General features: G+C 67.3%; 52 protein-coding genes and 2 pseudogenes (2 of these 54 running past the window's edge). 12 read left to right on the top strand and 42 right to left on the bottom strand.

The genetic code is table 11. The annotated features are described in order from the left end of the window. Positions 1-399, bottom strand: the 5' portion of a protein-coding gene (locus AC1DSC_RS10470; RefSeq protein WP_015865498.1) for an SDR family NAD(P)-dependent oxidoreductase. Its footprint begins 351 nt before the window's first position; the window shows 399 of its 750 coding nt (coding positions 1-399); it begins with the start codon at positions 397-399; its stop codon lies beyond the left edge, outside the window. 104 nt (positions 400-503) lie between these two features. On the opposite strand from AC1DSC_RS10470, the gene AC1DSC_RS10465 reads away from it, so the two are divergent. Continuing rightward, on the top strand, positions 504-1391 hold the full coding sequence (locus AC1DSC_RS10465; protein ID WP_018904431.1) for a LysR family transcriptional regulator: 888 nt from the start codon (positions 504-506) through the stop codon (positions 1389-1391). 12 nt (positions 1392-1403) lie between these two features. Here the strand turns inward: AC1DSC_RS10465 and AC1DSC_RS10460 are convergent, their stop codons facing one another. From AC1DSC_RS10460 to AC1DSC_RS10440, 5 genes are all read right to left on the bottom strand, one after another. Further along, positions 1404-2861: a catalase gene (locus AC1DSC_RS10460; RefSeq protein WP_062364787.1), complete on the bottom strand. Its 1458-nt coding sequence runs from the start codon at positions 2859-2861 to the stop codon at positions 1404-1406. Between the two features lie 64 nt (positions 2862-2925). Next, the gene (locus AC1DSC_RS10455; RefSeq protein WP_062364786.1) at positions 2926-3471 is read right to left on the bottom strand and encodes an Ohr family peroxiredoxin; all 546 of its coding nucleotides are present in this window, start codon (positions 3469-3471) and stop codon (positions 2926-2928) included. A gap of 38 nt (positions 3472-3509) precedes the next feature. Continuing rightward, a complete protein-coding gene (locus AC1DSC_RS10450; RefSeq protein WP_015865494.1) occupies positions 3510-4091 on the bottom strand; it encodes a YceI family protein in 582 nt (193 codons plus the stop codon). A gap of 81 nt (positions 4092-4172) precedes the next feature. Further along, entirely contained in the window at positions 4173-4928 is a 756-nt protein-coding gene (locus tag AC1DSC_RS10445; protein WP_018904426.1) for an SDR family oxidoreductase, read from the bottom strand. 63 nt (positions 4929-4991) lie between these two features. Beyond that, positions 4992-5471, bottom strand: a complete 480-nt coding sequence (locus AC1DSC_RS10440) for a carboxymuconolactone decarboxylase family protein (protein ID WP_062364785.1) — start codon at positions 5469-5471, stop codon at positions 4992-4994. Between the two features lie 286 nt (positions 5472-5757). Between AC1DSC_RS10440 and AC1DSC_RS10435 the strand changes: the two genes are divergently transcribed. Continuing rightward, positions 5758-6054, top strand: coding sequence for a hypothetical protein (locus tag AC1DSC_RS10435; protein WP_062364784.1), 297 nt, complete (start codon positions 5758-5760; stop codon positions 6052-6054). Between the two features lie 74 nt (positions 6055-6128). Here AC1DSC_RS10435 and AC1DSC_RS10430 read toward each other — a convergent pair whose 3' ends face one another. From AC1DSC_RS10430 to AC1DSC_RS10395, 8 genes are all read right to left on the bottom strand, one after another. Beyond that, positions 6129-6755: a peroxiredoxin-like family protein gene (locus AC1DSC_RS10430; RefSeq protein WP_015865490.1), complete on the bottom strand. Its 627-nt coding sequence runs from the start codon at positions 6753-6755 to the stop codon at positions 6129-6131. Further along, a complete protein-coding gene (locus tag AC1DSC_RS10425) occupies positions 6733-6990 on the bottom strand; it encodes a UBP-type zinc finger domain-containing protein (RefSeq protein WP_015865489.1) in 258 nt (85 codons plus the stop codon). Before AC1DSC_RS10425 ends, AC1DSC_RS10430 begins: the two co-directional genes overlap by 23 nt. A 67-nt stretch (positions 6991-7057) precedes the next feature. Continuing rightward, on the bottom strand, positions 7058-7957 hold the full coding sequence (locus tag AC1DSC_RS10420; RefSeq protein WP_062364783.1) for a glutathione S-transferase family protein: 900 nt from the start codon (positions 7955-7957) through the stop codon (positions 7058-7060). A gap of 223 nt (positions 7958-8180) precedes the next feature. Further along, entirely contained in the window at positions 8181-8600 is a 420-nt protein-coding gene (locus AC1DSC_RS10415; RefSeq protein WP_062364782.1) for a cupin domain-containing protein, read from the bottom strand. Positions 8601-8725: 125 nt separating this feature from the next. Next, entirely contained in the window at positions 8726-9919 is a 1194-nt protein-coding gene (locus tag AC1DSC_RS10410; protein WP_062364781.1) for a bifunctional alpha/beta hydrolase/OsmC family protein, read from the bottom strand. 18 nt (positions 9920-9937) lie between these two features. After that, complete coding sequence (locus tag AC1DSC_RS10405) at positions 9938-10297, bottom strand: hypothetical protein (RefSeq protein ID WP_062364780.1); 360 nt, start codon at positions 10295-10297, stop codon at positions 9938-9940. Positions 10298-10310: 13 nt separating this feature from the next. Beyond that, entirely contained in the window at positions 10311-10928 is a 618-nt protein-coding gene (locus AC1DSC_RS10400; protein WP_062364779.1) for a glutathione S-transferase family protein, read from the bottom strand. A 273-nt stretch (positions 10929-11201) separates the two neighbouring features. Beyond that, the gene (locus tag AC1DSC_RS10395) at positions 11202-12392 is read right to left on the bottom strand and encodes an MFS transporter (RefSeq protein ID WP_062364778.1); all 1191 of its coding nucleotides are present in this window, start codon (positions 12390-12392) and stop codon (positions 11202-11204) included. A gap of 80 nt (positions 12393-12472) precedes the next feature. Between AC1DSC_RS10395 and AC1DSC_RS10390 the strand changes: the two genes are divergently transcribed. Further along, positions 12473-13285, top strand: a complete 813-nt coding sequence (locus AC1DSC_RS10390) for an AraC family transcriptional regulator (protein ID WP_062364777.1) — start codon at positions 12473-12475, stop codon at positions 13283-13285. Here the strand turns inward: AC1DSC_RS10390 and AC1DSC_RS10385 are convergent. The 17 genes from AC1DSC_RS10385 to AC1DSC_RS10305 form a co-directional block, all read right to left on the bottom strand. Next, positions 13282-13887: an acyloxyacyl hydrolase gene (locus AC1DSC_RS10385; protein WP_062364776.1), complete on the bottom strand. Its 606-nt coding sequence runs from the start codon at positions 13885-13887 to the stop codon at positions 13282-13284. The two genes, AC1DSC_RS10390 and AC1DSC_RS10385, sit on opposite strands and share 4 nt — an antisense overlap. A 68-nt stretch (positions 13888-13955) precedes the next feature. Beyond that, positions 13956-14756 carry an Ig-like domain-containing protein gene (locus AC1DSC_RS10380; RefSeq protein ID WP_062364775.1) on the bottom strand — a complete coding sequence of 267 codons (801 nt, stop codon included), beginning with the start codon at positions 14754-14756 and terminating at the stop codon, positions 13956-13958. 3 nt (positions 14757-14759) lie between these two features. Then, complete coding sequence (locus tag AC1DSC_RS10375) at positions 14760-15995, bottom strand: hypothetical protein (protein ID WP_062364774.1); 1236 nt, start codon at positions 15993-15995, stop codon at positions 14760-14762. Positions 15996-16140: 145 nt separating this feature from the next. Next, positions 16141-17259 carry an iron-containing alcohol dehydrogenase gene (locus tag AC1DSC_RS10370; protein WP_062364773.1) on the bottom strand — a complete coding sequence of 373 codons (1119 nt, stop codon included), beginning with the start codon at positions 17257-17259 and terminating at the stop codon, positions 16141-16143. A gap of 123 nt (positions 17260-17382) precedes the next feature. Continuing rightward, complete coding sequence (locus tag AC1DSC_RS10365) at positions 17383-18306, bottom strand: LysR substrate-binding domain-containing protein (protein ID WP_015865477.1); 924 nt, start codon at positions 18304-18306, stop codon at positions 17383-17385. 98 nt (positions 18307-18404) lie between these two features. After that, positions 18405-19034, bottom strand: a complete 630-nt coding sequence (wrbA, locus tag AC1DSC_RS10360) for an NAD(P)H:quinone oxidoreductase (RefSeq protein ID WP_015865476.1) — start codon at positions 19032-19034, stop codon at positions 18405-18407. 49 nt (positions 19035-19083) lie between these two features. Next, positions 19084-20034, bottom strand: a complete 951-nt coding sequence (locus tag AC1DSC_RS10355) for a ring-cleaving dioxygenase (protein ID WP_062364772.1) — start codon at positions 20032-20034, stop codon at positions 19084-19086. 31 nt (positions 20035-20065) lie between these two features. Beyond that, a complete protein-coding gene (locus AC1DSC_RS10350) occupies positions 20066-20746 on the bottom strand; it encodes a nitroreductase (protein WP_062365376.1) in 681 nt (226 codons plus the stop codon). A gap of 168 nt (positions 20747-20914) precedes the next feature. Further along, the gene (locus AC1DSC_RS10345) at positions 20915-21802 is read right to left on the bottom strand and encodes a tryptophan 2,3-dioxygenase (protein WP_015865473.1); all 888 of its coding nucleotides are present in this window, start codon (positions 21800-21802) and stop codon (positions 20915-20917) included. Next, positions 21799-23202 (bottom strand): amidase, encoded by a 1404-nt coding sequence (locus AC1DSC_RS10340; protein ID WP_062364771.1) that lies wholly within the window; start codon positions 23200-23202, stop codon positions 21799-21801. The genes AC1DSC_RS10345 and AC1DSC_RS10340 overlap by 4 nt, the downstream gene beginning before the upstream one ends. Before the next feature lie 112 nt (positions 23203-23314). Continuing rightward, complete coding sequence (locus AC1DSC_RS10335) at positions 23315-24337, bottom strand: glutathione S-transferase family protein (protein ID WP_478131811.1); 1023 nt, start codon at positions 24335-24337, stop codon at positions 23315-23317. 201 nt (positions 24338-24538) lie between these two features. Next, the gene (locus tag AC1DSC_RS10330; protein WP_015865470.1) at positions 24539-25162 is read right to left on the bottom strand and encodes a glutathione S-transferase family protein; all 624 of its coding nucleotides are present in this window, start codon (positions 25160-25162) and stop codon (positions 24539-24541) included. An 88-nt stretch (positions 25163-25250) separates the two neighbouring features. After that, a complete protein-coding gene (locus AC1DSC_RS10325) occupies positions 25251-25952 on the bottom strand; it encodes a dienelactone hydrolase family protein (RefSeq protein ID WP_062364770.1) in 702 nt (233 codons plus the stop codon). Positions 25953-25973: 21 nt separating this feature from the next. Then, positions 25974-26837 (bottom strand): hypothetical protein, encoded by an 864-nt coding sequence (locus tag AC1DSC_RS10320; protein ID WP_015865468.1) that lies wholly within the window; start codon positions 26835-26837, stop codon positions 25974-25976. Positions 26838-26873: 36 nt separating this feature from the next. Continuing rightward, the gene (locus tag AC1DSC_RS10315; protein ID WP_015865467.1) at positions 26874-27842 is read right to left on the bottom strand and encodes an alpha/beta fold hydrolase; all 969 of its coding nucleotides are present in this window, start codon (positions 27840-27842) and stop codon (positions 26874-26876) included. 119 nt (positions 27843-27961) lie between these two features. Continuing rightward, complete coding sequence (locus tag AC1DSC_RS10310) at positions 27962-29005, bottom strand: LysR family transcriptional regulator (protein ID WP_062364769.1); 1044 nt, start codon at positions 29003-29005, stop codon at positions 27962-27964. A 166-nt stretch (positions 29006-29171) separates the two neighbouring features. Continuing rightward, positions 29172-32033, bottom strand: a complete 2862-nt coding sequence (locus AC1DSC_RS10305; protein ID WP_062364768.1) for an ATP-binding protein — start codon at positions 32031-32033, stop codon at positions 29172-29174. A gap of 519 nt (positions 32034-32552) precedes the next feature. Between AC1DSC_RS10305 and AC1DSC_RS10300 the strand changes: the two genes are divergently transcribed. The 6 genes from AC1DSC_RS10300 (at position 32553) to AC1DSC_RS10275 (ending at position 38714) form a co-directional block, all read left to right on the top strand. Continuing rightward, a complete protein-coding gene (locus AC1DSC_RS10300; RefSeq protein ID WP_080642507.1) occupies positions 32553-33326 on the top strand; it encodes a sensor histidine kinase in 774 nt (257 codons plus the stop codon). A 162-nt stretch (positions 33327-33488) separates the two neighbouring features. Then, on the top strand, positions 33489-33803 hold the full coding sequence (locus AC1DSC_RS10295) for a hypothetical protein (protein WP_015865464.1): 315 nt from the start codon (positions 33489-33491) through the stop codon (positions 33801-33803). Further along, positions 33800-34624 carry an alpha/beta fold hydrolase gene (locus AC1DSC_RS10290; RefSeq protein WP_015865463.1) on the top strand — a complete coding sequence of 275 codons (825 nt, stop codon included), beginning with the start codon at positions 33800-33802 and terminating at the stop codon, positions 34622-34624. The genes AC1DSC_RS10295 and AC1DSC_RS10290 overlap by 4 nt, the downstream gene beginning before the upstream one ends. A gap of 148 nt (positions 34625-34772) precedes the next feature. Further along, a complete protein-coding gene (locus AC1DSC_RS10285; protein WP_015865462.1) occupies positions 34773-35399 on the top strand; it encodes a response regulator transcription factor in 627 nt (208 codons plus the stop codon). Beyond that, positions 35396-36016, top strand: coding sequence for a LuxR C-terminal-related transcriptional regulator (locus AC1DSC_RS10280; RefSeq protein WP_015865461.1), 621 nt, complete (start codon positions 35396-35398; stop codon positions 36014-36016). The genes AC1DSC_RS10285 and AC1DSC_RS10280 overlap by 4 nt, the downstream gene beginning before the upstream one ends. Then, positions 36009-38714, top strand: a complete 2706-nt coding sequence (locus AC1DSC_RS10275; RefSeq protein ID WP_018904406.1) for an ATP-binding protein — start codon at positions 36009-36011, stop codon at positions 38712-38714. The genes AC1DSC_RS10280 and AC1DSC_RS10275 overlap by 8 nt, the downstream gene beginning before the upstream one ends. On the opposite strand, the gene AC1DSC_RS10270 is transcribed toward AC1DSC_RS10275, so the two are convergent. From AC1DSC_RS10270 to AC1DSC_RS10220, 11 genes and pseudogenes are all read right to left on the bottom strand, one after another. Further along, a complete protein-coding gene (locus tag AC1DSC_RS10270; RefSeq protein WP_062364766.1) occupies positions 38705-41434 on the bottom strand; it encodes an ATP-binding protein in 2730 nt (909 codons plus the stop codon). The two genes, AC1DSC_RS10275 and AC1DSC_RS10270, sit on opposite strands and share 10 nt — an antisense overlap. A gap of 220 nt (positions 41435-41654) precedes the next feature. Then, positions 41655-42011, bottom strand: coding sequence for a c-type cytochrome (locus tag AC1DSC_RS10265; RefSeq protein WP_026283980.1), 357 nt, complete (start codon positions 42009-42011; stop codon positions 41655-41657). 11 nt (positions 42012-42022) lie between these two features. After that, positions 42023-43339 (bottom strand): GMC family oxidoreductase, encoded by a 1317-nt coding sequence (locus tag AC1DSC_RS10260; RefSeq protein ID WP_370880697.1) that lies wholly within the window; start codon positions 43337-43339, stop codon positions 42023-42025. A gap of 457 nt (positions 43340-43796) precedes the next feature. Beyond that, positions 43797-44549 carry a gluconate 2-dehydrogenase subunit 3 family protein gene (locus AC1DSC_RS10255; RefSeq protein ID WP_015865457.1) on the bottom strand — a complete coding sequence of 251 codons (753 nt, stop codon included), beginning with the start codon at positions 44547-44549 and terminating at the stop codon, positions 43797-43799. A gap of 43 nt (positions 44550-44592) precedes the next feature. Then, positions 44593-44826 (bottom strand): hypothetical protein, encoded by a 234-nt coding sequence (locus AC1DSC_RS10250; protein ID WP_015865456.1) that lies wholly within the window; start codon positions 44824-44826, stop codon positions 44593-44595. A gap of 422 nt (positions 44827-45248) precedes the next feature. Then, entirely contained in the window at positions 45249-45728 is a 480-nt protein-coding gene (locus AC1DSC_RS10245) for a carboxymuconolactone decarboxylase family protein (protein ID WP_015865455.1), read from the bottom strand. A 102-nt stretch (positions 45729-45830) separates the two neighbouring features. Further along, a complete protein-coding gene (locus AC1DSC_RS10240; RefSeq protein ID WP_062364765.1) occupies positions 45831-46748 on the bottom strand; it encodes an MBL fold metallo-hydrolase in 918 nt (305 codons plus the stop codon). 258 nt (positions 46749-47006) lie between these two features. After that, positions 47007-48032, bottom strand: a complete 1026-nt coding sequence (locus AC1DSC_RS10235) for an acyltransferase family protein (protein ID WP_478131810.1) — start codon at positions 48030-48032, stop codon at positions 47007-47009. 15 nt (positions 48033-48047) lie between these two features. After that, positions 48048-49748 (bottom strand): CocE/NonD family hydrolase, encoded by a 1701-nt coding sequence (locus AC1DSC_RS10230; RefSeq protein ID WP_259347620.1) that lies wholly within the window; start codon positions 49746-49748, stop codon positions 48048-48050. Between the two features lie 270 nt (positions 49749-50018). Then, a complete protein-coding gene (locus AC1DSC_RS10225) occupies positions 50019-51437 on the bottom strand; it encodes a DUF1329 domain-containing protein (protein WP_436288755.1) in 1419 nt (472 codons plus the stop codon). Then, positions 51403-52970 (bottom strand): annotated as a pseudogene (locus tag AC1DSC_RS10220) (DUF1302 domain-containing protein). The gene AC1DSC_RS10225 and the pseudogene AC1DSC_RS10220 overlap by 35 nt, the downstream one beginning before the upstream one ends. A 402-nt stretch (positions 52971-53372) precedes the next feature. Between AC1DSC_RS10220 and AC1DSC_RS10215 the strand changes: the two are divergent. From AC1DSC_RS10215 to AC1DSC_RS10205, 3 genes and pseudogenes are all read left to right on the top strand, one after another. Beyond that, positions 53373-53534, top strand: a pseudogene (locus AC1DSC_RS10215) (tripartite tricarboxylate transporter substrate binding protein BugD); the annotation flags it as partial. Between the two features lie 32 nt (positions 53535-53566). Next, a complete protein-coding gene (locus tag AC1DSC_RS10210) occupies positions 53567-54490 on the top strand; it encodes a LysR substrate-binding domain-containing protein (RefSeq protein WP_478131809.1) in 924 nt (307 codons plus the stop codon). Between the two features lie 80 nt (positions 54491-54570). Then, positions 54571-56031, top strand: partial view of an aconitase family protein gene (locus AC1DSC_RS10205; RefSeq protein ID WP_027730609.1) — the 5' portion only. The gene runs 534 nt beyond the window's last position; only the first 1461 of its 1995 coding nucleotides appear in the window; the start codon lies at positions 54571-54573; its stop codon lies off the right edge, out of view.

Raw genomic sequence — 56031 nt, 5'->3', positions numbered from 1 at the left:
GATGATCGAGCCGCCGTCGCGCATGAACGGCAGTGCCTTGGTCACGCCGAAGAACACCGCGCGTGTATTGGTGGCGAACTGCGCGTCGTAGTTGTCCACGGTCACGGCAGAGGACGGCTCGAGAATCGCCGTTCCCGCATTCGCCACATAGATGTCGATGGCGCCGAACCGTGCCTTCACCGCGGCGAGCAGGCGGTCGTGCATTGCAAGGTCGGCCACGTCGCCGACGAAGCCCATCGCGTCCGGACCGATGCGCGCCAATGCCGTGTCCACGGCGTCCTGGCGGCGTCCTACGACGACGACGCGGGCGCCTTCCGCCGCGAAAGCCTGGGCGCACGCCAGGCCGATGCCGCTGTTGCCTCCGGTGATCACCGCCACTTTGCCAGAGAGCTTTTGCATGATGCTTTTCCTTGTTCAACGAAGAGAGTAGCCTTCAATCTAGGTTGTTCACCTGCACTTCAGTAGTGGGCAAGAATGAAAACACTTGTGCCCCGGAGTCTTCAATGAATGTTCTCGACCAGGCGCCCGGATTGGTGGCCTTTGCCAGCGCCGTGGAGGCCGGCTCGTTCAGTGCGGCCGCGCGGACGCTGGGGACGTCGCCCTCGGCGGTCTCCAAGAGTGTGGCGCGGCTGGAGCAGCGCTTCGGCGTGCGGCTCTTCCAGCGCTCCACGCGGATGCTGTCGCTCACGCAGGAGGGCGCTGCGTACTACGAGCGCATCGCGCCGCTGCTGCGCGCGCTCGACCAGGCCGGCGACGCGATGCGGCCCGCCGGCATTGCGCAGGGCGTGCTGCGCATCACGGCGCCCGGAGACCTCGGGCGCATCCTGCTGGAGCCGGTGATCGGCAGGTTCCTGCCCAGGCACCCGGAGCTGAAGCTCGAGATGAGCCTTGCCGACCGCCATGTCGACCTGATCCGCGAGGGCTACGACATCGCCATTCGCGCGGGGCAGGTGGCCGACTCCGACCTCACGGCGCGGCGCCTTGCCGACCTGCCGCTCGTGCTGGTGGCGTCGCCCGTGTATCTGGCGCGCCGCGGCACGCCCGATTCGATCGAGGCCCTGCACAGCCACGCGCACGTGCGCTACATGCTGGGCGGCAAGGCGTTTCCGATCCGCTTTGCCGATGGCAGCGTGTTGAACCCGGCCGGCGTATTCGACACGGACAACAGCGTCGCGCTGCGCATCGCGGCACTTGGCGACCTGGGCATCGTGCAGATCCTGCGCCTGTTCGTGCAGGACGACATCGACGCCGGCCGGCTGGTGCCCGTGCTGCCGTCGCAGCCGTTGCCGCTCGTGACCGTCTCGGCCCTGCATGCCTTCGGGCGCCAGGCGCCGGCGCGTGCGCGGCTTTTCATCGAGTTCCTTGCGGCGGAACTCGAAGGGTTGTCCTGAGGCAGGGGCGCCTTAGAGACCCAGCGCCCTTGCCACGCCCGCCCCATAGGCCGCATCGGCCTTGGCGCAGTTGCCGATGTGGCGGCGCTTGATGAACCCGGGCGCATCGCCCATGGCGCGCGCCGTGTTGTCGAACAGCACCTGCTGCTGCGCCGGCGTCATCAGGCGGAACAGGTCGCCGGGCTGCTTGTAGTAGTCGGCATCGTCCTCGCGGAAATTCCAGAAGTCCGCATCGCCGCGCAGCTTGAGCGGCGGCTCGCGGTAGCCGGGCTGCTCCTGCCACTGGCCGAAGCTGTTGGGCTCGTAGTGCGGCGCGGCGCCGTAGTTGCCGTCCACCCGGATCGCGCCGTCGCGGTGGTTGCTGTGCACCGGGCAGCGCGCGGCGTTCACCGGGATCTGGTGGTGGTTCACGCCCAGGCGGTAGCGCTGCGCATCCGAATAGGCGAAGAGGCGCGCCTGCAGCATCTTGTCGGGCGACACGCCGATGCCGGGCACCAGGTTGCTGGGCGCGAACGCGCTCTGCTCCACGTCGGCGAAGAAGTTCGCGGGATTGCGGTTCAGCTCCATCACGCCCACCTCGATCAGCGGGTAGTCCTTCTTGGGCCAGACCTTGGTCAGGTCGAAGGGGTGGTAGGGCACCTTCTCTGCATCGGCTTCGGGCATCACCTGCACGGAGAGCGTCCACCTGGGGAAGTCGCCGCCCTCGATGGCTTCGAACAGGTCGCGCTGGTGGCTCTCGCGGTCGCCGCCGACCAGGGCCGCGGCCTCGGCATCGGTGAGGTTCTTGATGCCCTGCTGCGTCCGGAAGTGGAACTTGACCCAGAAGCGCTCGTCCTGCGCATTGACGAAGCTGTAGGTGTGCGAGCCGAAGCCGTGCATGTGGCGGTAGCTGGCCGGGATGCCGCGGTCGCTCATCACGATGGTGACCTGGTGCAGCGCCTCGGGCAGCAGCGTCCAGAAGTCCCAGTTGTTGGTGGCGCTGCGCAGGTTGGTGCGGGGGTCGCGCTTGACGGCCTTGTTCAGGTCCGGAAACTTGCGCGGGTCGCGCAGGAAGAACACGGGCGTGTTGTTGCCCACCAGGTCCCAGTTGCCTTCTTCCGTATAGAACTTGAGCGCGAAGCCGCGGATGTCGCGTTCGGCATCGGCCGCGCCGCGCTCGCCGGCCACCGTGGTGAAGCGCGCGAACATCTCGGTCTTCTTGCCCACGGCGCTGAAGAGCTTGGCGCGGGTGTACTGCGTGATGTCGTGCGTGACGGTGAAGCTGCCGAAGGCGCCGGAGCCCTTGGCGTGCATGCGGCGCTCCGGGATGACCTCGCGGTTGAAGTTGGCGAGCTTTTCGAGCAGCCACACGTCCTGCATCAGCAGCGGGCCGCGCGCGCCGGCCGTGAGGCTGTTCTGGTTGTCGGGCACGGGGGCGCCGAAGGCGGTGGTCAGGGAGGTTTTGCGCGGGGTGTCGGATGAATCGCTCATGGAGGGGCTTTCTCAACGCAGGGAAGGGGAGCGCCGATGGAGCGCGGCGCCGGTCTGTGAGTTCCTAGGCGGCGACTGCAACGATGCTCGTGATGCCGTTGCGGGCCATCTTCGCATAGGGACAAAATCTTTCCGTGCTGCGCACCAGTTCTTCGGCCACGCATTTCTCGACGTCGGGCAAATGGATCCGCACATCGGCGGTGAGCACGAAGAGTCCGTCGACGGGGTCGCGCCCGAAAACGACGGACGCCTCCACGGTGGCGTCATGAACCGGAATCTTCTTCTTCGCGGCCAGCAGGTTCAACGCCCCATGGAAGCATGCGGCATAGGCCGCCGCGAACAGCTGCTCCGGGTTGGTGCCGCCACCGCCGCCTCCCAGCGCGGCCGGAAGCCGAAGCTCCAGGTTCAGGTTGCCGTCGTCGGAGCGCGCCACGCCCGAGGCCCGTCCGTGCTCCGCTTCGCCGCCGCTCACCGTGACGACGGTCGAATAGATCGGCTCGAATTCCTGCCCCTTGTACCTGTCGAGCAGCGTGACGGGAGGCGGTTGCAGCGGGCTGGATTGCGCGGCTTGTGCTGCAGAAACTGGGGTTGTATCTCTCGGCGTGGGCATTCCGGGCTTCTGTTCAATGGTGTTGCGCAAGAGCACGCTCAGGCGGCAGGGGCTTCGAGTTCGAAAGCCGCACTGATGATGAGACCCAGCTCGTCGCCGATCATCGGGAGCGCGGCGGTCACGCCGTAGTCGCTGCGGCGGATGCGGCCCCGGATGTCGAAGCCGACCGTGTAGACCTGCTTTGCCGGATTCATGCCGGCGCCGACGAAGCTCACGTCGAATGTGGCGTTGCGCGTCACGCCGTGCAGGGCGAGGGCGCCGGCCACCTGGAATGAATTCGCAGCCAGGGAAAGCGGCGCGGCAAAGTCGAAGGAGACCAACGGAAACCGCTCGGCGTCCAGCCAGTCTCGGCTTTTGAGTTCGCCATCCAGGATGGGGCTCGTGGTCCTCACGTTGGCGACGGGCACGGACACCGCGAGCCGCGTGTCGCTGCCGTGTGCCGACAGCGGAATGTCGAGCGTGCCGCAAGGGCCCGTGAATTCGCCGAAATAGGTCGAGATGCCGAAGTGCGACACCCTGAACAGCACCTGCGAATGTGCGGGATCGACGACGTAGCGTCCGCGGCTGATGTCGGCCAGGTTCGTCGAGGCGAGTGTGGAGAGTACGGAGCTGTCGGGCATGGCGTCATCAGGATGGGAGAGGAGGGCCGTGGGGCAGGAACCCCCGGCCGCATCCCGATGTGGCCGAAGGTGGTCTTTGTGTCAGCGTGCCGGCTTGGGCAGCGCGAACCAGGCTTCGAAGCCGAGCGCGCCGATGCGCGGGTTGGGGCCCGGCACCAGCGTTTCGTCCTTCAGCTCCGCACCGAAGTAGCGCGCGTGCACGTCCTGGACGACCTTGCGCGGATCGCTGGTCTTGGCGAGAAAGCGCTGCACCAGGTCGGACAGGCGAACGCGCTCGGGGCCGGCAATCTCGACCACGCCATTCACCGGCTTGCCCAGGGTGTAGTCGGCCACGGCAGTTGCGACGTCGTCCGATGCGATCGGCTGCACGAAGGCCGGCGAGAGGCGCACGGTGTCGCCGTCGGTGCCCGACTGCGCAATGCCACCGAGGAATTCGAAGAACTGCGTCGAATGGACGATGGTGTAGGGAATCTTCGATTCGCGGATCAGCTTTTCCTGCGCGATCTTGCCGCGGAAGTAGCCGCTTTCGGAGAGGCGGTCGGTGCCGACCACCGACAGCGCGACGTGGTGCTTCACGCCGGCCACGGCTTCCGCGGCCAGGAGGTTGCGCCCCGAGGTCTCGAAGAATTCGAGCACGGCCTTGTCCTCGAACGAAGGCGAGTTGGCCACGTCCAGCACCACCTGCGCGCCCTTGAGGGCCTCGGCCAGGCCTTCGCCGGTGATGGTGTTGACGCCCGATGCGGGCGATGCGGCAACGACCTCATGGCCGGCTTCGCGCAGCTTGCTGACGACCTTGGAGCCGATGAGGCCCGAGCCGCCGATGACGACGATCTTCATGGTGATTTCCTTTGGCCCGCAAGGGGCTGGTTGGTTGGCGAAGGTGGTTCCCGGCGGCGCGGATCAGGCGAGCTTTGCCTTGTCCAGGCCGAAGACCTTGTCCGAGGCGCCGGGCACGCTCTTGAAGCCGATGTTCAGGCGGCTCCATGCGTTGGTGGACATGATGAGGAAAGTGAGGTCGGAGATTTCCTTCTCCGACAGCTGCGTGCGCACGCGCTCGTAGATGTCGTCGGGCACGCCTTGCTCGGGCAGCCTGGTCAGCACCTCGGTCCAGGCCAGCGCCGCACGTTCGCGCGGAATGAACAGCGTCGATTCGCGCCATGCGGCCAGGTGGTACAGGCGCAGCTCGCGCTCGCCCTGGATCCTGGCCTGCTTGACGTGCATGTCCAGGCAGAACGCGCAGCCGTTGAGTTGCGAGGTGCGGATCGACACCAGGTTGCGGATCGGCTCTTCGATGGCGCCTTCCTTGATCGCGTTGAGGAACTCGACGAACTTCTTGAAGAGTTCGGGCGATTGCTCGACATAGTTGACACGTTGGGTCACGACTAACTCCTGGAATGGGTGGCGGATGCCTGGACTCGGAACGGCTGAGTCATCCGTCTTGCGAAGACCGCGCAGACAGGAGGTAGCGTAGGTTGGAGAAGGTGCCGCCGGTAGCCATGTGCGGGGCTTCACGGTGTTGCCCAACGCGCAACAATCCGGCCAGGGACTCGGCATGTTTCCGAAATGGCACCAGCCGAAGGCGAAATCCGGCGCGGCTGCGTCCTAGAATTTTTTGGACGCTTGCGGCAATGCGGCGTCCTCCATTCACTTTCGGAAAGTCCATCAAATGATCAAGCACATCACCGTCATGACGGCCGCCTTCCTGGCCGCGGCGAGCGTCTTCGCGCAATCGGCGGAGAACCAGGCCGTCACCGACAGCAAGCCCCAGGTGCGGGCCCAGGCCAGGGTGGCGGCCAAGGCGCCAGGCAGGGCCGCCGTGGCCTCGGGCGACACGGTCAAGACCGCCGAAGGCGGCGCAATCGGAACCGACACGGCCGCCATTGCCGGCGAGAAGCGCCACCAGACGCGCGATACGCGCAAGCCGAATCGCCGCAAGCCCGTTCCCGGCGGCACGCCCGAGTGAAGCTGCGAATCGCCTGAGGCCCATCGCAGGAAGCCCGCCAGTCACTCACTGGCGGGCTTCGTCGCATGGGACCTTCAGGGGGCACTGGCTGCCGCAAGGGCGCGGCCGCGGACCATGTCTTCGATTGCGCGCAGCACATCGGCCGGCTCTGCGCGCTTCCGGATGTCCTCCTCGATGTGGGCGAAACGGATGCGGCCATCCTCATCGATCACATAGGTCGCCGGAACCGGCAACACCCACAGGCCGTTGCCGTTCAGGACGGGAATGTCGGTGCCCACCGAGCCGTAGAAGCTGACGAGCTCGGGCGGGAGCGTGAAGGCCAGCTCGAAGCCGCTGGCGGCTTCGAGGTTGGAATCGCTGAGCACGGTGAACGTGAACTGGTTGTCCTCGGCCGTACGCATCGAATGGTCGGGCGTCTGCGGCGAGATCGCAAGGAGCGTGGCGCCGAGCCGCGCCAGGTCGTCCGCCCGCTGGTGCCAGGCCCGCAGCTGGAGGCTGCAGTAGCCGCACCAGCCGCCGCGGTAGAACACCAGCACGAGCGGGCCCTTGCGCCATTCGTCCGACAGTCGGACCAGGCGGCCGGCACCGTCCGGCAGGGTCGCGTCGGGCGCAAGGTCGCCGGCGCGCTTGGCACGGGCGGCGATGCCCGTGGCGTCGAACACCGCATCGGCGGCGCTGTCAGACGAGCTTGTGGTCGACATAGCACCATCTCCAGGATTCGCCGGGCTCCGCGGACTGAATGACCGCATGGCCGGTTTCGTGGAAGTGGCCGGTCGCGTGCTTTCCCTGCGAGGAGTCGCAACATCCGACGTGGCCGCAACTGAGGCACATGCGCAGGTGGACCCAGCGGCCGCCGGAACGCAGGCATTCCTCGCAACCTGTGGTGGTTGGCGTGACCGGGCGGACCTGCTCCAGGTGGGGGCAGCCGGCGGTCATGCGCACACCTTTGCATGCAAGGGGGTGAGGGGGGCGGAATTTTTCATGGCGTTTGCAGGTTGTGTATCTACAGATCGAGCCGGATCGCGCCATTGCTGACATAGCGCGAGAAATTCTGGAAGGGAATGGCCGCCTGGCCGCGGTAGTTTTCGTCCTGCCAGCTGAAGACCGTGTCCATCCGCGAGACCTCGATCTCCACGAGGCCCCGGCGCACTTCGAGCTCGGCGCCGTCGCCTTCGCTGTACTCCACCAGCCCGACCACTTCGGCGTTCAGCGTGGTGGCCAGGTTGTCGCGGATCCGTTCGTTCAGGCGCATCAATTGATCGGGCGCGCTGTGCGCGCGCTCGGTGCGTGGCGCCAGGCCTTCCTCCATCACGAGGGCCGCATGCACGCCCTCGTCGGCATGCATCCGGCGAACGAAGGCCGTCAGGTTTTCGAAGCCGTGCAGCCCGACCTTCGTGCCGATGGCCCAGCGCAGCATCACGAAGTGGTACGCGTCGGCAATGGAGCGCCGGCCCGTGAGCCATTCGCGGCCTTCGAGCTGCGCGTCGAGCCGCCCAAGGTACTCGCGCACGTGGCCGCGCGCCGTGGCGGCCAGCTGCGCCGCCAGGCCGTCGTCCGGCAGATAGCGCTCGGGAAAGAAGATCGGCCTGAACGCCTTGTGCACATCGGAGTTCAGGAAGCCGAGCCAGCGCATGACCTCCGCCCGCGCGCGCGGCGAACCGTCGCCCGCCAGCTGCAGCTGCGGATGCAGGTCCGCGAGGTAGCCGAGGATGGCGACGTTCTCGCTCAGCGTGAAGTCGCCGTGCACGAGCAGCGGCACCACGCCGGCCGGGTTGAGCGCCAGGTACTCCGGCATCTTGATGCTGCGGCGGTCCATGCGCACCGCCTCGTAGGGCTGGCCGGACCACTCGAGCACGATGTGGTCGGCCAGTGCGCTGGCTCCGGGCATGTAGAAGAGTTTCATGGCAGAGGTCCTGTGTACTTGTGCCGGCCCCCTGTTGCAGGAAGCAAGGGATGCCTTCCACCCGCCGCGTCGCTGTGTTGCTGGTCGGATTTACGCGGGGACACCGCGCCGACGTGAGTCTGTCCCGTGCACGAACGGGTGGAAAGTGCACGCCTCATTACAGCCGCCTCGGCGATCTGACACCCGTCATCTTCGTTGCGGCGGGTGGAATGCAACCGGTGGGTTATTTCACTGGAATGAAGAACTCGGCACCCTTGTTCTTCACGAGCATGACGACGAACTTCGCAGGCTTGGTCTTGCTCGCGTTGCGGCCGACGGTGTGGATGTCGTCGGGGCCTTCGTAGAAGGTGTCGCCGGCCTTCAGCGTCACTTCCGTGCCGCCCTTCACGCCCATCACGATCGAGCCTTCGAGCACGTAGACGTAGCTGTGGGCGTCGTGGCGATGCACCGGATCGACGGCGCCCGGCGGATAGTCCACCGTGATCATCAGCACTTCCTTGCCGGGGATGTCCTTCATCTCCTGGGTCATCAGCGGCGTCACCTTGGCGTCCTTGGGCGTGCCGTGCGAAGCGGCGTTCTGGGCCGTTGCTGCGCCCGCGGCGAACAGCAGTGTCAGTCCGATGCTTCTTGCAATCTTGATCATGGTCTTGCCTTCTTTGATGCGATGGATGAATCGTAGGATCGGGTGGCACGGCGCGGTAGGCCTGTGCGATGGATCACGGTGTTGTCCGCAAGGCACCAATCGCGCCTTGGCTGTGCAGCCCGCGTTCAGGCCGGTGGCTCGCCTTCCACGGGCTCGAAGCGCGCTCCGCCTTCGAGGGTGCGGTGAACGGGGCATCGCTGCGCCATGTCGAGCAGCTGTGTGCGTTGCGCCTCGGTGATGGCGCCGTCGATCGACACCCGCCGGCTGAAGACGTCGGGCGGGGAGATTGCCTTGTCCTTGCAGTGGTTGACCGCGGTGCGGATGCGCGTGACCGGCCAGCCCTTGCTGTCGGCGTAGTGGCGCAGCGTCATGGTCGTGCAGGCGGCGAGCGCGGACGACAGCAGGTTGTAGGGCGTCGGGCCCGAACCGAGCCCGCCCACCGTCTCGGGTTCGTCCGCGAGCCAGCGCGAGCCGCCCGAGCGCAGCGCGAGCTGGAATTTTCCGAGGCCCGTTTCTTCTGCCTCAGCGTCCGCCGCAACCGGGCGGCCGGCGGGCGGTTCGGGCAGGTAGCGGTCCGCCCAGGTTGCGATGAGGCGCGCGACCTGCTCGGCGTCCTCGCGCTTCGACAGCAGGTGGTCCGCATCGTCGAGCGAGACGAAGCTCTTGGGATGCCTCGCTGCCAGAAAGATGCGCGTGGCGTTCTCGATGTCGACCGTGTGGTCCTGCGGCGCATGGAGCAGCAGCAGCGGCCGGTGCAGGGCCGCGATGCGCGCCCCCGGGTCATGCGTGCGCAGGTCGTCCACGAAGGCCTTGCCGACCGCCATCGGCCGTCCGATCACCTGGACCAGCGCCTGTCCCTCGGTCTGGAGGCGCGCAAGACCCGCGGGGTCCAGCAGGTGCAGCACCTGCGCCACATCGAACGGCGCGGCAATGGTCGCGATGGCGTGCGCGCCCGCAATGCGGTCCGCCGCAGCGAGCATGGCGGAGCCGCCGAGGCTGTGGCCGATGAGCAGGCGGGGCGGCATGCCGGCGGCCTCCATGGCGCTGGCGGCCGACACCAGGTCCTGCACGTTCAGCGAGAAGCTCGCGTCGGCGAAATTCCCCTCGCTGCCGCCCAGCCCGGTGAAGTCGAAGCGCAGCACCCCGATCCCCACGCTGGCCAGCGTCCGCGCGATGCGCACGGCCGCGAGGTTGTTCTTGCCGCAGGTGAAGCAGTGCGCGAACAGCGCCCAACCCCGCGGGATGCCCTCCGGCATTTCGAGGCTGCCCGACAGGCGGTGTCCGTTCCGGTTGAGGAATTCGAAGGGGCGGGTAGGCACGGAGCGTGTTCCTGGCGCTCAGGCTTCGAGCGCGGTCGAGTCGCGCCAGCACAGCGCCGAGAGCACGGCGCCTTCGCCGTCGATCTCGAACTCTTCGGGCAGCGGCCCGTCGATGCGTTCCAGTTGCACGGCGTCCGCCAGCCGCTCGCGCAGGTCGCGCGCCCACCGGCTGCCATGGGCCATCCAGGCGGGGCTGATCTCGTCGCCGTCTGGCGAGGGTTCCAGCAGCACGATGACGCGCAGCATGGGCTCGTCCGCCGCGCGGATCGCCCACAGGCGCCGCACGGCGGGCTGTTCTGCGTACCAGCGGGCAAGTGCGCTCGACGTGGCGCAGCCCGGTGGGGTGGCTTCGAGGGAAGAGGCCAGCGAGAGTCTCATGGCGTACCCCGGCTTACTGCGGCATGCTGCGCTCGGCGTCCAGCGCGGCTTGCACGCCGGCGTCGGCGTCCATCATCCGGGCGAAGCGCGCGAGGTTGTCCAGGCCCTGCATGTCGACCTTCTTGGCCGCCGACCAGCGCGAGAGCACGAACAGGTACGGGTCCGCGATGGACCGTTCGCCAGTCAGCCAGTCGCGCCCCTCGAGCTGGCCGTCCAGCCGCGCGAGGTATTCGCGCACATGGCCGCGCGCGTTGTCCGCAAGGAGGGGCGCCATCGCCGCGTCTTTGAGGAAGCGCTGCGGCGTGAAGATCGGCTTGAACGCCTTGTGCACGTCCGAGTTGAGAAAGCCCAGCCAGCGCATGACCTCGGCGCGCGCTCGCGGCGAGCCGTCGCCCAGCAGGCGCGCCTCGGGGTACAGGTCGGCCAGGTAGCCGAGGATGGCGACGTTCTCGGTGAGCGAGAGATCGCCGTGCGCCAGCAGCGGCACCGTGCCGCCCGGATTGATGGCAAGGTAGTCGGGCGACTTGATGCTGTCCAGGCTCATGCGAACCGGCTCGTGGTCGGCGCCGATCCACTGGAGAACGATCAGGTCGGCGAGGGAGCAGGCGCCGGGCATGTGATAGAGCTTCATGAGAGATTCCGTTAGATCGATGCGACGATGCTAGGCAGGCGTGCGCAGCAGCGGTAGGCATGCGCCGGGGCGCACCGTGTTGCCGCGGGCGCACCAATCGCGGGGCGGCGCGCCGATGCATTGGTGCGCGCAGGGCAACACCGCGGTCACGCCCCGGCACCTGGCGCCGCCGGCAGGGCGCTCCTACGATCCCCGGTGAACCCGACACCTGGAGCACGCATGCCATCGACCGAACACGGCGAGTCCGACGGCGACGCCGGCCTCCTGCGCCATTCACTGGCCGATGTGCACGGCCCGGCCCACCGACAGCCCCAGCACGCACATCGCCAGGCACAGCACCAGGCAGGCCGCGAGCGGCATCGTCCAGTTGCCCGCGGCTTCGTGCAGGAAGCCGACCAAGGTCGGGCCGACAGCCGCCAGCAGGTAGCCGATGCATTGCGACATGCCCGAGAGCGACGCGGCGAGCTGCTGGCTGCCCGCGCGCAGTCCGACGAAGGCCAGGCTCAGGATCAATGCCGATCCCATGCCCATGCCGAAGGCGAAGATCCACAGCGGCGTCAAGGCGGGCAGGGCCAGCAGGCCCGCCAGGCCGCAGGCACTGAGTGCGGGCGACGCGAAGGCGATCCAGCGCTGGTCGGGCATCCGGTGCAGCAGCGGCATCAGCAGCAGCGCAGGCACGGCCCCCGCCAGCTGCATCCACCCATGCAGCGTGCCGGCGCGGGCGCTCGAGAAGCCGACCTCCTGGAGGATCGAAGGCAGCCAGGCAATCGCCGCGAAGTAGATGAAGCAGGTGAGGCCCAGGTACCCCGCCACCTGCCAGGCCAGCGAGGCCTTCCACACCGACGGCCCCCGCGCACCCGTGGCAAGGCCGGGCGCCGACACCGTGCGAAAGCGCAGTTGCGGCAACCACAGCAACGCAGCGACGAGCGGCAGCACGGCCACGGTGCCCAGCGAGGCGGGCCACCCGGCACCCAGCGCATGGTCCAGCGGCACGGCCACGGCCGATGCGATGCCGGCGGCGGCGATCATTGCCAGTGCATAGCAGGCCGTGAGCTTCGCCACATGGCGAGGAAAGTCCCTTTTGAGCAAGCTGGGCAGCAGCACGTTGGCGACGGCAATCGCCCCCCCGATCACGCAGGTGCCCGCGAAAAGTGCCGACACCGTGCCGGCCGAGCGCACGCCGATGCCGGCGACCAGCAGGGCCAGCGACGCGAAGAGCACGCGCTCCAGGCCGAACCGGTGCGCCAGTGGCGCCGCCAGCGGCGACACCAGGGCGAACGCGAGCAGCGGCAGGGTGGTCAGCAGGCCGGCTTGCGAGGCGTTGAGCGCAAAGCTTTCGCGCACGGGTTCGAGCAGGGGCCCGAGCGTGGTGATCGGTGCCCTGAGGCTGGCTGCGATGAGCAGGATGCCGGCGATGAGGAGCGCGGCGCGGGGTGAGGAATCTGCCGTTTGTGAGGAATGCATGGAGGTCCGAAGTAATGCGCAATGCCACCGATGAATCTAGTGTCGATGCGCGGATTCGAATGCCTGCAGGCCGACTGAATATGCGCAAATCCGGTCAAGATGAACGCCTGAGCACGCATCGCCAAGGCGCCTGGACCTTCGAATTCGACAAGATGGAGGCGCGCGTTGCCGCCGTGCGGATTCGCACCGAGGCGCTCGCGGAGGGATTGCCGGCGCACCAGCATCCGCAGGGGCAGCTGGCGATGGTGTTGCGCGGCACCGTGGCCTGCGAAGTGCCGGGTGCGCTGTGGATGGCACCGCTGCACGGTGGCTTGTGGATCCCCGGGGGCGTGCCCCACAGCCTGCGCGTTTCGGCGGAGGGGAATGTCTGCTTTCTGTTCGTGGAAGATGCCGCCGCGGCCATGCCGAAGACCTGCTGCTCGTTGAGCGTCAGCCCCTTGCTGCGCGAGCTCATTCTTTACCTGGCCGCCTTGCCCGAGGGCGCGCAGCGCGAGCCGCAGGCGCTGCGGCTGCATGCCGTGCTGCTGGACCAGCTGGCGCGCATGCCGACCGAAGCCATGCACCTGCCGGTGTCGGAGGAGCCGCGCCTGCGCCGCCTGATCGATGCGCTCATGCGCGACCCGGCGGACCGCACCACCGCAGCGCAGTGGGCCTCGCGCCTGGCCATGAGCGAGCGGACCCTGACCCGCCTCGTGCAGCTTGAAACGGGCATGTCCTTCGGCCGCTGGAGCCAGCGCCTGCGGCTGATCGTGGCGCTGCAGTGGCTCACGTCGGGCCTTTCGGTGCAGCAGGTGGCCCATGGCCTGGGCTACGACTCGGTGAGCGCCTTCATCGCCATGTTCAGGAAGGCCATGGGCCAGCCGCCCGCGCGCTATCTTGCGCGGCGCCGCTAGAACCTGCGCGCGTACCGCAGCTGAATGAAGTTCTCGCCGGGGTTCGGGTGCTTGATGCCGGCGTTCGAGAAATGCTCGAGGCGCAACGCGATCTCGTGCTGCCGTTGCGCGCCGAAGCTGCGGCCGACCGCCAGGTGGGTGCTGAAGTTGAAGCTCGTCGAAAAGCTCTTCTGCCGGGTCCTGTAGACCGACGAGGTGGCGGTCACCCCCACCCCGGTTTCGAAGAACCACGGCGAAGCGCCATCCGCGGGGCGATAGCGCAGCACGGGAATCAACGCGAACTGCGACAGGTGCGAAAGCCCTGCCCGGTCCGTCGACTGGATCTGCCAGTACGCGTAGGAGGCTTCAAGATAGCTGCGGAGCTCGCCCGGGCCCAGCTGCCATCGGTAGGGGAGGTCCCAGGTCAGCCCCGCGGTCAGCGTGCGGGTCCCGTGCGCCGAGCCGAACTGGGTGAAGAGAGAGGAGGGTGGGTGCAACGGCGTGTCGGCGCGCGCCACCTGCGAAATGCAGGCGCCGATGCCGAGAAGGACCAGGGCCGCGCCATGTCGCTTGCGGCGCAGTTGCGGCAGCCGGAGGTTGAGGCGGAAAGTTCGATCGGACATTTGATTTGCGGATGCATCGAGCGGCAAGGGCCTCGCGGCGGCGTCGAATGCATGAAAGGCTCAGAGGTTCAGGGGCGATGCATGCCGGCCGATGGCGAGGCCCGGCCCACGGTGAATGCAAGCGCGGCATCGACAGGCGCAGCCGCCGGCGCATCTGCGGGCGTTTCGAAGCGCCCGCCAAGGCGATTGCCCGCCGGGTCTTCGAGGGTGCCGCGCGCGATGAGCCGGTATTCGCCTGCGCGCCATGGGGCATGCGGCGTGAACGTCCAGGTGCGCTCGCCGTCTTTCAGCCGGGCTTGGCCACTCACGCGCCGGCCCTGCGGGTCCGCGATTGCGATGTAGTCGGCGTCCCGGCCATCGATGGCGCCATCCAGCGTCACGACGAGCGCCTGCCTCGATGCGGCGCGCACGGACGACAGGCGCCATGCCGACACCGCCGGACCGCTCGTGTCCGCGGGCCCGACGCGCCAGTGCTGGATGGGACGGCCGTCCAGCGTCAAGCTCACATCGTCCCCGTCGACCAGGATCGGCCCCAGGACCTCACGCGCGTTCAGGCCCGTCTTGACGCGGCCTGGATGCATCAGCACGGTCAGGATCCGGCCGTCGGGCGACCAGAGTTCCTGCTCGAGAAACGGTTGCACGAGCGGCTTTCCGTCGGGGCGCAGCAGCGCGAGCCTTGGCAGCACCGGGCCTTCGATCCGCGCCGCGAACTCGATGGACAGGCGCAGCAGGTTCGCCGGCACCTGGCCGGCGGACGGCTGGACGCGCACCCTTTGCGCAGCCGCGGTGGATGGCGTGGGTGGCGCGGCGTGCGAGGCGCCCAGCGCCACGGCGAGCGCCGCGGCGCCGCACAGTCGGCAAAGACGCACGGCTTACTCCGACGCCTTGATCAGGTCCGGGAAGCCTTCGTCCTTCAGCAGCATGTCCTGCCGCGGCTTGATGTTCTGCAGCTGGAAGTTGTCGCCCTTGAAGCTGTACTCCGCGAAGGCGTATTCCGAGACATGGTCGGTCAGCCGGAAGCTCAGTTCCTTGCCGATGGACACGAGCTGCAGCGCGTCCTTCTCGAGCCGGCGGCGCACGACCACGAACGATTTGTCGTCCAGGTTGTCCAGCCGCAGCGTGCCGGCCAGCGGCGCCTGCATCACCTCGACGCCCGCGAGCTGCCCGAAGGGCACCTGCTTGTCCATGCCGGGCCGCGAACCCGTGGCCTCCAGCTGCGACACGGGAATGACGTTGGACACGCGGTCGAAATTGGCCAGCAGCAGGAAGTCTTCGGTCTTGCCCTGCTCGGTGCGCGAGTAGGAGACCATGTCGGCCGGCGTGTTGCCGTAGCCGAGTTCGGCGACGGTCTTGCCGCGGATATGCGCACCGTCCTTCAGGTCGTCCAGCGGGATCGTCACGAGCGGCGTGCAGGTGTAGGCGGCCACCAGGTAGCTCTTGCCGCCCCAGCTCGCGAAGCTCATCGCACGGATCGGGGCGCGGGTCTCGATCAGGTTGTGGCCCGCGTGGTAAATCTCCACCGAGGTGATCGACTGCTTCGCGTCGAAGGGGTACTTCACGCGGCGCAGCGTCGAGGCGAAGTCCTGGTTGGAGAGGCCGGCCACGAAGAGTTCGCCTTCGCGCCACTTCATGTCGGTGACGGTGAAGCTGCGCTCGGGCGTCTCTTTCCAGAAGCTGTAGTCCGAGGTGGGCGCGTCGCGCAGCGCGACCGACGTCGAGGCCGCCGCCTTCAGGTCGACGCGGCGCGCCTTCTTGTCGCTGGTGACCAGGATGAGCGCCGGCGTCTTCGCGGCGCCGTAGCTCACAGCCACGTACACCTGCGCGGTGCCGGGCCGCACGACCATGTCCTCGACCCTGACCTTGGCGCCGCCCACCTGGGCCGAGAGCAGGCTCTCCAGGTCGAGGATGTTGAACGCCGTGCCCGCCGGCTGCTGCTGCGCCGCCGGCAGCGAGATCGCGTGGACGCGGGCGGCTTTCCAGTCGGCAACGAACAATACGTTGCCGGGGCCCGCGGCAAGGCGCGAGATGGACTTCACATCCGCCGCGGCGGCGTTGAGGGAAGCGCCGAGGCCGCAGGCCAGGGCGATGGTGATGGTGCGCAGACGCATGGGGGTTCCTTGAAGGGTGGGATGGACCCCATCGATCCTAGGAACGGCCGGCCCTCGGCGGTAGGCATGCGCGAGGGATCACGGCGTTGTCTGCAAGGCACCAATGCGTTCTCGGCCAGGCGCTCTTCAAAGGCTCGGCAGGGGCTTACCAGAGGCTCTCGAGCAGCGCGTCGAGCTTGAGGCTCGCGTTGTTGCCCAGGTCGGCCACTTCGTTGGGATAGTTCTTCTTCAGCAGCCGGGCCACCTCCGGCAGCTTTGCCTTGTCGAGGTCGAAGGCGCCGATGCGGTCCGGCAGGCCGAGCGCGCTGACCACGCCCGCGATCCGGTCGGCCAGCTGCGTGGCGGCATCCGCCTGCGCCGTGCGTGCACCGAAGATCTCGAGCTTGTCGCCGTAAAAATCTGCACAGGCGCGGATGACGGGCGCCAGGGTGATGCAGGAGGTCGCGCTGTGCGGCAGGCCGAAGGTGCCGCCCAGGATGTGGCCGATGCGGTGGCTGAGGCCGTAGATGACCGAGGCCGGCGAGAAGTAGCACTGCCAGGCCGCCAGCTGCAGCTGCAGCAGGTCGTCGGGCGTCACCAGCGCCTTGTCCAGCGCCTCGCGCGTCGCCATGGCGGGCGGCCACTTCTGCAGCACCTTCAGGAATCGCTCCAGGCCGCTGGCCGCCATGATCGCGTGCGGGTGCTCCTTCGTCACCTTGCGCATGCCCTCCACCGCATGGTCCATGCCCTTGATGGCGGAGGACAGCAGCAGCGCGCGCGGCGTGCCGGACACGAGCACGGGGTCGATCACCACCACCTTGGGCACCGTCTCGCGCACCGCGTAGCTGCGCTTGAATTTCTCCGGACCGTCCGTCTCGGTGATGCCGAAGTAGTGGGAGAACTCGGAGCCCGACAGCGTTGTCGGCAAGGCCGCGATGGGCAGGTAGCGCCCGGTCTTCTCATGGTGCAGGTGCGACACCGCCTTGGCCGCGTCGAGCACCGATCCGCCCCCCAGCGCCACGATCGACTCGGCCCCTGCGTGAAGGCAGGCGTCCAGGCCGCCTTGCACCGCCACGTCGGGCACGTGCGCCGGCAATTCCATGAAGCTGCCCACCGACTGCTTCAGGTTGGGCCGCACGCAATCCTGGTAGAGCTTTGTCAGCGGCTCGACGGTGAACGTCATCGGCCGATGGATGCCGTGGTCGCCGAGCCGTGCCACGGCGCCTTGCAGGATGTGCTGGCCCCAGAAAATGCCGTCTTGCGGCAAGCAATTCAAGTGATTCATCTCGATCGGCCTTGTGGAAGTCAGGGCCGACAAGATAGGTCCTCCACCCGCCGCTCACAAGCCGCTCTTTGCCAGACACAGCGTCCATGTCCGTGGACGACGCCGCTGCGCCCGGCGCACGCTTCACTCGAAGCTGCGGGGATGGTCGAATGCCGTGACCACCGGCATTTCCACAGCGAGAAAATCGACCAGCGAACGCACCGCGGGCAGCAGGCCGGTGCGAAACGGAATCAGCGCCGAGATGCGCGCATCGGCCGCCGACCAGTCGGGCAGCAGTTGCTGCAGGGTCCCGTCCCGGAGCTCCGACCTGCAGATGTAGCCCGGAAGCGCAGCGATGCCCAGGCTGGCGCAGGCCGCCTCCTTCAGCGCGACCATGTTGTTGCTCTGGAAGCGCGGGTCGATGGGCATGGCGAGCTCTTCGCCGTGCGGCCCTTTCAGCTGCCACTGCAACGGACCATTGCGCACCATCGCAACGCTCGCGTGCTGGCCAAGGTCCGCGGGGCTCTCGGGCACACCGCTTTGCGCGAGGTACCCCGGGCTTGCGAACAGGTACCAGGGAACATCGGCCAGCGCGCGCTGCACCAGCGTGGAGTTCTGGAGCGATCCCGTGTGCCCGCGTATCGCCAGATCGAAGCCTTCGCCCACCATGTCCACGTAGCGGTCGGTCGCGATCTCGACGATGCGCACCTTGGGATACCGGTTCAGGAAGACGGGAAGAATCTCGCGCAGCGCGAACTGCGCAATCTCCACGGCCGTGGTCAGCCGAATCACGCCGCTGGGTTCGGCCAGGCGCTGGCGCACCGCCTCCTCGGCCACGTCGGAGCTGTGCAGCATCGCGACCGCATACTGGTAGAACTCCTTGCCGATGTCGGTCATGCCGAACTGGCGGGACGTTCGGTTGAGCAGGCGCACGCCCAGGTAACTCTCGAGCTCCTGGACGCGATGGCTCAGCGTCGACTTCGGCAGGCGAAGCGCCGACCCGGCGGCCGTGAAGCCTCCGCGGTCGACGACTTGGACGAAATAGAAGACATCCTTCAGGTCCAGCATCGCAATCCTGGTGAGAGAGCAGGGAGGCCGCCCGGCATACGCAGCGACAGCGCTGCCGCCGAGGATAGCGCTGCGGCTCCCCGTTCGCTATCCCGGTCTCAGGCGGCTTCCGGCACCGGCTGCGCCACGCGCAGCGACCGCGCCACCGTGGCGACGCGCCGGCCCTGGTAGGTCGCGACGGCCAGGTCCTCGGCGCCGGGCATCACCGAATCGCGGTTGGAGACGTGGGTCGCACCGTAGGGCGTGCCCGCCGCGAACATGGCCGGATCGGCATAGCCGAGCGGCACGATGATCAGGCCCAGGTGCGCCATCGGGCCGTAGAGCGACAGCAGCGTCGCCTCGTTGCCGCCGTGCCTGGAAGAGGTCGAGCCGAACACCGAGCCGGCCTTGCCGTTGAGCTTGCCCTGGAACCAGAGGCCGCCGAGCGAATCGATGTAGGCCTTGAGCTCGGCGGCAATGGAGCCGAAGCGCGTCGGCGTGCCGAAGACGATGGCGTCGGCCCAATCGGCGTCCGCCTCGGTCGGGGCTTCGTACTTGGCGTTCATCTCGCTGGCCCGCTCGGACCACTCGGGCACCTGGCGCATGACCTCGGGTGCGACGAACTCCCGCGCGCGGCGAAGGCGCACTTCCGCGCCTTCGGCCATGGCGCCTTGGGCGACGGCCTTGGCAAGAAGCTCGGTGGAGCTGTTGCGGGAATAGAAAGCGATGAGGACCTTGGGTTTGGACATGGGTTGGCCTGTGTTGGAGAAAAAAAGGTGGAAGGTGTCTTGCGTGCCGTCAGACGGCAATGGGCTCCAGGCGCGCAAGCAGTTCGTCCTTGCGCTCGCGCAGCCATGGCGGCAGCTGGAACTCGGCGCCGAAGTGGCCGGGTTCTTCGTCGATGGCAAAGCCGATGTCGGTGGTGGCCGCCTCGAACATCACGCCGCCCGGCATCTTGAAATACATCGAGCGGAAGTAGTTGCGGTTGACCGATTCGGAGGTGTCGATGTGGCCCATCGACATCAGCTTCTCCTTGATCTGCATCTGCTGCTCGACGTTGTCCACCGCGAAGGCCACATGGTGGATCGTGCCCTCACCGTAGATCGACGAGCCCTGCAGGCGGTCCGGCTCGTGCACGAACTCGACGATGGTGCCGGGCTTGCCGTCGGCGGCTTCGAAGCGGTGGTGCGGGCCGGACTGGCCGGCATAGTGGAAGTCCAGCGCCTCCTTCATGAAGATGATGGATTCATCGACCTCGCGCAGCGACAGCGTGATGCTGTGCACGCCCCGGATCGCGAACTCCGCCGGAATGTCGTGCGCAATGCAGGGCGGACGCGTGTCGTTGCCGGAGGCCACCAGATCGAATTCGATGCCGCAGGGGTGCTGGAAGCGTTGGCGCTGCTCGCCGAAGCGCTCGACCACGGCCTTGTCGAAGACCACGCCGCGGGCGCCGAAGCGTTCGCGCCAGAAATCCAGCGACCCCGTGGGAACCGAGTAGTTGATGACCTTGATCTGGCCCGAGCCGCGGCGCCCCTTCACGCCTTTCTGCTTGAAGGGGAACGAGGTGACCAGCGTGCCGGCATCGCCCTGCGCATTGCCGTAGTAGAGGTGGTAGACCGGCTCGTCGCCGTCCAGCAGAACGGTTTTCTTGACCAGGCTCTGGCCCAGCAGCTTCACGTAGAAATCCACGTCTTCCTGTGCGCCGCTGACGCACGCGGTCAGGTGGTGAAAGCCTTTGATGATCGACATGTGAGTACCCTTGTATGGATGTGGTTGGTGGTTATTGGGCGAACGACGCGAATTGCTCGACCGGCGTTTTCTCCAGGGCCATGCGGTTCTCCGGCATGCCGTTGTTGGCCCAGCCCATCGACATGCCGGCAATCACCATCTCGTCCTGGGGAATGCCGAGTTCCGCGCGCAGCAAGTGGTGCTGCAGCGACCAGATCTGCTGCGGGCAGGTGTCCAGGCCCCGGCCCTTGGCGGCCAGCATGACGTTCTGCAGGAAGCAGCCGTAGCAGAGAAAGCTGGCCCATTCGAGGCGGCGGTCCATCGTGAAGATGATCCCGACCGGCGCATCGAAGAACAGGAACTGGCGCTCCACGTCGCGCAGGCGGCCGGCCTTGTCGCTGCGGTGCACGCCTTGCGCATCGCCGAGCTGGCCGCGGAAGGTGTTGAAGCGCGTGCCGTACGGTTCGTGCAGCGGCTGGGGAAAGAAGGGGTATTCCGGCGCCAGCGTGGCATGGTTGGCGCGGAACTCCGCCACGGCAGCCCGGGTGACGCGGTCGCGCGTTTCGCCGGTCACCACATAGCAGCGCCAGGGCTGCGTGTTGCTCGAGCTGGGCGCATGGCTCGCGGTCGACAGGATGTCTTTCACCGTGTCGATGGGAACGGGGCGATCGAGAAAGCCGCGCTTGCTGCGTCGATCCCGGATGAGGTTATCGATGAAAGGTGCCGCATTCATTTCCAGAATCTCCATCAGTAGGTTGGCTGACACGGTTGTCTCTTGAAGTCTTGTTATTGGGTTCACGCGATCTCGTGAACGCTGGGGAAATCGTAGGGAGGCGGCTGGCGCCTGAGAAGCCGTTGCTTCTTGCACGCACGGTCCGGAAATCGCGAACGATCGGGTGTTTCATTTCCCCTGCCGGGCCATGTGCGGGCACGCGGGCGGCGGGTCACCGATGAAGGTGCGCGCCGACCAGAGCTCGGGAAAAGGAATCTCGTCCATCGTGGGCACGAGCCACGCAACGCCTTCGGTGCCGAAGTAGGCCGGCCGCGCACCGAAGGTTCGCCGCGTCGCCATCAGGTGGCGGAATTTCCAGTTGCAGAAGCCCTCGGCGATGTCGGCCAGGGTCTCGCCGAGCTGCTGGAGCTCGATGTTCGCGTTGGGGTCGGCGTAGATCTGGCGCCAGACCTCTTCGACCTCCTTGCGGGGCGTGTAGGGCGCGGCCAGGTCGCGCGCCAGCAATTCGGCCGGCACGCCCAGCCCCCGGCGCCGGAGGAAGGCGAGCACGTCGTCGTACAGGCTGGGTTCGGCCAGCGCCTTGTTGAGCTGTTCCCAGCGATGGGGCTGGGGCTCGAAATGCTGCAGGTGCTCGGCCTGCTTGATGCCCAGCAGATAGACCATCTGCCGGTAGGTCCAGCCTTGCAGCGCCGTGTCCTTGCCGTGCGTGGCGACCGCGCGTGAAAGGATCGCGAGCAGGTCGTTCGGCGTCATCCAGTCGATCGAGCGCCAGATGGCGTCCAGCGGCGCATGGTGCGCAACGACGCGTTGCAACGTGCGCCAGGCCTGCGGGAGGTCGTCGGCCCGCAGGAACGCCTGGGCCGACTGGATCTCCTTGATGATGAGCATCCAGTAGAGCTCGGACACCTGCACATGCACGATCCAGGCGTGCTCGCCCGGGTGGTCGCTGACGGTACGCTGCAGCGAGTGCAAGGTGTCGGTCTGCATCCATGCGCTGTAGGGTGTCTGGCCGGACGCGGGGCGTTCGATGGCCGCAAGGGTGGGGGTGTTGCTCATGGTGTGCTCCTGGTGGTAGGGGGATGCGTCGATGTGCCGGTGTGCATGAGGCCTTCGATCTGCTGTGCGATCTGCAGCAGGGCGCCGTCGCGGCCAGGCTTCGCCACGATCTGCAGCCCGGCGGGCAGGCGGCCGTCGCGGGCGGCAAGGGGAATCGAGATGGCCGGGAACCCCGCGACGTTGAAAGGCGCCGTGTAGGTCATCAGCGCCTCGCGCACGGTGCCCGACCAATGGCCGATATCGATCGATGCCTGATTCACCTGCGGCGCGGTGCAGGGGCAGGTCGGCAGCACGAGGTAGTCGAGCTGCGACATGGCGCGATGCAGCCGGGCGGTGAAGTCGCGCCGCGCCTGCTGCGCGCGCGCGTAGTCGCCCAGCGTGATGCTCTTGGCGCGCTCGAGCCGCTCGATGGTTTCGCGGCCGTAGTGGGTAGCGATGCGATCGGCGGCGTTGCGGCGGAAGTGCTCGACGCCGCCCTCGGTGAGGACGATGTGCGCAAAGGCTTCGAAGACGCCGTCGAACGGTCCGGGCGCATCGACGGTCGTGCACGCAAGGAATTCTCCGAGCTTCGCAACCGCGGTGTCGAACGCGGACGCGACTTCGGCGCTCGGCGGCACGGGCGCGATCTCGCGCACCACCCCGAGGCGCGCAGATGGAGAAGCGGCGTGCTGCGGCATTTCGATGTGGAATGCGCCCGCCAGCAGCGCGACGTCGTCGACCGTCGCGCCAAGAAAGCCCGGGTGGTCCAGCGTCGGTGCCAGTGCAAAGATGCCGCGCGTGGGCAGTGCGCCGAAGCTCGGCTTGAAGCCGACGACCCCGCACAGCGCCGCCGGGATCCGCACCGATCCGCCGGTGTCCGTGCCAAGGCCGGCCGCCACGGCGCCACAGGCAATCGCCGCGGCCGCGCCGCCGCTGGAGCCGCCGGGAATGCGCGTGCGGTCCAGCGGGTTCAAGGTATCGCCGAAGGTGGCGCTGGCCGTGGTCACGCCCCATGCGAACTCATGCGTGGCCGTCTTGCCGACGGGAATGGCGCCGCGCTCGATCAGCGCGCGCACCACGTCGGCGTCGGCGTCCGGAAGGTGCCCCAGGTAGGCGGCCGAGCCGTAGCTGGTTTCGATGCCTTGGGTGTCGATCAGGTCCTTGACGCCGATGGCCAGCCCTTCCAGCGGCCGTTGCCGGCCTTGCGCATAGCGCCTGTCGCTTTCTGCCGCGGCGGCCAGCGCGCCGTCCCGGTCGATCGCGGCGAAGGCGCGCAGGTCGCGCTTGCTGGCCTGTGCGGCCTCGAGTGCCTGCTCGATCAGGGCCACGGCCGTGATGCGCCGGGCGGCCAGGGCGTCGAGCGCGTGGCGCAGGCTGGATGCGGAAGGGACCACGGGAGATGGCGGGCGATCGGCGTTCAAGGTTTTTCTCCGGGCTCGGAAAGCCATGGGGCGGCCGCACCCGCCATCACGGCGTGGCGGGTGAGGAAACGAGAGTGGAAGGCGCAGCGGCTTCGCTGCGCCGCGCGGGACCTCAGGCCGGAACTTCGGACCGGCAGTCCGCCATGGCATCCATGTAGCGGGAATGCGGCATCGAATCGAGCGACGCCTGGATCGCTTCCTTGCACAGGGAAGACCGCCTGGCCAGCACATCGGCATAGCGCGCGACATGGGGAAGCGCATCCCACATCGACCCCAGGCCGAGATAGTTCAGGCGCACCAGGTTGACGCCCCAGAACGCATCGGCCAGGGAGAAGGCGTTTCCGTTCAGGCAGGCGAACGAACCTGCGGCCAGGTCGCGCTCCAGGCCGATCAGCAGTTGCCTCGTCTGCTCGCGCGCGGCGCGTTGGAAGGCCGGATCGCGGCACACTTTCTTGCCGCCGCTTTCCTTCACGATCTTGGCGCGGTAGGCCGCCACCAGCTCGGGCTCGCCGGCGTTGTCGGCAATCAGGCGCTCCAGCGCCATGACCTTGTAGTCGTAGACCGTCTGCATCGAAGCCTTGAGCGCTTCGGGCCGCAGATCCGCATCCGGATGAAAGCCGTAGAGCAGCGCGCCGTTCGCAATCCTGTCGACGATGCCGACCTGGCGCATCACCTCGGCGCGCGCATCGGGTGCATCGGGAACGAGCTGGACCGGCTCGTGCGATACGCTGTCGAGGTAGATGCAGATGCGCTGCGAATCGGCGAGCACGCGGCCGGTGTCGTAGTCGACGAGCAATGGCACCACGCAGGGATCGAAGCCTTCCGTTTCGACCGATGTCCGTCCGCTGTAGCCGCTGACGTATTCGCTGTGGAGCTCGCGCGCGGCAACCAGGCGCAGGCGGATGTAGGCGGGGCTGTAGTGTTCGGCCGCCACCAATCCGTCGCTTTCCATGGTGCTCAGGATCCGCATGTCGTTGGAGCGGTACGAGAACGCCTTCTCGTGCAGCACCGTGCGCACCTTCTGCGAGCACAGCGAGCTTGCCGCATGGAAGAGCTCGAAGCGGGGTTCCGAACGGCCGCCCACGATGGTGGCGCGGGCGGGGTCCGCCAGGGTGGCACGCGCGGCGGCGGCCATTTGGATCAGGGAGGCACGACTCGTCATCACATTCCTCATCTGCCTGCGCGGCAGGCACACCAGCCAACAATCAATGAGCGGTTTTGCGTTCGATCCGGTTCAGGAAGAACGTAGGCAAATCGTAGGGAGGCGAGGGGTGGTTGAGAAGGCGTCGGACCTTGTACGCACGGTCCCGGAATGCCGAACGATAAAGGGAGCGGCTCAGCGGCGGGCGGCCTGGCCGTCTTCGGGAATCAGCGGCACCCAGCCGCGCTGGCCGTGCACGCGCACCAGCCACTCGCGGATGCCGGCAAAGCGCGCCATGTCGTAGCCGCCCTGGCCGGCCAGCGAAACGTAGGCCGAGAGTGCGAGGTCGGCCACGGTGTAGTGATCGCCGACGAGCCATGCATGGCCGAGCAGCCACTGCTCCAGCTTTTCGAGGCCTGCGTACCCCTCGGCCTGGAGCCGCTCGATGTCCTGCTGCCTTTCATGCGCAAGGCCGTGCAAGTGGAGCACGCGCGGGACGGCAATGGCCTTCTGGAGGTCGGCCTGCTCGAAGAAGAGCCAGCCCGTGACTTCCGCTCGCGGATACGGATCGTCGGGAAGGTAGGGCGTGCCTTGGGCAAGATGCAGCAGGATCGCGCCCGATTCGACGATGGGGCGCCCATCGTCGAGCACGAGCACCGGCACGCGTGAGAAACGGCTGATCTGGCGAAACGCGGATTCGCGCGTCTCGCCTTTCTGCAGGTCGAGCGTGACGCGGTCGTACGCCAGGCCCAGCTGGCTCAGCAGGATGCGGATCTTCCACGAGTTGCCCGACAGGCGGCTGTCATAGAGACGCAGCATGGTTGACTCCGTCAAGTGGTGGCCCGCGAAGGCCGTCCGCGGATTTTCGCTGGAGAAAGCCGTTGCCGCTACCGAGGCGCCGGAAAGTTCAGCGCGGCTGCAGATGAAGGGCCAGGAAGGCTGCGGTCCTGCCGTTGGCCAGGGCCGCCGCTTCGGCGTCGTAGGCGATGCCGCGGTGCCGTGCAAAGGCGTGGCCGCGATCCGGGTAGCTGTAGACCTGCACCTGCGGGCGCCCCTTCAAGGCAGCCGATATCTCCCGTTGTGCGTCGGCCGGGATGTATTCGTCTTTTTCCGCGAGGTGAACGCTCAGCGGGCTGGCGATCTGGTCCGCTTCCCGGAGGTACTTGTCGGCGTTGCCGGGGTAGTAGGCCACCACTGCGTCGGGGCCCACGCGTGCGGCCGTGAGGAAGGCCAGCAGGCCGCCGAGGCAGTAGCCGACCACGCCGACTTTGCTCGTGGCGTCCGGCATGGCACGGGCGACCTGCAGGGCGGCGGCGATGTCGTTCACACCGGCATCGAGATCGAAGGCGTTGTACAGCGCCAGGGCCCGCGCGCGTTCCGCTTCCGTGCGGTCGGTGAGGTCGACGCCCGGCGCGATTCGCCAGAACAGGTCGGGGCAGATGGCCAGATAGCCTTGCGCCGCGAGTTCGTCGCAGGACTGGCGCATGTCGGCATTGACTCCGAAGACTTCGTGAATGACGACGATGGCTGGCGCGGGAAGTTTCTGCGGACGGGCGACGTACGCGGTGAAGCTGCCGCGGGTGGTGGTGATTTGCAGCGGGTCGTGCATTGCTTTTCCTTGGATGCCTGCTCAGGCGCTGAGCCAGAGCGCGACGTTGCGCACGTACTGCTTCGTGGAGCGAAGCGCTTCGGAGAAGCGGATGATTCCATCGCCGGCCGGTTCCGCCACGAAGGAAGGACAACCGGCCGAAGGGTCCCAGTTGTAGTCGGCGAAATGATGAAAGGTCGACTGCGCGATGGCCCGACCACCGTGCTCGGAGCGCTCGAACGCGACCGCGATGTTGTAGCGCCTGCCGGACACCGAGCTCTGCCCTTCCATGACGACGCGGCAACTCGAATCGCCGGGCGGTACGCCGACCGTGCCTTCATGCGGATGCGCGGGCAGGTACTGGATCACACCCGTGGCCGAGCGCCTGTCGCGCATCACCGGGTGAATGCTGCCGACCGATCGGATGCGCTGGTAGTCGCCGTTCGCGCCCGAGTGGTAGTTGGGCCACGAGATGGCTCCCGAGAACGGGTTGTCGACGCATTGGCGATTCGTATCGGGCTCGCAGTTGCGGCTGTGGAAGTGATGCGCGGCGCCGACGCCGCTCAGGTTGCATATCGAACTGCCCAAGTCCATGTGGTCGCGCGTGACCATGAGGCCGCCGCCGCGACGGCGGAATCGGCTGATGCTTGCGCAATCTTCCGGTGTCAGGCCGTCGCCGGTGTCGACGGCAAAGAGCCAGAGCTGGTCGAAGTCCGATTCATCCAGCGTCGACAGCACGGGGTCGGGAGCCGCGCGCGGCGCGCGGTCGCGGGCGGTCACCCGGAAGGCGGGCCGACCGTCGTCGTCCTGCAGCTGCGAGAGAAACGAACTCAGGCGACTGAAGCGCGCAATGTTCCAGTCGTCCGGGTCTCCTTCGATGGTGGTTTGCAGCAATAGATTCAGCATGGTGCAAGTTCGAGGTCGGTCAGTCGTGTGCGTGGTTCAGCTCTTGAGGAAGGTGAGCAGGTCCGCATTGATCTTGTCCTGCATCGTGGCGGTGAGCCCGTGCGGCGCACCGGGGTAGTAGATCGCCCTGGCGCCCTTGATCAGCTGCACGGACTTCTTCGCCGAGTCGTGGATGGGCACGATCTGGTCGTCCTCGCCGTGCATGACCAGGGTGGGCACATCGATCTTCTTCAGGTCTTCGGTGAAGTCGGTTTCGGAGAAGGCCTTGATGCACTCGTAGGAGTTCTTCTGCCCGCATTGCATGCTCCAGAGCCAGAACTGGTCCAGGATGCCCTGCGACACCTTCGCGCCCGGGCGGTTGGCGCCGAAGAACGGGATGGCGAACTCCTTGTAGAACTGCGAGCGGTCGCCGGCGACCCCGGCGCGAAGGCCGTCGAACACTTCGATCGCCAGGCCTTCGGGATTCGCCGCGGACTTGAGCATGACCGGCGGCACTGCGCCGATGAGCACAGCCTTGACCACGCGCTTGCTGCCGTGGCGCCCGATGTAGCGCGCCACCTCGCCGCCGCCGGTGGAGTGGCCGACCATCGTGACCTTCTTCAGGTCGAGCGCCTCAAACAGAACCGCGAGGTCGTCGGCATAGCCGTTCATGTCGTTGCCCGACGAAGACTGGCTCGAGCGGCCGTGCCCGCGTCGGTCGTGCGCGATGACGCGAAAGCCGTTGCGCGCCAGGAAGAGCATCTGTCCGTCCCATGCGTCGGCGTTGAGCGGCCAGCCGTGGGAGAAGGTGACGACGGGACCTTCGCCCCAGTCCTTGTAGTAGATCTGCGTGCCGTCGGGGGTGGTGATGGTGCTGCCAGTCCTCGAGGGGCTCGGAGTTTGGGTCGGCCGGATGCGGGTTGCTGCGCCGGCTGCGTCCTGCATGCCGAAAGCGAGGGTGCCGGTGGCGACGGCAGCGCCAGTCGCAATCAGGTGTCGGCGCGAAGGATTCTGTGTGGTCTTCATGGTTTCCTGCGGTTGAAATTGAAACGTCGGACCACGGTGCGCGAGCGCTGCGTCAGAGCCCGTGGAACGATTGAAATGCTAGGTTCGTCGAAGGCGAGGGGGTAGGCCTGCGCAGGGACTCACGCTGTTGTCGCCTCGGCACCAATCCCGGCGTCGGCGTGCAGCTTCGGGCTGAGGTCGGTGAGGCAGTCCAGGTCGGCGGCCCGGATCTTCGAGGTCATGAAGTCGATGAACACGCGCATGCGCGAAGGCAGGTGCTGCCGGCTCAGGTAGCAGATGTAGTGACCGCTGTCGTCGGGTGCGTACTGTGTCAGGCACGGGACCAGCGCACCCATTCTCAGCGCCTCGCAGGCTAGGTAGCCCGGCAGCTGGGCGATGCCGTGGCCGTCGAGCACGGCCTGCAGCACCAGGTCCGCGTCGTTGTAGGTGAGCTTGGCCTGTGGCACGAGCTTGCGTGGATGGCCCCCGACCTTGAACTCCCACTCGAAGATGCGACCGGATGAAAAGCGGAAGTTGATGCACTCGTGCTGGGCCAGGGCTTCCATGCTGTCGGGCAGTCCGTGGGCCGCTTGGTAGGCGGGGGAGGCGCACAGCAGCAGCTGCATCGGGATGATCTGCTTGGCGATGATCTGGGCGTCTTCCATGCGGCCGTTGCGAAACGCGATGTCGACACGGTCGGAGGTGAAGTCGGTCGGCTTGTCGTTCAGCAACAGGTCGATGGTGACCTCTGGGTAGGTCGCGCGAAATTCGCCCAGCAGGGGTGCGACGACCCGGCGGCCGAACCCGACTGCGGCGTTGATGCGCAGATGCCCGCGGGGCGGGCCTTGCCGCAGGTCACGCATTTCTTCCACGGCCTGGACGATCCGGTCGACCCCGGTGTGGCAATTGGCGTAGAAGAGGTCGCCTTCGCGCGTGAGCGTGGTGCTTCGCGTGGTGCGCAGGAAGAGCCGGACGTTCAGCTGGTCTTCCAGCTTCTGGACGCTGCGGCTCACGGCCGAGCGACCGATGCCCAGCCGGTCGGCGGCCCGTGCGAAGCTGCCTTCCGTGACGACGGCGATGAAGGCGACCACCCCGGCATAGCTGGTGGCGAAGCTGGAGGCCAGCGGATCCGCGCGTGGCGCGAGGGGGATGGAAGAGGGCGAAGGGAGGGCAGAGGTTGTCATGAGTCGGCTTCTCGGTTCGAGGGATCGGGAGTCCCGGATCCCCCATGAAAGCGAAGTGGTCACTCTGCGCGCAAAGCGGTGCCGGGGCCAGTTAAGCCCTGTCAATGTTTGTTATGGCCGGCTATCCGGCGCCGTACGCATGCGACGGATGCGGCCGTGGAGTCTTTCAGTTCCGGGAGAGTGCGCTGCGCAGTGCGCGGGCTTGCGCAAGGCCGGGGTGCTCGCCCCGAGGTGCCGCGCGCGCGCAGACCTCGTCCAGCAGGTCGAGGGCGTCCTTCGCCTTGCCCCGGCGAACCCACAGCTGGGAGGCGCTGATCGCCGCACGAAATTCCCATCCCAGCGCGCCTTGCTGCCTGGCGGTGCCGATGGCACGCAGGTAGAACGCCTCGGCTTCATCGTCGAGGCCGCGCTGCTCGCAACGCCGGCCCGCAGCGCGCCAGGTCTCGGCCGCGCTCCATTGGCCGTGCCCGGCACCGGCGCGCGCGATCGTCTCGTCGTCGATCCAGTCGGCGCAGAAGGTCACCAGCATTTCCTTGCGTGGCGCGTCGAAATCGTCGAGTTGCTGCGCGACTCGGCGAACATGGCGGTCCCGGTCGTCCGCGGTGCGCGCCTGCAGGCCCAGCGCATAGCAGTGTGCCCACTGGTGCCAGTACGCCAGCCCTCTGCGCTGGGCCTCGTCCAGCAGCATGCGAACCCATTTGCGCGCCAGTTCCAGCTCGCCCGACCAGAGGGCGACGGGGCATGTGCCGAACAGCGCGAAGCACAGAGACAGCGCATTGCCCCCGGCCTCGGCGAGAGCCACCGCTCGGGTGGCGGTAGCCATGGCCTTCGCCGCATCGCCCTGGAGCCAGAGCGTGCGGGCCAGCAAGGCATTCGATGCGACGGCGGCATCGACCTGGAACAAGTTGACGGGCGTCTGGCGCACGGTGCTGCCCACAAGGATCGCCGCCTGGGCGCCGGCACTCGCCGCAGAAAAATCCCCGCAGAAGTGACTCGCCAGCGCGGTCATTCGGTGCGCCAGGTTGAGCGCGGCGGGGTCGGGCGTCGATTGCGCGAATTCGAACAGCACCTGCGAGTGGTGCAACGCGGCCGCATACTCGCCGCGGATCGCATGCAGCACGCAGATGCCCCAGCGGGCCTGAAGCTCCAGCACGACCGAGCTGGCCGACATGGCGACAGCAAGCGCCCGATCGTAGGCGGCGCCCATTTCCGGTACCGGTCCCCGTGTGTGCCACAGCGCATTGCCCAGTGCGATCTGCAGCCAGGCCTCTGTCTCCGTGCCCGTGCCCGGCTGTTGCGCGAGGCACGCGAGCGCGGCGATGACCCGGTCACGGTACTCCTCGACCTGCGAGACGTGAAACCACAGGGGCGCCGAAGCGATGGTGAGCGCGGCGCCGGTCTCCCAATCGTCCTGCTGCGCCAGGCAGTCGTCCAACGCACTGCGCACGTCGTCCAGCCGGTGCGCGTAGCGCGCGTTCCAGGCCTGCACGGTGAGTTCGCCCGAATCCGAGGTCGCGGCGCCCATCAGCTCGCGCATGAAGAGCGCATGGCGCCGCCGCATTGCCGGGCCTTCATCGGTTTGCGCGAGAAGCGCGGCGGCGTAGCTTCGCGTCGTGTCGAGCAGCCGGTAGGGCGCGATGGCGTCGCTGTTGTCGAACGACACCAGCGACTTGTTCGCCAGCGAGATCAATGCATCGAACGCCACTTCGGAGTCCATGTCCGCCCGGGTGACGCTCAGCGCCGACTCGACATCGAAGCGCCCCCGGAAGACCGAGAGCCGCCGGAAGAGCCGCAGTTCCGCATCGTCCAGCAGCGCGATGCTCCAGTCCAGCGCCGCCGCGAGCGTGCTGTGCCGGGGCAGGACGGCCCTGCTGCCCGCGGAATAGAGCCGCATGTGGTCATTCAGCCGGAACGCAAGATCGCCGATCGGCTGCACGCCCAGGCGTGCAGCCACCAGTTCGATGGCGAGCGGGATGCCGTCCACCTGCCGGGCGACTGCGGCGAGCAGCCGGCCATCGGAATCCTCGAACGCGCGGGCACCCACGGCCTTCGCACGCTCGACCAGCAGTTCGACCGCCGGCGACGCCATGGCTTCGGCCAGGTCGGCACACTGCGCGTCGGGCACCGCGAGCGGCGACAGCCGCTCGACGTGTTCTCCCTCGATGCGAATGGCCTCCCGGCTGGTTGCGAGGACGCGCAGGTCGGGCAGGGCGCCGAGCAGTTCGGCGATGAGCGGCGCCAGTGCGTCCAGCATGTGCTCGCAGTTGTCGATCAGCAGGAGCACATCGCGGTCCGCCAGCCTCTGGAGGATGGCCCGCGTCGTGTCGGGGGTGTCCGGCGGCGCGCCGAGCGACCGGGCCACCGTGCTCGCCAGATGGGCCTGCGAGACCAGCGGCGAGAGATCGATGAAGGCCAATTGCATGGCCGTGCGTTCAGCATGGCAATCGGCCGCATGGATGGCGACACGGGTCTTCCCGATGCCGCCGGCGCCGACGATGGTGACCAGCCGGCGCGTGGCGAGCGCCGCCAGCACGCGCGCCATGTCGGCGTCGCGGCCCACAAGCCGGGTGAGGCGCTCCGGCAGCTTCGCGAACGCCAGGGCCGCCGCCCCCGGCCGATCCTCGGTCGGCATGCCGACCTGTTCGCGAAAAACCGTTCCATTGAACCGGTAGCCGCGCAGGGGAATGTTCGAAATCCATTCCTTGCAGTTGTCCCCGTCTTGCGGCTCCCCCAAGGCCTTGCGGAGCGCGGAGATGTGGACCCGCACACTGGACTCCTCGACCACCACCCCGGCCCAGACGGTGGCGAGCAGCTCGTCCTTGCCCACGACTTCGCCCACGCGCCTGAGCAGTTGCAGCAGCAGTTCGAACGAGCGGGAGCCCAGGCGCACGCTCTGCCCGAGTCTTTCGAGCCGGCGCTGGGCCTCCCAGACGATGAACGCGCCAAAGCGCCAGCGGACCTCGCTCGGCCCCTGCGACGCGCCGGCATGCGCCTGCGATGACGTGGAGCGCGCCGCGATGCCGTACATGTCACCCACTCGTCAGCCCTCGCAACGCCCGCGCCGCGGGCAGGCCCGTGCGGCGTCGGACGGCGACGACCCGCTTGCTCGCGTTGGGAAATGCCTCGAGCGCAGATTTTTTCATTCGATGATCCAGTCAAGAAGATGAAGGCCGCAGCCATTCGGGCCGCACGAGATACAAGACGGCCGGACGCCGGGTTTTGTGACAGGGGCCGCGATCCGGGCCTTGCATGGGCAGCAATCGCCGCCGTCGGCGATGTCGGGCGATTGCATGCGATGAGGGGCTGTTCAGGAACCCGGTCCGGGTGAACGAAGCGTCCTGAGATCACGAACGATGTGCCGCGGCCGGCCCTGGCCGATTGGTGTTCCGCCGGCAACACGGTGCGCCACCGCAGCGCCCTTCTGCGAGGAGATGCGGCTGCCTACGATCGGTGCCATCGCGAAGAACCAGAGAACAACATCGTTCATCACCGAGGCCCCCTGCCGCGATGAATCCGGGGTGGCCGCATCAAGAAGCACGGATTCCTCGTGGAGCTTTATCACACCAGGGGCGCGCAAGCCGCCCTTCAGACCCCGCACGACGTTCGAGCCGCTACGAGCTTGCGCTGTACGACCCGGGACCGGGCGCTGGCCGTCATCTCGCACGAACTCAGGCAGCCCCTGAATGTCATTCAGATGAACGCCTGCCTGCTGCAGCGCCTGCCCGCATCCGCGGAGCCCTCGCAACTGCAGGGCATCGCCCAGGCGATGCAGCGCGCCATCGAAAGCCAGAAGCGGCTCATCGACGACCTGCTCGATTTCTCGCGCCTGCGAACCGGCAAGCTGGCGCTGCGCCGCGCGGAGGTCGACTTCGGCGCACTCGCGCTGGACCTTGTCGCCGCATTCGGTGCGCGCTGGCCTTCGGGACGCTTGCGCGCCCAGATGCAGGCGGCCGATCCGTTGATCTGCCATGCCGACCCGGTGCGGCTGGAGCAGGTCGTGGGCAACCTGCTGGACAACGCGATGAAGTTCTCGCCCGCCGGCGCAGAGGTTCAGGTGCGCCTGTCCTCCGAGGATGGCTTTGCCCGGCTTGCGGTGGCGGACACCGGCTGCGGCATCGCGCGCGAGTTCCTGCCGCATGTCTTCGGCATGTTCTGCCAGGCCGGCACCGGGGAGGGTGGCTCGCGAGGTGGGCTGGGCATCGGCCTCGCGCTGGTCCACAGCCTTGCAGTCGCTCATGGAGGTTTCGTGAAGGCGACCTCCGCGGGGCCGGGACGCGGCGCCGAGTTCAACGTGTGGCTTCCTCTTCATCGACGCGCCTGACGGCGTGCCGCACATTGATGCCCGGCATGCAACACGGCAGTACCTCTTGCATGCCTACCGCAACCGAGATGCGAAACCTAGCATTCGAACCGTGCCGCGATGTTCGCGAACCGGAGCCCAGCCGTCCTGAGGCCAGGGCCATGGCGCCCTCGAGGAGTCACCATGACGCAGCGCATTCATCCCCTTGCGCAACCGGGCGCATCGCGCCGCACGCTCAAGGCACGCGCGCAGGCCGTGCAGGCAGCCGCGGACGCCGCGCCGCGAGGCGCGATCGACCGGGTCTGGAGCGCCGCATACATGAGCATCTCGCTGCTGGCCATCGTGGCCGCCTGCGCAATTGCGGGCGGTGAGGCGGCGAACGCGGAGCTCCGTTTTGCCACCGTGGCCACGAGTGCGCCGCCGCTCGTGCGATGCATCCCGCATGGCGCGCGAAATTTTCAAATCAGGCCATCCATTCAACAAAGGAAATCAGCATGAAAAATCTCTCCAGTCTCGCACGCGCATTCACAGCCATCGGCATCCTGGCGCTGCACCTGTCGGCACCTGCAGGCGCGGCCACATCGGGCGCGCCGGCAAAGCCCACTGTCGTGCTGGTCCACGGCGCCTTCGCCGAATCGGCCAGCTGGAACGAGGTGGTGCGCGACCTTCGTGCGCGCAGCTTTCCCGTTGTCGCGGCCGCCAATCCGCTGCGCGGCGTGAAGTCCGACGCGGACTATGTGGCTGCCCTCGTGGGGTCGATCCCCGGGCCGGTCGTGCTGGTCGGGCATTCGTACGGCGGCTTGGTGATTTCCGCTGCGGCGATTGGAAAGCCCAATGTCCAGGCCCTGGTCTTCGTGGCTGCGTTCGCCCCCGAAGTGGGCGAATCGGCGGCCGACCTGTCGGGCAAGTTTCCCGGCAGCACGCTCGGCTCGGCGCTGGCGGCGCCGGTGCTCCTGCCGGACGGCGCCAAGGACCTCTACATCCTGCAGGACAAGTTCGGCAAGCAATTCGCCGAAGACGTGCCGCCGGCGCTCGCCCGGTTGATGGCCGTGTCGCAGCGCCCCATCACAGAGGGCGCCCTGGGCGAAGCGTCGCCTGCCGCCGCCTGGAAGAACCTGCCCTCCTGGTTCATCTACGGCGACCGCGACAAGAACATTCCGGCTGCCGCGCAGGCCTTCATGGCCGAGCGTGCCAAGTCGATGAAGACGGTCGTGGTCAAGGGCGCTTCCCACGTGGTCATGATCTCGCGGCCGAAGCTGGTGGCCCGGCTGATCGTCGAAGCCGCTGACGCGGTCGCGGTCGCGACGGCAATGCCCTGAATGACTTCGGCGCGTCGGTCCCCAGGGGTGCCGTGGTGTTGTCCTTGGTGCATCCGGATCCTTAACAAGGCTTGACACGGTTTAACTGGCGACGCGATCGCCAACTGCACAGACTTCCACCCATGACTTCCAGAAGGACTTGAAGCCCATGACCGCGCCGACCCAGGCCAGGCCGATCCATGTGGCGGTCGCGCACCGCGACCCCTACGTGGCCGCCGGCATCGCATCGCTGCTGCGCTCCCGTGCCGGCTTCGTCGTTCAATCAGGCCTCACCGACGTCGATGGCGGCGGTGCCGTCGATGTGCTCGTCACGGACTACGCAACCGGCGTTCACAAGACGGCGAATGTCCCGCCCGGCCCGGGCGGCTCCGCGCCGGGATCCTTCCTCGTGGTCACGGACCAGAGCACCGGGTGGCAGATACGCCGCGCCGTGGATGCGGGCGTGCGCGGCTACCTTCTGCACGATTGTTCGGCCGAGGAACTGTCGGAGGCGGTGCGCTGCGTTGCAGAGGGACGCAGGTACCTGTCTTGTCCCGTGGCCGACCAGTTGCTGGACAACCTCTCGTCTGCCGTGCCAACCGCGCGCGAACTCGAAGTGCTCCGGCTTATGGCGCAGGGCCTGGCGAACAAGGACATCGGCCGGCGACTCGGCATCGGCGAAGGCACCGTCAAGGCCCATGTGAAGGCGATCCTGCGCAAGCTCCGGAAGCCGACGCGGGTTGCCGCGATCGGCGAAGCCTTTCGCTGCGGACTGCTTCTGGAGGCATCGCCATGACCGGTTCCCTCGATCTGTACGTGCGCGTATGCCATGGCGACCCGCTCGCCATGGCCGGTCTCGTCTCGCTCATCGGCGAGGAACCGGGTCTTCAGGTGCAGGCGGAGAACGAGCCCGGCGAGGGCATGGCGGATGTGGTCGTGGCTGACCATGCCTGCGCGCTGAACCTGCTCGCTTCGGCTTCGGCAGTGGATCAGCCGGGGGTGGCAGGCGGCTTTCGCATGCCGCGCGTCATCGTCTTGACGCGGCGGGACAAGGAGGGGGAGGTCATGCGGGCGATCGCCAGCGGGGCGCACGGCTATGTGCGCCAGGACGCGGATCCGGCCGAGCTGATGGATGCCATTCGCCACGTGGCTCGGGGGGGCTCTCTCTATCTATGCAAGGGCACGAAGGCGCTCATCAGGCACGGCAAGCCGTGCGTGGGCTTCACCGCCCGGGAGGAGGACGTGCTGCGCTACCTGGTGAAAGGCGATTGCAACAAGGGAATCGCCCGCGAGCTGGACATTTCCGCCAATACCGTCAAGGCACACGTCGCCCGGATCTGCGAGAAGCTGCACGTGGGCTCGAGGGCGCAAGTCGCCGCCAAGGCGACGCAGCGCGGGCTGGTCCGTGTCTGAGATTCGCCGGTGGCGCTTCGGCGCCTTCGCGCTGTGGGAGGCCGAGCCAAGGCTCGAGCGCGACGGGCAGCCGGTGCGGCTTGGATCGCGCGCCATCGGCCTGCTGGTCGCACTCTTGGAGCGCGCCGGCGAAGTGATCAGCAAGGACGAGCTCCTCGCGGCGGTCTGGCCGGACACGGTGGTCGAAGAGGCGAGCGTTCGAGTCCATATGTCGATCCTGCGCAAGGCCCTGGGTCCGCCCGGAGCTCAGGACGGGTGCCTGGAATGGATTGCCAACATCCCACTGCGCGGCTATCGCTTCCTGGGGCGGGTGCACTGCGAGTTCTTGCCGTCCGCCATCGCCGTGCAGGTGGCTCATGCGTCGCTGCGGGATGCTCCCGCAGCGTTGCCCGCTCGCCTCGCCAAGCTCGTGGGGCGCGAGGTGGAGGTCGAGCGCCTGCTCGGCATGCTTGCGGCGAGCAGGCTCGTCACGGTCGCGGGGCCCGGCGGCGTGGGCAAGACCAGCGTTGCCATCTGCGTCGCAGCACGCTACCGGGAACGGCAGCAAGCCCAGCTTGGTTTCGTCGATCTTGCACCCCTGACATCGCAGGACCACGTGCTGACGACGATGGCGCGCGCCATCGGCGTGCGAGGCGGCGTGCCGGACATCGAGGAAGCCATCGTCCAGCGCCTCGAAGGCCAGGCGATGCTGCTGCTCGTGGACAACTGCGAGCATGTCATCGAGAGGCTGTCGCCGCTCCTGGGCAGGTTCCTGGCGGCGTTGCCCGGGCTGCAGGTTCTTGCAACCAGCCGCGAGGTGCTGCGCGTGGGAGGCGAGCATGTCTTTCGCCTGGCGCCCCTGGCGGTCCACCAGTCCCAGCCCGGCTCCCTGGCGCTTGCGTTGCGCTCGCCGGCGGTGCAGTTGCTCGTCGAGAGAGCCCAGGCCGCGGGCGCCCGCGGATTCGACGACGCGAGCAGCGGTCCGCTGACCAGGATCTGCCAACAGGTGGACGGAATCCCGCTGGCGATCGAGCTGGTCGCGGCCCGCCTGGGGGCCCAGCCCGTGAGCGAGCTGGCATTCAGGCTCGACGATCACATGCGCCTGCATTCGACGGCCAGGCGGGCTGCGCTGGCAAGACAACGCACGCTGGCTGCGACGCTGGACTGGAGCATTGGCCTGCTGGGCGCCGCCGAGCTGCTTCTGTTTCGCAGGTTGTCGGTGTTCCGCGCCTACTTCGGCGTCGCAGCGGCGCTGAGCGTGGCAGCCAGTGCGCTGGACCCCGACGTGGCGTCCGACGCGTTGCTGAGCCTGGCCAGCAAGTCGCTCGTCGTGTACGACACCGACCAGGCCGCGGACTCGCCCTACCGCCTGCTCGACACCACCCGCAGCTATGCGCATGCTCTGCTCGTGCGGGCGGGCGAGCGAGACGCGGTATCGAAAAGCCATGCCCTTTTCATGCTGGACCTCATGGGCCTTGCCACCGCGGACCTCGCTTTGCTGGACGCCGATGCCTGGACCCAGCGCTACCGCGGCTGCCTGGACGACGTTCGTGCAGCTCTGGATGCCTGCATCGGCCACCACGACGACATGACGATCGCGGGCGCGCTCACCGTCGCATCGGCGCCGCTCTGGTTCCGCTTGTCCGAGGTCAGCGAATACCGGGATCGCGTTCGCGCGGCGCTGGACCATGTCGATGTGCTGAAGGTACCCGACCGCCTGACGGCCGGACGGCTGGAGATCGCGCTCTACAACGCCTTGTGGCACACCGGCGGCACGGTGCCGGAGATGACACAGGCGTGCGAGCGGGCGCTGGATTGCGCATTGGAACTGAAGGTGAAGACACTCGAATTCCAGGCTCGGTGGGGCCTTTGCGCGCTGAACATCACGCGCGGCGCGTACACACCGGCGTTGCGGCATGCCGAGATCCTGAGAGAGTTTGCGAGCCACTCGACCAACGCCGTGACGCGCAACCTGTCGCACCGGATGCTGGCGCTCGCCAATCACTTCTGCGGCGCGTTCGCCGAGGCCAGGGTGCAGGCCGAAGCAGCGGCGGACGTGGACGACGCGACCCGGCGCAACCATGCCAACGCGTTCCAGCCCGACGCGCGCACCACCGCAATGGCCATTCTTGCCAGGACGCTGTGGATCCAGGGCGAGAGCCGTCTTGCCATGGCCACCGCCATCCGGTGCATGGAGGAGGCTGAGGCGCTGGGACACACGCTGTCGCTATGCGTTGCCCTCTTCTGGATCTGTCCGATGGCCATATGGGCCCTCGAACAACGGGCGGCCCGCGCCTGGATCGACACGATGCTGCAGCAGACCCGGTCCAAGGGCTTCGCCTACTGGCATGACTGGGCGCTTTGCTACGACGACGCCATGAAGATCGGCGAGGTCGACGACGCCGGCGCGCACATCGACGCCGTCGCGGCAAAGGTCCTGGCCATGGACGAGCCCCGCAGGGAGATGATGGTCACGTTCTGCGACCAGTGGGTGGATGATGACCTGGTTGCTCGCGCGACGCGGGGCGAAGGGCAGTGGAGTGCCGCCGAGGTTTGCCGCGCTGCCGGGCGGCGCAAGGAGCTGCGGGGCGACGATGCCGAAGCCGAGGCGCTTTATCTGCAGGCCCACGCCCTTGCGCGCTCGCAAGGCGCACTCGCCTGGGAACTGCGTGCAGCGGGTGCGCTGGAGGAACTGCGCGCCGGGGCAGCTCAGCGATGAACCGGCCGTGCGCCGGGCCGGCGGACCCGTGCCAGTGCGGCGCGCTTTTCCCAGGCGACGGCGCCTTGTTGCCTCGCAGTTTCCGTTGCCCGGAGGTAGAAAGCGTCCGCCTCGTCGGGTGCAGCGTTCTGCTCCGCGCGCCAGCCGGCAGCGCGCCAGACCTCGGCGGCGACCCAAGGACTCTCTCCGCGCGAGACGCGCTCGATCATCTCGTCGTCGACCCAGTCGATGCAGAAGGTCGCGAGCATCTCCCTGTGGGGTGCGTCATAGGTCGCGAGCTGGCCGGCCACTTCACGCACGTAAAGATCCCGGTCCGGCGCGATGCCCAACTGCAGGCCCTGGGAGAACCACTCGGCATAGCGCAGCCAGCCCACCAGGCCCTTGCGCCGCGCTTCGTCCGTCATCAAGTGAATCCATTGGGCGGCAAGCTCGAGTTCGCCGGCCCACAGCGCGACCGGGCAGGCACCATACAGCGCGGAACACAGGGAGACGGATTTTCCGGCCGCTTGCGCTCGGTCCACCGCGTCGCTGGCTTCTTCCAGGGCCCGGGCCGTTTCCCCTTGCACCCAGAGGGTTCGGCTCAGCATGGCTTTCGCCGCAACGATGGCGTTGACCCCCACCATGTTGGCCCGGGCATGGCCGAGGCCGCCACCAACGCGCACGGAAGCTTCGCTGTGCATCCTCGCCACATCGAAGTGGCCGCAAAAGTGGTTGGCCATCGCCATCACGCGGTGCGCGAGATTGAGTGCGGCGGGGTCGGACCAGGATCGCGCTGCCGCCATCAGCGTGTGCGCCTGGTCCAGCGCCGCCGAATACTCGCCGCGGAACATGTCGTGCGTGCACCGCCCCCAACGGGCTTGCAGTTCCAGTACGGGGATCTTGACGGCAAGCGCGCCGGCCAGGGCCTGGTCTGCGGCGGCACCCAACTCGGGTGTGGACCTGCCGGTGTGGAGCAGGGCGCTGACCAGCGCGGTGTTCAGCCAGGTCGCCGTTTCCGTGTCGCGCGTGGGTTGACGATCAACCAGCGCCAGCGCCGCGGAGACCCGGTCGCGATATTCGACGACCTGGGCCAGGTGAAACCACAACGGCGCGGAAGCCGTCACCAGCGAGGCGGCCATCTTCGCGTCGGGCTGCTGCGTCAGGCAGACTTCGAGCGCAAAGCGCACGTCGTCCAGGCGGTGTGCATAACGGCCGGCCCAGGCCTGCTCGGTCAGGTCGGAGAGTTCCGCCGCCGCTGCCTTCATGAGATCGCGCATGAGGACCGCATGGCGCCGCAGCAATGCCGGCCGTTCATCGCTCTGGGCGAGAAGCGCAGCTGCATAGCTTCGCGTCGTGTCCAGAAGCTTGTAGGGCGCGACAGCGTCGTTGCTGTCGAAGAAGACAAGCGACTTGTTGACCAGCGAGATCAGTGCGTCGAATGCCACCTCGGCGTCCATGCCGCCGGCGCTCACGCCTAGCGCGGCTTCCACATCGAAGCGTCCCCGAAACACCGACAACCAGCGAAAGAGCCGCAGCTCTGTATCGCTCAGAAGCGCGATGCTCCAGTCGAGCGCCGCGGCGAGCGTTCGGTGCCGTGCGAGCGCGGCGCGGCTGAAGGCATAGAGGCGCATGTGGTCGTCCAGCCTGCGCGCCAGATCGACGACCGGCTGCACGCCCAGGCGCGCGGCCACCAGTTCGATGGCCAGAGGGATGCCGTCGACCTGCCTGGTGATCTGGGCCAGCAGGGGGCCATGCGATTCATCGAACGCACCCGCACCCGCGGCCTTGGCGCGCTCGACGAGCAATTCCACGGAGGGCCAGTGCAGCGCCTGCGTGAGCGAGATCTGCTCGGCGTCCGGAATTGCGAGCGCCGGCAGCCGAAAGACGTACTCGCCCGTCACGCGCAGCGCCTCGCGGCTCGTCGCCAGGATGCGCAGGCCGGGCAGCACGGAAAGCAAGCCGGCGATCGGCAGCGCCAGGGAGTCCACCACATGCTCGCAGTTGTCGATCAACAGGAGCACAGCGCGCGCCATCAGGCGTTGCGTGATGGCGCCGACGATGTCGGGCAGGTCGGCGGGCACCCCCACGGCGCGCGCCAGGGTGCCGAGCACGTGGTCCTGGGAGATCAGCGACGACAGATCGACAAAGGCGATCTCCGCGCCGTGCCTGTGCTGATGGCTCTCCGCGGCGTGGATCGCGAGACGGGTCTTGCCGATGCCACCCGTGCCCACGATCGTGACCAGCCGGTGGGTATCGAGCGCTTCGAGAACGCTCGCCACATCGGCTTCGCGGCCGACGAGTTCGGTCAGCCGAACCGGCAGTGGGGTGAAACCGGGGTCGGCCAGCGGGGCTGCGGGCCTGGCCGGGATGCCGGGCGCCTCGCGCCGAACACGTCCATTGAAGCGATAGCCGCGCAGCGGAACATTGGAGATCCACTCCTTGCATTCGTCGCTCTCGCCGGGCTCGCCCAGCGCCTTGCGAAGCGTGGACATATGGACGCGCACGCTGGCCTCTTCGACGACGACGCCACCCCAGACCGTCGCGAGCAGGTCATCCTTGCCCACGAATTCGCCGGCCCGCTTGATCAGCTGCAGCAGCAGATCGAAAGAGCGTGGCCCCAGCCGCACGGGCTCGCCGGAGCGCTCGAACCGGCGCTGCGCCTCCCAGACAACGAACACGCCGAAGTACCACCGGACTTCGGCCGACGCCAGGTCAGATGGCTCCTCCGACTGCGCTTGCATGATGAGTCTGCGTACCGGCCGTCTCACGTCGCCGGGAGCTGGGCACGGGCGGCGCAAGGTTGTTGACCGGGCAGGCGGATCGGGTGGACGGTTTCCATGCGTTGAGACTTGAGTTTCTGGCCGAGATCGTAGCTCGGCATTGCGCGGCATCGGGCGCTAGTCCCTGCAGTCCATAAGTCATCGGGGCACGCAGCCGCCCGAAGCCACCAGTGGCGACCCGTTATCGCAGCGTCTTCAGGTACTTGACGAGTTCCGCAACTTCACCAGGATCGGGAACCCCCGCGAAAGGCATCCTGTTGCCCGGCACGGCTTGCTGCGGATCGCTCAGGAAGGCCGCCAGCGATTTGTCGTCCCAGGTGAGCTGTGCGTTCTTCATGGCTCGGCTGTAGCCGAACCCCGGCGACGAGCCGGCCTTTCGGCCCACCACGCCCGCAAGCGGCGGCCCGATGGCGGCTGCGCCTTGCGCCGCGTGGCATGCCGCGCATGTCGTCCAGGTCTTGGGCGGTGGCACGGCCGATTGGCCATGCGCCATGTTCAAGAAAGCCGCGGCGCAAGCGGCAAGAAGGCGTGTTCGCATGTCGGGCCCTCTCAAAGCATGCGCGGTTGCCTGGCGTAGCGCACCAGGTCGTCGCCCAGGCGCAGCGCCAGTGCCGCGAGCGGACCGGTCGGGTTGTAGCCCGCGTTGTGCGCGTACACGGATGCGCCGACCACGAAGAGGTTCTGCGCGTCCCAGTGCTGCAGGTGGGGCGAGACCACGCTCGTCGACGGGTCCGCGCCCATGACGGTGCCGCCGGTGGTGTGCGTCGTCTGGTACTGCCGTGCGTCGAAGTCGCCGCGCCGGGGTTGCGCAGCGCCGACCGTCGTGGCACCCATGGCGCGCGCGATGCCGGCGGCCTTGTTCGTGACGTATTCGCTCATGCGATGGTCGTTCTCGTGGAAGTTGAAGGTCATGCGCAACAGCGGCGAGCCATAGGCGTCGCGGTACGTCGGGTCGAGATCGAGGTAGTTCCGGCTGTGCGGGTAGTTGCTGCCGTGCACCGCGACGTTGAAGGCGTGCGCGTACCAGTCGGCGTTGGCCTGCTTCCAGGCCGATCCCCAGCGCGGCGTTCCGGCCGGATGGAGCCGGGCATTGATGGGGCGCCCGTTCGTCACGTTCGAGTAGATGTAGCCACCGCCGAAGAAGCCGAGCCCGGCATGGTCGAAGTTGTCGCCGTTGAACTCGTCCACCACCATCTGCGAGGCGCCCGAGGCCATGAACGGATTGATGAAGCGGTCCTTGAAGAACACCGGCACCGACGACATCACTTGGTAGCAGAAGTTCTTGCCGACCACGCCCTCGCCCGTCTTCGGGTCGTAGGGGCGCCCGATGCCGCTCGTGAGCAGCAGCTTGGTGTTGGTCATGGTGAAGCCCGACAGCACGACGACATCGGCCGGCTGCTCGTACATTTGCGCGGTCTGCAGATCGATGAACTGCACGGCCGTCACGCGCCTGGCGTGCTTGTCGTAGACGAGGCCGGTCACCTGCGAATGGAGCCGGATCTCGAAATTGCGCTGTTTCCGCAGCAAGGGGTACAGCAACACCGCCGGACTGGCCTTGGCGTTGGCTTCGCAGAAAAAGCGCTCGCAGTGGCCGCAGTACTGGCATGGCGCAAGGCTTGCGCCATCGGGGTTGGTGTAGGCGCGCGGTGAGTTGGCCGCGGGCAGCGGGAACGGCTTGTAGCCAAGGCTTTGCGCGGCGGCCTTGAAGATGCGGCCCGACTCGAGGATCTCGAGCGGCGGCTGCGGAAAGTCGCGTTGCCGGGGCGCCTCGAAAGGGTTGCCGCCGTCGATCAGCCGTCCGCCCACATTGCCGGCCTGCCCCGCGATGCCGAAGAGCTGCTCGAACAGGTCGTGGTAGGGCTCCATCTCGGCGTAGCTGATGCCCCAGTCTTGCACCATCATCTCGCGCGGAATCGCGGCTTTGCCGTAGCGGGACTCGAGGCGGGTGCGCAGGGCCGGGTCGTACTCGGCCCAACGCCAGGTCTGGCCGTTCCAGTGGTTCGCCGCACCGCCCATGCCTTCGCCCGGGAGGAAGGCTTCCATGCGGCGCACGGGCAACGCGCTCTCGCTGGTGGCGTGGCGCAGGGTGTAGGTTTCGTTGGCCCAGTTCTGCACCAGGCCGTTGCGCACGCCCCAACGCAATTCGTCGCGCTGGTTGGGCAGTGTGGCGGCTGCGCTGCCCGCGAGATCGCCGCCGCGCTCGAGCACCAGCACGTCGATGCCGGAGTCCATCATCTGCCGCGCCGCCAGGCCCGCGGTGAGGCCTCCGCCGACGAAGACGACGGCGCGTTTGGGAAGTTTGTGAGTCATGGGTGTGGGGCCTTCAGCTGAAGTCCTCGATCGATTGCGGCTTGGCTGCGCCGGGGAAGGGCAGGCCGCGGAACTGGACCACGTTGCGTCCGTGAAAAGCGGGCAGGCCGGGGAAGCCCACGGCGCGCCAGAAAGTCTTGTCGCGGTTGCCTCCGTACATCGGGTCGGCAAAGCAGGCCTGGACGAACAGCGGATAGAAGAAGTCGTTGAACCATGCGCCGAGCGCAAAGCGCTCGTCGTCCATCTGGCCAGCTGCGACCTCCTGCAGCAGGGCGTCGAGCGGGCCGGCCTCGAGCTGCTCGACGGCCTTGCCCGTGCGTTGCCGGGCCTCGCGACGCAGCACCGCGAGGCCGGCCTTGAAGTGCTGCTCGGGGGTGAGGGGCGACTGGTAGCCGTGCTGCGGTTTGCCGGGGCGCCAGGGGCCCTGCCGATAGAGCTGGTCGCCACGCCCCCAGCCGCCAGCGAGCTGACGATCGATGTAGAGATGCAAGCCGCAGTCGACACCGTTCGGTGTCATCGCATCGGCTGGGCACATCACGTTGACGAGGGCCTCGACGCAGGCGGCTTCCTGTGGGCCCAGCGACAGGTAGCCCGAGGGGTGGGCGTCGTCGGTGGGGCGGGCTGCGCTGCCCTGCTGCGCCGAAGCGAGCGGGCTGGCGAGGCCACCGAGCAGTGCGGGCGCCGCGAGTGCGGCGACGCTGGATGCGCCGCCGATCTGGCGCAGGAAGAGCCGCCGTGCGGGCGGTTCTTGGTCATTCAAGGACATGGGGGTCTTTCTTCGGGGGGCAGGGTTCGTGCAGGCGCGCCGCTCAGAAGGGCTCGTACTTCGCGGCACCCACTGTTTCTGTCGGCGTGATCGGCGTGAGGTCCAGGGGCTCTTGTGGCGCCGGATACGAAATATCGAGTGAGTGGAACGGGCTTGCGACCGGGGCCTCGGTGGTTGCGGCGGGAAGCGCGACAGCAATGGCCGGCTGGATCGCATAGATCGAGATCGAGGTCGCGAGACTGGTCAGCAGTGCCGCAAGAATGATTCTTTTCGTCATCAACTACTCCTGATAATTTGAGGGAGCCATCGAGCGGAAAAACCGTTGAAGGCGGATGAACAGCCAGGGCGTGCGATGAGAAAAGATGGTTCGCGCGTTCTGCATCTGTCGCACTCAAATCTAGGTTCCGGCCGGCCGGTGCGGTAGGCCTGTCGAGAGAAACGCCGCAGTGAGCCAACGGCATCAATGGCGGCGCGGCGTCGCTTCAGTACGAGCGAAAGCGCGGCCTGCAAGCGCATGGCTGCGCCACCGCGGCATGGCGGGAAGCAACTCGAAGTGGGAAGGGAAGGGAGGGGAGGGACTGCGAGGCGCAGCCATCAATGGCGAGGAAAGGCTGAGCTCCCGGCAACCATCACGCAGAAGCAGCAGGCAAGCAAGCAGCCCGCGGCAGCGCCACAGGCGGTGCCGCGGGCTGCAAAGGCTCAGGAGAGGTTCGCCTTGTCCAAGCCGAAGGCCTTGTCGGACGAGCCGGGCACGGTCTGGAACGCGACGTTCACGCGGTTCCATGCGTTGATGGCCATGACGCTGAAGCTCAGGTCCGAAAGCTCCTTTTCCGACAGCTGCGTGCGCACGCGCTCGTAGATGTCGTCGGGCACGCCGTGTTCGGGCAGCCTGGTCAGCACTTCGGTCCAGGCCAGCGCCGCACGCTCGCGCGGAACGAACAGCGTCGATTCGCGCCATGCGGCCAGGTGGTGAATGCGCAGCTCGCGTTCGCCATGGATCCTGGCCTCCTTGATGTGCATGTCCAGGCAGAACGCGCAGCCGTTGATCTGCGACGCGCGGATCGCGACAAGGTCCCGGATCGATTGTTCGATGGTGCCGCTGTCCACGAGCGTGCTGAACTCGATCAGCTTCTTGAAGAGCTCGGGCGATTGCTTGATGTAGTTGAGACGGTTGGTCATGTGTGCTCCGGCCTCAGTGCGGCTGAGGTACCCGTTCGCGGAGGCCGCGAGAGAGGAGAGAGGGGAAAAAAAGATCCTGGGCACCGGCGATGCGGTGCGCGTTCAGAAGTCCCAGATGATCGGAACCCAGCGAAAGATGTCGCCTTCCGCCGCCACCCGGCCGATGGAGGGGAAGGGCAGGTGGGCGGCCACCAGCAGTCCGCGGCTTTGCACCAGTTCGCGGAACAGGGCGAGGCGAACGCGGGTCGCCTCCTCGGGGTCGTGTTCGAAGCCGTTCTGCCAGTCGGGGTGGTCGAATGCGACCGGGAACATGGCATCGCCCGCGAACATCAGGCGCTCGTTGCCCGACACCAGGTCGACCACGCTGTGCCCCGGGGTGTGGCCGCCGGTACGGCGGACCACCACACCCGGCGCCACCTCGCGCCGCTCCTCGAAGATCTGCAGCCGGTCGCGGTATTCCTTGTAGAAGCTCTTGGCGGTCGAACGCAGCACCTCGGGCACCGGATTCGGCATCACCGTGCGGGAGAAGTCGGGCGACATCCAGAAGTCGACTTCGGCCTTGGCCACGTGGATGCGCACATCCGGACGCAGGCGTTCCTTGATGCCGGGAACGAGCAGCCCGCCCACATGGTCCATGTGCATGTGGGTGATGATCACGTCGGTGATGGACTCGAGCTCGATGCCGGCCGCAGCCAGCCGCTGGGGAAACTGCCCGGCCCTCGGAAAGCCCGGGAACTGCCCACCCAGGCCCGCGTCGATGAGGATGGTCTGGTCGCCGCTGCGGGCCACCATCACGTTCAGCGGCCAGTCGTACTTGTCGGGCGGCATGAACATCTGGCCGAGCCAGTTGGCCAGGTCCGCCGGATCGGCGTTGGTGGCCATCGTCGTGGTGGGCAGCGGCAAGGGGCCGTCGCTGACCACCATCGCGTCGATGTCGCCGATGCGCAGCGCGTAACGGGAGGGCACCAGGTCTTTGGGCTTCTCGCTCGTGGGTTGCAAGGTGTCATCAGTGAGGAACATGGCGGAATCTCCAAGAATGCGGCCCGGTTGCGCGGGCCAAACCAGCCGGGCGACTGGCAGCAAGTTGCCGTTCAACACCGAAGGGTTGTCGGGCTCGGATCACGGCTGAGTGCCGTATGCCATTGATCGTAGGTAGGCGGGGCGCGAGCCGGTAGGCCTGCAAAAGGACTCACGGTGGTGCCCGATATGCACCAAACGCGCGGGAGATCGAGGGGCGGGCCTCGCGTCGCAGGTCGCGCCCACGCACCTCAACGCGTATCAACCGCGAATGAGGTCGGCCGTCGTGCGATCCCTTCGATCGCGCGCCTGGAGTTTCTTGCGTAGCCGCTTGATTGGCACATCGACCAGGTGCAGGCAGATAGCGGCCAGCGGGAACGACACGAGGATCACCTCACCCAGAAGCACCCACGGGGGCAGCGAGCGTTCGAAGTCGATGATGTCGATGAACAAGAAGTGCCAGAGGTAGATGCCGTAGGACAGGCGGCCGATGTAGATCATCGGCCGCGACGCCAGGAACGGCGTGTCGCGGTGCTCCGCGAGGTGGCAGACGAGCACGAAGGCCGCGAGCTCCGCGAGGGTGATCCGCAAGGTCACCCCCTCCGTGATGCGGACGAAGGGCAAGGACGGAAGAGCGACGGTCAGCGCGAGGCCGATGCAGGCGATGACGACGGTCGGCCGCGACATCTTCAGGCGGGCCAGCGCCGCGATGGCGCCCAGCACAATGCCGGTCACATGCGTGTCGAAGCTGAAGTACGCCTGCTTCCATCCCCAGTTCAAGGCTACGAAGTAACGCCACGCGGTCAGCACGGCGAACGCTGCCAGCAGCCACGCGACCGGACGGCGCGCCCGCAGCAGCAGCGGCAGCAGCAAGGGCCACAGCAGGTAGAACTTCTCCTCGACGCCCAGCGACCAGACGTGCCCGATGGTCGACGGCGGATTCCAGAAGGCGAGCGCGTAGTCCATCAGGTAGGTGCCCGTGAGCCCGGCGACCAACCATCTGTCGTCCTTCGGCCAGAGCCAGGGAGCGAGTGCGAGATAGACCAGCACCAGCAGCAGCAGCGTCGGGTAGAGCCTCAGCGCGCGCCGCGCGTAGAACCTGCCGATGTCGATGCCGCCGTGGCGGTGCTCCGCCAGGAGCAGCGTCGTGATCAGGTAGCCGGAGAGAACGAAGAACACGTCCAGGCCGGCGAACCCGCCGCCGGCGCCGGGGATGAGGCAGTGAAAGCAGACGACCAGGAGGATCGAGACCGCCCGAAGGCCATCGAGCGCGGGGTTGTACGGCATCGGTGCGGCCTCCGCTCAGGGACCGGCCACCGGATCCGGCCGGCACGGCTGCAGCATCACCTTTCCGCATTCTGGATAAGCCGGCGGGCCCTTCACGTCATTCAATACACCGAGGCGAACCAGCGAGTCGTACTTTGCGTTGTGCAATACGTGAACTCGCTGCTTCTGCGTGAAGGTGTCGAACACCAGGCCACCGGTCTGCGACGGCGTGTCGATCCAGATGCGCAGCCGCGAACCCTTGCGGAAGTAGTGGCCCATCTTGTTGATCTCGACGCGGGCGAAGACCAGCTGTCCGGGCAGCAGCGGCATCAGCTGGTCGGCGCGCTCGAGGTGGATCGGCAGCAGCGGTGTCGAGCGCTCGGTGTCGAGGGTGCGGTTCGACAGGCGCAGCCAGCCGCGCTGCACGTAGGTCTCCTGTCCGTCGGGTCGCAGTTCGGTGACGGTGACCTGGATGTCCGCATCCCCGCCGGTGGCGGCGACCCACAGGTCCGCGCTGCCCGGTCCATAGACCATCGTGTCATTTGCCAGCGGCGCCGACGTGTAGGCCAGGCTGGTCGTCTTCCAGTTGTCGGGCAAGGGCCCCCAGAAGGAGTTGGCGACGATGTCATTGACGGCGACGCCGGCACCCGGGTAATCGAAGCCATCGGCCGGGCCGGAACCGGCCTTGTCGGCGAGCACGCCGCCGGTGCCGAGATGGAACTCCTTGAGCAGCAGGTCGCTGGCGCGGATCGATGGCTTCTGCAGCACCCAGCGCGCTTGCGGGGAAGCCAGCCGATCGAGCGGAGCACCGTCTGTGTCGAAGGTTTCCATCCACACGGTCGTGCGCGGCGTGTCGCGCTCGAATCCATTGTCCGTTCCCTTGACGAAACGGTCGAGGAAACGCAAGGCCAGGGTCTGGAAGGCCGAGGCCAGGTACAGGTCGTGCCGGCCGTTCGACTGGACCAGCCACAGCTTGGTGCGATCGAGCTTCGTCTGGTAGTGCCCGCTGCGAGGCGTGATGGCCTGGTCCTGGAAAGCTTCGAGCGACAGCACCGGCACATTGACGCGATCGGCATGGCGGGCCAGGTCGAAGGTGTCGAGGTAGTCGTCGCGCAGCGGATGCGACACGAAGAGGTTCATCACCGAGTTCGTGTCCTCGGCCGCGAGGTTCTTCTGGATCTGCTTCAGGCAGTTCTCGTCGCCTTCTTCCTTTGCGGTCTGCGTGACCAGCTGGCTCCAGTAGGTGCGGAAGATCACGCGGAACGGTGTGAGGAACCCTGGCGCCGGCACGCCGCCGGGGCTCATCGCGTCGCGGTAGTCCGTCAACACCATGCCAGGCACGATGGCGCGCAGATGCGGTGGCCGGTTCTGCGCGGTTGCCAGTTGAGAAGACCCGCTGTAGGACGCACCGACCATGCCTACCTTGCCGTCGGACCAGGCCTGTGCGGCCGCAAACTCGACGGCTTCGGCGCCGTGCCGGCCGAGCTGCGGCCGGGTGTATTCGAGGCGGCCTTCGGAGCAGCCGGTGCCCGCGGTGCTGACGCCCATCACCGCGTAGCCGGCCTCGATGAGCCGCTTGTCGAAGGCCACGGACATCGAGGTCTGGTTCTTCAGGTAGGCCGAGCCGCCGATCGAGCCGGCGTCATAACCGTTGAGGGTCAGGGCCACGGGGAATTTGCCCGTCGCCTTGGGCAGCAGCGCGGTGTAGCGCAGCTTGACGCCGTCGGAGGTGGTGATGTCGCCGCTGATGCGCTTGGCCCAGAAGGGCGCAAGCTGTCCATCCGCGGGGAAGGCGAACCCCGGTGATGCCAGCAGGCCGGTCTCGGGGTCGAATTTGGGCTCTTGACCCTGCGCCGCGGCGCAAGCAACTGCGAACGCGAGTGCCGCTGCGAATGCTTTTTTTCATTGTTCGATGTCCTCAGGCGAGATGACGATTTTTTTCCCCTGAGGGTCGCGACGCATGGCGCGCCGTGCTGTTTCCCACAGGCCATCAACCGGGCGACGGACTCAGCGGATGCCCTGGCCCGCGAGGCTTTCCGGCGTCCAGTTGCCATCGGGCTCCAGTGTAGTTGGGAAGCGGATGCCGGACGCGCCGGGCCAGAGGTTCACGTAGTACGCGCCTTCCGCCAGGTCGTAGTGCCCGGCAGTGATCGAGACCGGAGCGGCCGCGTCATAAGCTTGGGTCAGGTAGGCGAAACCAGCGCGCCAAAGTTGGCCCTTGCCGTCGTACTGGTCGCTGGCCAGGACATGCCAGCTGTCCTCGTCCACGTAGAAAGTGCGGCGGGAGTACACATGCCTGGCGCCCGGCTTGCGCGTGGCCTCGACCACCCACACGCGGTGCAGCTCCCAACGCACGACTTGCGGGTTGATGAACTTCGGCAGGAACACTTCGTCGGGCTTCGTGTTGTAGATGAAGCGGTAGGCGTTGTATGGAACGTAAAGCTCCTTCTTGCCGACGAGCTTCCAATCGAAGCGATCCATCTTGCCGTTGAAGAGGTAAACGTCGTCCTGGGTCGAGATGCCTCCCGTGCCGCCGTTGGGCGTGTCGTAGGCCATTTCCGGCGCCTTGCGCACGCGGCGCTGGCCGGGCAGATAGAGCCAGTAGCGCCGCTCATCGAATGAATAGTCGGCAGGCTCGTGATGAACGATCGCGTTTCCCACCTGATTCGGCGGAAACGTGAAGGCGAGACGTGAGCGGTAGTAGAGAGGCGATGCCGGCACGCGGGTGTCGTCGTGGTATGGAAAATCCATCAACCACGAGGCCTTCACCAGCGGCTGCACCGTGCCACCCCGGTTGGCGAAGTAGGAACTGAACTCCGGCATCGCGAGCGAGGCACCAAGGTAGCGCAGCAAGTGGTTCAGCATCACCTCGTTGCCATTGGCAGGAATCGGGAAGGGCACGCCGCCGCGCGCGCCGGTCGCGCCGAGGCCGTCATCGGTGAACTTCGCACGCGTCGCGTTCGCCAACGTGTTGTCGAGCATGGCCTTCGGGAAAGCCACGGTCCGATGGGTCGGATAGACCTCGAGGCGGAAGTCGGGATGCGCCTTGAGCAGCGCCTTCGCGCCTTCGCTCAGCCGCTCGGCGTGTCGGTCCATGTTCCCGGCATCGATCGAGAACAGCGGCTTCTCTTCGGCGAAGGGATCGGGCCGCAGGTTGCTGCTCTTGTCGAAGCTGGCCGGCACCGCCGTCAGTCCGCCGGTGTAGGCCGGGATCGTGCCTTCCTTGTTTCCGGCCTTCTGGGCGCCGGTGCCGGTAAGCTCGTTGCCGAGGCGCTTTGCCTCTTCGGGCGATACGGCCGCATGGGCCGAGGCGAAGCACAGGCACAACGCGCCCGCAGTGATCAGGGACTTCAATAGAGAGTTCACGGCTTGTTGTCTTCGCGGCAATGCTTCATAGCGACGTTTTGAAAGTGAAGAAGACGGCACCGCGGTCCTTCAGCAGGGCCGTGCCGCCGTTGGCCACCGAGGCCGCCCCCGTGGCGTCGGTGACGTACCTGCCGAAGTAGCCGACGTACTTCAGCTCAAGGCTGTGCCGGCCGGAAAGGTCGAGCGCGAGGCCTGCCGACCAGCTGCCGGCACCCTGGTTGCCGCCGCCGGTCACCGCCGAGTTGCCCCGCAGGCCGCGCGAGTAGCTGAGCGGCATCGACAGGTTGGCACCGGGCAGCACCTGGTACCAGGTCGGCGTCAGGTTGATCGCAAAGCCGATGGCCGTCTTGTCGACGCGGTCGATCTCGGTGTAGCCGTCGCGGCCCTTGAAGAGGCTTGCACCCTGTGTCACCGATGCCCATCGGTTCCAGGTCAGTTCGGTCGACCAACCGAGGGAGTCGAACAGCGGAGTCGGTCCGGTGGAGCCCATCGCGTTGAGCACCGCATGCCAGGTGTTGCCGCGCGCGCCGGGCACCTGGCCGGGCGCGGGGTAGCCCGCCGACGAGGCAACGGTGGCAACGTCGCTCGACAGCGGCATGTTGCGCCGATAGTTGAGGTCGAAGCCGACGCTTGCGCCCCCTATGTCCTTGGCCAGGCTGAAACCGTACAGCTTGATGTCGCTGGCAAAGGCCAACAGGTATTCGTTCGTGCCCGTATTGAGGATCACCTGCGGCAGGCGATCGGAGAAGTTGCGCACATAGAAGCCCATGGTGCCGTCGAGCCACTGCGGGCTCCAGCGCGTCGCCAAGCCCCAGTCGCCGCGGCCGCGCGGGGTGATGTCGCGGCCGCGCAAGACGCGCGTGTTGCCGAGGATCAGCGATTCCCCGCCGAATTGCATGGCGTCGCGGCGCCGAGGTAGGTGCCTGCCTCCGCTCCCCGCGACTGTTCCCATTTCAGGAAGTACTGCGCCGCGAACGACAGCTCGGGCGTGGCCTGCACCGACGTCGACAGCTGCGTCAGCGGACGGAAGAGTTCCTTGGCCTCGATGCCCGGGCTCGACAAAGCCTTCGCGCCGTCGAGGGGTGACTGCGCATAACCCACGCCGTGGGTCGCGCCACCGCCAAGCAGCGCCTCCCCCCAGGTCACCACATGGCGACCGGCGCGCGCGCTGACCGGTACACCCCCGAGATCGAAAGTACCGAACACGAAGGCATCGAGAAATTCGCCCGACGGGCCCGCGTAGTAGCGCTTGGCATAAGGGCTGAGGCCCGTCGCCGGCGTACCGTTCTTGAGATGGTTCGAGGTGCCGACGCTGGTGTTGTCGAAACCACCGCGGTAAGCCTGGTCGTACCAGCCGGATGCGCTCACGCGTGCGCCGAAACGCTTGCGGTAGACGAAGTCCATCTCGGACAGCAGGTCGACGCGGTTGTTGACGGTGCTGTTGCGGCCGAAATTCCGGTCGCCGTCGTCGGCGTTCTGGTTGAGCAGGATCGCCGGGGCCTGGCGTTCGACACGGCGGCCGAGGTTGTAGCGTGTCGTCAGGTCGACACGCAGTTCGATCTCCTCGTTGCCGGTGGCGATGCTGCCGGCCATCACACCGGGTGCGAATCCCGCGAAGAGAGCCGCCAGCGTGGCTGGCCGCTTCGGTCCGCGAAGGGGCGCACGCGCCTTTACATCGGTTCTTGTCATTCTTGCCTTCGATACTGCTGCGGGTCGCTTCAAGAGAATCCAAGCTTCGCTTGCGGCGGGCGCGCGTGCGCCAGCGCGGCATTCTCTTCGTCGGCAGGCGCTTTCGCAACTGTCGCCGAGCAGCCTGGCACGCTCCTGATACCGACCTGGGCGACCTGGTGGCTCGCGCCGCGCGAGGTGAAGGGCAGTGGAGTGTGACGAGCATTGGCGCCGTTCACCCGAAGTGAACGGCTTAACGGCCGGGCGTCTTCTGCAGAGGGCAGGCCGTCCCCAAGATTCCGGGATTCACATCCCGAGAGACAAACAATGAAGCGCCTGTTCACGATCGCGATGGCGGCCCTCGCCGCACTTCCCGCGTTCGCCGAGTGCCCCGACAAGTCGATCACCATCGTGGTGCCACTCGCTGCCGGAGGGCCGACCGACAAGGTGGCGCACGACTTCGCCGAAGCGATCCGCAAGCCGCTGGGCAATGTCGATGCGGCCATGGCCGAGGAGCCTCTATGCCACACTTTGCATTCCACCAAGTGATCAAGCCCGTGACACGTCGAATTGATTCCTACAGCATCAGGTTGTTCGTGGCGGCGGCGCGCGCCGGCTCCATCGTGCGTGCCGCTGCCGCGGAGAACATCGCACCTTCGGCCTTGAGCCGCAGGATCGCGGATCTGGAGCATGCATTCGGGACGCCGCTGCTCGTGCGCTCGCCGCGCGGCATCGCGCTGACCGACGCAGGCCGGCTGGTGCTGGCGCGGGGCGAACGCCTCGACGACGAGCTTCAGGCCTTGTTGCGCGAGGTGCAGAGCGAAGGCGGCGAAGTGCGGGGCAGGGTGCGCCTACATGCCAACATGTCTTCCGTGATCGGGTTCCTGCCCGAGCGCCTGCACCGCTTCATGGAGGCATACCCGGGCGTGGAGGTCGCGCTGCACGAGGAAGACACGCGCGACGTGCTGCGCGCCTGTCTGGACGACCGGGCCGATGTCGGCGTGGGCGTCGATGTCGAGGTGCCGGCGGGCATGGATGCCTGGCGCTTCGCCTCCGACCCCTTGCTCGTGGTGCTTCCCTCGGGGCATGAACTGGCGGACCTGGAGGCCATCACGTTCGCGCGTGCGCTCGAATTTCCTTTGGTGGGCGTTCACCAGGGCGGCGCGATGGACCGGTCCCTGAACGAACGCGCCGCAGCATTGGGCGGGCGCTTCAACCCGAAGGTGACGGTCAGCAGCTTCGACGCCGTCTGCCGCATGGTGGAGGCAGGCCTGGGCATCGCGGTGGTGCCTCGAAGTGCCGTGACGGCGTATGCGGGAGTCGACCGCTTTGCCCGGCGCCCGCTCGCGGAAGAATGGGCCGACCGCGTCCTGAACATCTACGCCCTGCGCAAGACGCCGCAGCCTCGCGCAGTGGCGGCGCTCATCGAGAGCCTGCAAGGGTAATCACCGATCTCGCGGATGGCGAGATCCCCTGTGCCGAGCGAGCGCTTTATGGCGCTGCGATGGCCGGCCAACATCGGGCCATGCCAGCCTCCTCGCCAGCCGCCGCCAGTGCAGAAAGCCTCCGGTTCGACCCGCGCATCCTCTTCCTGAGCTGTTCCCCACGCATGGTCGAGCTGGGTTTGCAGGGAGAACCCCTCGAACTCGCCGACGCGTCGCCGTTGCGTGACGATGTGTCGACCGACGAGATCACGCCGCTGCCGATCCTCACGCACTACGACGACAAGCTGGGGCGCTATCCCTACACCGGCTTCAAGGCGGGCGAGGCATTCCCCATCGGCACCGATGCCATCCGCGCGTCGGGCATCGAGGTCGTGGTCGCGGGCAGGCGCTATGGCAAGGGCTCGTCGCGCGAGCACAGCCCGACCGCCGAGAAGGCGGCCGGCGTGCGGCTGGTCGTCGCCGAAAGCTTCGAGCGCCTGTACCGGCAGAACGCCGACAACATCGGCCTGTTCACCTCGACCGACTTCGGCCTGGTCGCGCGCATCCGGGCGGGCGAGGCGATTCCGGTCGAAGACCTGGTGGCCGGCCGCGACGCGCTGGCCGCGGCGATTCTCAAGAGCGGCGGGCTGCTGCGCTTCGGCCAGCAGTTCATGCGCGACATCACGGTGCCGCCCGATGCGCAAGACGCGCGCCCGCGCACGCTGTTCGAGAAAATCGTGGCGCGCCATGCGCTTGCCACCGAGCTGACGCAGGCGCATCCCGCGCCGGGCGACGGTGCCTTCGTGCGCGCGGACCTGCGCTTCATCCACGAGTACTACACCGGCATGGCCGCGCACATGCTGCACGCCACCTTCGGCCGTTCGCTGGTGCTGCACGACGCCGGTTCCATCGTCGTCTTCGAAGACCACACGTCCTATGTCGCGGAGAGCCCCGCGCACGTACGTGGCGGCCTGGTGCCGAATGTGCATCGCTTGGTCGAGGCGCAGCGCGAGTTCGCTGCCGCCTATGGCTTGCGCTCGCACCGCACGCTGACGGAAGAACAGGCTGCGAAGGACGACGGCACCAACGTGGCCGGCATTTCGCACGCCATGGTGGCGGAACACTATGCGCTGCCGGGCCAACTGGTGGTGGGCACGGATTCACACACGCCGCACAGCGGCGCGCTGGGGTGCGTGGCCTTCGGCGTGGGAACCACGGACATAGCGAACGCCTTCGTGACGGGAGCGGTGCGGCTGACGGTGCCGCAGTCCCTGAAGATCGTGCTCGATGGCTTGCTGGTCCCGGGCGTGACCGCGAAAGACGTCGTGCTGCATCTGCTGGCGCTGCCCTTCGTGCGCGATGGTGGCGGTGTCGGCAAGGTGTTCGAGTTCACGGGCGAGGTGGTGCGGCGCATGACGACTGACGAGCGCGCCACGCTCACCAACATGACGGCGGAACTCGGCGGCTTCACCGGCCTGGTCACTCCCGATGCGGAGACCGTGCGCTTCCTGCGCGAGCGCCGCGGCATCGACTTCGAAGTCGAGCCCTGGATGCGCAGCGAC

Source organism: Variovorax sp. 01N425, assembly GCF_056399465.1.
This window is presented reverse-complemented; position numbering and strand designations above follow the sequence as displayed.

Excerpts from the sequence above, each read along its gene's own strand:
- AC1DSC_RS10465 (WP_018904431.1), top strand. The coding sequence starts at position 504 with ATGAATGTTCTCGACCAGGCGCCCGGATTGGTGGCCTTTGCCAGCGCC.
- AC1DSC_RS10460 (WP_062364787.1), bottom strand. The coding sequence starts at position 2,861 with ATGAGCGATTCATCCGACACCCCGCGCAAAACCTCCCTGACCACCGCC.
- AC1DSC_RS10455 (WP_062364786.1), bottom strand. The coding sequence starts at position 3,471 with ATGCCCACGCCGAGAGATACAACCCCAGTTTCTGCAGCACAAGCCGCG.
- AC1DSC_RS10450 (WP_015865494.1), bottom strand. The coding sequence starts at position 4,091 with ATGCCCGACAGCTCCGTACTCTCCACACTCGCCTCGACGAACCTGGCC.
- AC1DSC_RS10445 (WP_018904426.1), bottom strand. The coding sequence starts at position 4,928 with ATGAAGATCGTCGTCATCGGCGGCTCGGGCCTCATCGGCTCCAAGGTC.
- AC1DSC_RS10435 (WP_062364784.1), top strand. The coding sequence starts at position 5,758 with ATGATCAAGCACATCACCGTCATGACGGCCGCCTTCCTGGCCGCGGCG.
- AC1DSC_RS10430 (WP_015865490.1), bottom strand. The coding sequence starts at position 6,755 with ATGTCGACCACAAGCTCGTCTGACAGCGCCGCCGATGCGGTGTTCGAC.
- AC1DSC_RS10425 (WP_015865489.1), bottom strand. The coding sequence starts at position 6,990 with ATGACCGCCGGCTGCCCCCACCTGGAGCAGGTCCGCCCGGTCACGCCA.
- AC1DSC_RS10420 (WP_062364783.1), bottom strand. The coding sequence starts at position 7,957 with ATGAAACTCTTCTACATGCCCGGAGCCAGCGCACTGGCCGACCACATC.
- AC1DSC_RS10415 (WP_062364782.1), bottom strand. The coding sequence starts at position 8,600 with ATGATCAAGATTGCAAGAAGCATCGGACTGACACTGCTGTTCGCCGCG.
- AC1DSC_RS10405 (WP_062364780.1), bottom strand. The coding sequence starts at position 10,297 with ATGAGACTCTCGCTGGCCTCTTCCCTCGAAGCCACCCCACCGGGCTGC.
- AC1DSC_RS10400 (WP_062364779.1), bottom strand. The coding sequence starts at position 10,928 with ATGAAGCTCTATCACATGCCCGGCGCCTGCTCCCTCGCCGACCTGATC.
- AC1DSC_RS10395 (WP_062364778.1), bottom strand. The coding sequence starts at position 12,392 with ATGCATTCCTCACAAACGGCAGATTCCTCACCCCGCGCCGCGCTCCTC.
- AC1DSC_RS10390 (WP_062364777.1), top strand. The coding sequence starts at position 12,473 with ATGCGCAAATCCGGTCAAGATGAACGCCTGAGCACGCATCGCCAAGGC.
- AC1DSC_RS10385 (WP_062364776.1), bottom strand. The coding sequence starts at position 13,887 with ATGTCCGATCGAACTTTCCGCCTCAACCTCCGGCTGCCGCAACTGCGC.
- AC1DSC_RS10375 (WP_062364774.1), bottom strand. The coding sequence starts at position 15,995 with ATGCGTCTGCGCACCATCACCATCGCCCTGGCCTGCGGCCTCGGCGCT.
- AC1DSC_RS10370 (WP_062364773.1), bottom strand. The coding sequence starts at position 17,259 with ATGAATCACTTGAATTGCTTGCCGCAAGACGGCATTTTCTGGGGCCAG.
- AC1DSC_RS10365 (WP_015865477.1), bottom strand. The coding sequence starts at position 18,306 with ATGCTGGACCTGAAGGATGTCTTCTATTTCGTCCAAGTCGTCGACCGC.
- wrbA (WP_015865476.1), bottom strand. The coding sequence starts at position 19,034 with ATGTCCAAACCCAAGGTCCTCATCGCTTTCTATTCCCGCAACAGCTCC.
- AC1DSC_RS10355 (WP_062364772.1), bottom strand. The coding sequence starts at position 20,034 with ATGTCGATCATCAAAGGCTTTCACCACCTGACCGCGTGCGTCAGCGGC.
- AC1DSC_RS10350 (WP_062365376.1), bottom strand. The coding sequence starts at position 20,746 with ATGAATGCGGCACCTTTCATCGATAACCTCATCCGGGATCGACGCAGC.
- AC1DSC_RS10345 (WP_015865473.1), bottom strand. The coding sequence starts at position 21,802 with ATGAGCAACACCCCCACCCTTGCGGCCATCGAACGCCCCGCGTCCGGC.
- AC1DSC_RS10335 (WP_478131811.1), bottom strand. The coding sequence starts at position 24,337 with ATGGCCGCCGCCGCGCGTGCCACCCTGGCGGACCCCGCCCGCGCCACC.
- AC1DSC_RS10330 (WP_015865470.1), bottom strand. The coding sequence starts at position 25,162 with ATGCTGCGTCTCTATGACAGCCGCCTGTCGGGCAACTCGTGGAAGATC.
- AC1DSC_RS10325 (WP_062364770.1), bottom strand. The coding sequence starts at position 25,952 with ATGCACGACCCGCTGCAAATCACCACCACCCGCGGCAGCTTCACCGCG.
- AC1DSC_RS10320 (WP_015865468.1), bottom strand. The coding sequence starts at position 26,837 with ATGCTGAATCTATTGCTGCAAACCACCATCGAAGGAGACCCGGACGAC.
- AC1DSC_RS10315 (WP_015865467.1), bottom strand. The coding sequence starts at position 27,842 with ATGAAGACCACACAGAATCCTTCGCGCCGACACCTGATTGCGACTGGC.
- AC1DSC_RS10310 (WP_062364769.1), bottom strand. The coding sequence starts at position 29,005 with ATGACAACCTCTGCCCTCCCTTCGCCCTCTTCCATCCCCCTCGCGCCA.
- AC1DSC_RS10305 (WP_062364768.1), bottom strand. The coding sequence starts at position 32,033 with ATGTACGGCATCGCGGCGCGCTCCACGTCATCGCAGGCGCATGCCGGC.
- AC1DSC_RS10295 (WP_015865464.1), top strand. The coding sequence starts at position 33,489 with ATGACGCAGCGCATTCATCCCCTTGCGCAACCGGGCGCATCGCGCCGC.
- AC1DSC_RS10290 (WP_015865463.1), top strand. The coding sequence starts at position 33,800 with ATGAAAAATCTCTCCAGTCTCGCACGCGCATTCACAGCCATCGGCATC.
- AC1DSC_RS10285 (WP_015865462.1), top strand. The coding sequence starts at position 34,773 with ATGACCGCGCCGACCCAGGCCAGGCCGATCCATGTGGCGGTCGCGCAC.
- AC1DSC_RS10280 (WP_015865461.1), top strand. The coding sequence starts at position 35,396 with ATGACCGGTTCCCTCGATCTGTACGTGCGCGTATGCCATGGCGACCCG.
- AC1DSC_RS10270 (WP_062364766.1), bottom strand. The coding sequence starts at position 41,434 with ATGCAAGCGCAGTCGGAGGAGCCATCTGACCTGGCGTCGGCCGAAGTC.
- AC1DSC_RS10265 (WP_026283980.1), bottom strand. The coding sequence starts at position 42,011 with ATGCGAACACGCCTTCTTGCCGCTTGCGCCGCGGCTTTCTTGAACATG.
- AC1DSC_RS10260 (WP_370880697.1), bottom strand. The coding sequence starts at position 43,339 with ATGGAGCCCTACCACGACCTGTTCGAGCAGCTCTTCGGCATCGCGGGG.
- AC1DSC_RS10255 (WP_015865457.1), bottom strand. The coding sequence starts at position 44,549 with ATGTCCTTGAATGACCAAGAACCGCCCGCACGGCGGCTCTTCCTGCGC.
- AC1DSC_RS10250 (WP_015865456.1), bottom strand. The coding sequence starts at position 44,826 with ATGACGAAAAGAATCATTCTTGCGGCACTGCTGACCAGTCTCGCGACC.
- AC1DSC_RS10245 (WP_015865455.1), bottom strand. The coding sequence starts at position 45,728 with ATGACCAACCGTCTCAACTACATCAAGCAATCGCCCGAGCTCTTCAAG.
- AC1DSC_RS10240 (WP_062364765.1), bottom strand. The coding sequence starts at position 46,748 with ATGTTCCTCACTGATGACACCTTGCAACCCACGAGCGAGAAGCCCAAA.
- AC1DSC_RS10235 (WP_478131810.1), bottom strand. The coding sequence starts at position 48,032 with ATGCCGTACAACCCCGCGCTCGATGGCCTTCGGGCGGTCTCGATCCTC.
- AC1DSC_RS10210 (WP_478131809.1), top strand. The coding sequence starts at position 53,567 with ATGCCACACTTTGCATTCCACCAAGTGATCAAGCCCGTGACACGTCGA.